Genomic DNA, 57,671 nt, shown 5'->3' with positions numbered 1-57,671 from the left:
CAAACTCTGAGTTTGTATAATCTACTAAACCTAAATTTGCAAGGTTAATCATAGCAGCTAATATCGTTCGACGAATACGCTGTTCAATTGATTTACTTTCTTTTATGATTTCATCAGGAGTGGTTTTTGTCAGACCAGCAACTCGCTCATACAACTCTTTTAATGGTGGAAGAGGTGTATTTTTTTGTTTATCTGCCATCAATAATTCTATGATTTTTGTAATATCTTCACTCCCTACCTCTCCAATAATCCCCATATCATTTAAGATGCTTAAAACATGATCACGTGTTGACTTTTTGGAATGATGGATGCTAGGTGTCTCGAAATTTGAAAGAGATTGTCGTATTGCGGAAATGGAGCTTTTTAATCGATATTGTTCCTCAGTTTTTCTTAATACCATTTCTACTTCTACCTTATTAATTGGCTTATGGATAAAAAATTCAATTCCTTTTTCGTAAGCTTGAGCGACCATCTCTTTATTAATGACTTGAGAAATCATAATAAATTTTCCATCGTAAAGATTTTCCCGAAGTTGTTCTATCGTTGCTAATCCGTCTAATATAGGCATCAATAAATCAATGATAACGAAATCTGGCTGCATTACTAATATTTGAGTAATCGCTTCTTGTCCATTGGAGGCTTCCCCAATTACTGTTCCAAGTTGGCTGTCTTCAATAATTTGGGTGAGCATTGCACGGCTTGCACGATCGTCATCAACTATAAAATACCTCATTACGATTCTCCTTTTTGCAGTATATTTAATGGAAGTTTGATTGAAAAAGTTGTCGTTTCATTGCTTATTACATCAATCGATCCATTTAGTTTGTGAACGATAGCTTGTACATGAGATAAGCCGATTCCAGTCGAAGGTACGCCTTCACTGTTGAATTTTGTAGTATATCCTGGGTCGAATATGACAGGGATTAAATTTTTTGGAATGCCAATACCTGTATCTTCTACTGTAATAGTTATGAAGTCCTTAGATGTGTTTATCGCAATATGGATTGTTCCTTCCTCTTCAATTGCTTCTACAGCATTTGCAACTAAATTATTCATTAGTGCAAGTAAAGGAAGATGTTCTTTTGTATAAAAATCTTGATTATAGGAAACTTTGAATTGAATTTTTTTATTTAGCATTTCACTGTATTTTTCATTCGCTTCCTTTACAAATTGAAGTAAATCAGAGATGAAATAAGCATCTAATTGTTCCATTTTTAATATTTTTGATAAGCCTGCATAAATTCTTTGTTCATCTTTTTTGACTTCGTGAATTTCTTGAGCAATTGAAAGCGCTTTAATACTTAGCAATGGATCTATCTTTTTTAATTGTTCATATAAACTATAACTATTAGCGGTAATATGTTCGATTTCGTTCATGGATTTTTTTAAATATAATGCTTCTACGTAAAGTGTTGAGATGAAGTTTAATAATTGTTGCATTTGTCTTTTTTGTTCTTTTACAGTGATAGAACTATAAATACCGATGACGAAGAAGCTACGGATGATGGCAACTAAAAGTAGTAATGCAACTTCTTTGATTGTTACAGAAATGTCTGTAATAAATAATGTGGTTGTTAGCTGTTCAACAAAATTACTTACAAATTCAACGATGGTTACCAAACTTGCTAATAAGAAAGGTTTCGATTTGTTTTTTTCAAGTTTGATAATGCTTAGACCTATAGCAAATAAGATATAAAAAAGACCAGCTGGAATATGAGAAATTAATGAAACCGAAAATGAACTTATTAATAATAGTTCATCTAATAATGCACGAAAAAGAACTACAACGATTCCTGTTATGCATCCAGTATGAATCAGCGGTAATGGTCGAATCAAGACTACTAATAAAAATATTACGGTTCCTAAACCGATTCGGAAAGGTGCACCTTCAAAAGGAATGACTTTCACTTCACTTGCAATAGCTGTCAAAATTGCAACAATGAATATCAACAAATAATCATACCGATAGTTCATTGATTTTGCTTGTTCCATAATAACTCCTTAAAAAAATAGTTCTTCTATTTATTCTAATCTAAAATAGAAGGAAAATAAAAAAGAAGTATTTCGATAAAATAAAAAACCACTACTGAAACTCAGTAGTGGTTGAAATTTCAAATGTATGTATGGCGGAGGAAGAGGGATTCGAACCCCCGCGCGGTTTGACCCGCCTGTCGGTTTTCAAGACCGATCCCTTCAGCCAGACTTGGGTATTCCTCCATTTGGACAAGCAATAATATAACATGGAATTTTCAATAAGTCAATAAAAACAATGATATAAAAATCACAAAATTAGGATGTTTATGGAATAGTGTGCTACAAGTAGAAGAATACCCAGAACAAAACATTGCAATTATCATTGTATATGAGGTATACTAATTTATGCCGTGCTAGGTGGGGAGGTAGCGGTGCCCTGTAACTCGCAATCCGCTCTAGCGAGACTGAAGTCCTTTTTGAGGCTGTATGCATGTAGGGTTTGCCTCTTGCACGTAGCGTTGAAGGTTGGGTCCCGCGCAATGGGTAGCCATGAACCATGTCAGGTCCGGAAGGAAGCAGCATTAAGTGGTTTCACCCATGTGCCGTGGGGTAGCCTGACCCGAGCTGGCGACAAGAGTAGCACCTATGTGCTGCAGTCGAGGAAAGGTGCACGGCTTTATGATTGAAATATTTGCCGTGTCGGCTATTTTTATAGTTAAATATTATATCGAACAATTTTGGAAAGGCTGTAGATATCTTAAACAATGAGATATCTATAGCCTTTTTTAATTCAAATGAATTGAACCTGTATTCCACCAGATGCGAACAGTTTCTTAATAAAAACTTAAGAATTTGTTATTTTTTTCAATTACTCGGAACTATATGTTAAAAAAAACGTACTAATCAACAAAAGATGTGAAAAGGAGATGTCGCTGGGTGCAAAGAAATATATTCATTTTAATGATGGTAGTCTTTATTACTTTCTTTGTTCAAATTGATACAACACGTGCTGCACCACAATTGGAAGTGAAAGCAGAAATAGGTGTAGACAACAAAATTAAATTGTATACACCTTTACCAGTAAAATTAACAATCACAAATAATGGTAGTCCCTTTTCAGGGGATTTAGTCATCGATGCTGCAGTTACTTATTCAGCCGGTTCTGCTCAAGTTTATGCACTAGATCTGGCAGAAGGTGAAACAAAAACCATTTCTCTTTATTTGGACGGAATATCAGACGATTATTATTATCGCTCACAAAATGAAAGCCTTTTTTCCTTTTATGAAGGCGGTATTGAAAAAGGGGAATTAATTGATTTTTCAGGCGATAAAAATATTCGTTTTCGTTCTTATCACGACGGAGATTATTCATTTATTTTTACTTATACGGAAAATAGTGATCGTTTAGCGGCATTATTACGTTTGAGTCAATATGTTCCAAATAATATTGAAATTTTTCATTTAAATCAAATTCCTGATTATGATTTTCCTACAGATTTCAAAGGATTTGCCATGGCAGATATATTCGTTGTGGATGAAATGAATATTGCGGATTTATCAGAAGAGAAGCAACAGGCAATTTATGAGTGGGTAGAAAACGGTGGAATTCTGCTAGTTGGATCATCTGAACAAGTGGAGCGTTCCATGGGGATATTTGGTGAATATCTTCCTTTAAATTTGTCCTCTGAGAAAGTAATCGTCACGAAAGAAGTATTAGAAACATTATCTAAAGGCGGCATTTTTACGGAAGATATTGAAGTATTCCGAGCAACTGAAAAAGAAGGTAGCAAAAGAATCCTCGCTGATGGAAATACAATACTTGCTTCATCCATTGACTTAGGGAAAGGAAAAATTATTCAAACGACTTTTTCGTTAGGAGATCAGCCGCTCTCAACGATGGATGGTTATGGAAAGTTAATAAACGAAATGTTGCAGCTTCAATCGAAAAGCAATCAATGGAATAGAGGGAATTTTTTAGATCAGTTGCCATATGAGGTTGGAAATTCTAATGAGTTATTCCCTTCATTCCAAGTAAACACACCACTCGTCATTATGACGATCATACTTTACATGTTCATTGTAGGACCTATTTTATATCTCGTATTAAAAAAGCTCGACAAAAGGGAACATGCATGGTGGCTTATCCCTGTTCTATCAATTGTATTAACATTGTCAATGTTCATTGTTGGCGCAAAAGATCGCATTATGCAAGCTCAAATCAATCAGTCAGCCTTTTATAAAGTGAATGGAAAAAACTTATCAGGCTATTATGTAGAGTCTATTTTAACGAATCGAGGCGGAGATTTTGTATTTACTGTAGATGAAAATACGTCTGCCTTTGCGAAAAGAAACTATGGAATGAATACTTTCGGTATCTTACATGAAAAATCCTATGTTAAACATCATGGGAATGGAACGACCATTCACTTACGAAATTTGAATTATTGGTCTGTGCAATCAATTATTGGTGAAACTAACATACCAAATGCAGGGAACTTTGATATCGATTTAACTGTGAAAGATTCAAAAATTGAGGGAACGGTAAAAAATAATTTCCCATTTGCTGTGAAGGATGTTGCTATTTGGTCTGGTGCACGAGAGATTCTATTAGGAGATATTAAACCGAATGAGACAGTAAAGGTTTCTGAATCCTTAAACAGCTCAATTCTTTTAAAACCAATTGTTTATGGTAATTATTTAGGAACGCCAAAAACGGCAGAAGAATTGATTCCAAAAAGGATCATGCAACTGAAATATCAGGCTTTAAATTTAATGGATGAAAATCAGCCGGTAGTTATTGGGTGGGCAGAAGAAGCGATCGTCGGTATTCAATTAGATGGTAGGGCAGAAGTAAACCCTATCGCTGTTATTCTTCAAACATTTGAACCAAATATGGATCTTGAAGGGGAATTTACAGTGAATGATAGCATGATGGAAACAAATATATACCCTGTCAATGCTGGATATATGGAAATGTATAATGAACAAAATAATGAATGGCAATTAGACCCTGGTGAGTATGAATATATAGCTGTCATTCCAGAAGAATTATTTGATGAAAAATTGCAATTGACAAAAATAAAAATATCGAATCACGAAAATAAAAACCTAACAATTTCCCTTTGGAATTATAAGACAAATCGTTTTGAAGAAATTCAAGAGAAAGAAATGTTATTACAGGAAAATCTCGAACAATATATTTCAGAGTATCATGAAATAAAGATGTTATTACAGGTTAAAAACAATATTGAAATGTCGCCAATTAAATTACCGACTGTAGAGATTCAGGGGGTGGCTAATAAATGATTGAAATTCAAAATCTCACAAAAAAATTTGGTTCTTTTACAGCCCTTGACCAGTTGACTATGACTGTTGGGGAAGGTGTAGTTTTTGGTTTTGTTGGTGCAAACGGGGCTGGTAAGTCTACAACTTTTTCTATTCTTGCCACCCTCCTCTCCCCATCATCAGGCGATGCTTTTATTAATGGGAAAAGCGTTGTAAAAGAGCCAAAAGAAGTGCGGAAATTAATTGGCTATATGCCAGACTTTTTTGGAGTTTATGACCAATTAAAAACAGATGAATATTTAGATTTTTATGGTGCGTGTTATGGACTTTCAGAAAAACAAAGGAAAGTGCTGATTCCACAATTGTTAGAGCTCGTCAATTTAACGGATAAACGTTATGAATATGTAGATTTGTTATCCCGGGGAATGAAGCAGCGCCTATGTTTAGCTCGTTCGCTCATCCATGATCCGAAAGTGTTAATTTTAGATGAACCAGCATCTGGTTTAGATCCGCGAGCAAGGGTAGAAATGCGGGAAATCATTAAGCAGTTAAAACAGATGGGGAAAACGATTTTAATTTCATCCCATATACTTCCTGAACTTGCGGAAATGTGTGATGAAATTGGTGTTATTGATCGAGGGAAATTAATTGCCCATGGAAATGTTGATTCCATACAGTCCAAATTACAGGGAGATCAGAATATTACGATAAAAGTTTTACATGAAATTGAAAAAACGGTGAAGTTTTTAGAGGAAGATCCATTTGTTTCATCAATTGAAGTGCTAGAAGGAAATGAAGCAATAACGTTTATTTATAAAGGGACGAAGGAAGAACAAATGAAATTATTGCAAAGAGCAATTGTTGCGGGACTTCCGATTTATTCTTTCATGGAAGATGAAAAAGATTTGGAAGATGTTTATATGGCGATTACGAAGGGAGCGGATTCAAAATGAAAGGACTATTATCCAATCCTGTATTGATGAAAGAATTAAAATTGCGTTTCCGCGCCTTTAAAAGCTTTTCAGGCTTAATGTTTTATTTAGCGGTATTAATCATATTTGTTTCAGGCTTCTTACTAATATTTACGCAATTTTCTACCTCTGGATTTTTCGTACCTAGCAATAGTTTTACGATGTTTTCTGTACTTTCTGTATTGCAAATGGCCCTTGTTATGTTTATTACACCAGGGCTTACTGCTGGGGCAATTAGCACAGAGCGGGAGAAACAAACTTTAAATATTTTACTGACGACAACCCAATCCTCTTCGCAAATAATTATTGGAAAGCTATTATCCTCTGTAGCATTTCTTATTTTAATGTTAATAGCTGGGCTGCCGCTTTATAGCATTGTGTTTTTATTTGGAGGAGTGTCACCAGGACAATTTTTTACAATGTTTTTCTTTTATTTAGTTACATTAATTGCGATCGGTAGTATTGGCATCATGTTCTCAACGATTACAAAAAGAACGATTATTTCGATGATTGCAACTTACGGAGCGATGATATTTTTAGGAGGTATTACTGCTTTCTTCTTCTTTGTAGGTTTTTCTTTAGAACAAATGATGATGTCGCAACAACAAAATACTCAAGGTTTAACGACATTCTTACCAATATCGTATTTTTGGGCAAGTATTAACCCAGGCGTACTTATTCTTACTTTGCTTATCCCTGATACGAAAACAGCTTTAATAGATACAGTTGGAATTAGTTTTCCAAATTGGATTGTTTATTTAATCTTTTATGTATTTATCACCATTGTTTGTTTAACCATTGCCATTCGAAAATTGCGAGCAAATATGAAAACAAATCGTTAGGAGTGAGAAAGATGGATCGTCAAAGCGGATTATTAAAATACGTGAAGAAAGCAAAAAGAAGCTTAAACATTGAAAAAATGCTGCCTATGTTACAATACGGAATTTTCTTTTCATTAATACTTAGCCTGGCGATCCTCTTCGTTTCTCGCTTCTTTGTTTTCGCCTATTATGACGAAGTTGCTTTGTTTGTGGCGTGTGCAACACTTATTGTGACGGTTGTTTATATATACTTTAAGCGCATTCGTTTGAAGGAAGCGATACGGGAATTAGATTCTTTTTATCCTTATAACGAATTAGTAACAGCTCTTTCATTTAACAATGAGGAGCATCCATTAGCAGATTCAATTATGAACAAAGCTATTAACGAATTGGAAGGAGCTTATGACCGTTTTAAAAAGCGACCAAAAAACTATTGGCGACCAAAAGTATTGCTTGGAATTTTGGGTGCTATCATTATTATGGCTACTTTAGTCATTTTTCCTTCCAAAACGCAACAGGAAGCGCAGGTTGTTGAAAAAGAACGAGAAGTCATTCAGGAAATGGAAAAGGAAATAGCGAAATTAGAGAAAAAAGCTCAATCTGAAGAAGTAAAAAGGGAAATGAAAGAGCTCCTTGAAAAATTGAAAGAGGTAGAGACTTCTGAACAAGCGCTTCGAGAGGTAGTAAAGAAACAAAAAGAACTAAAACTGCAACAACAAAAATTGCAGGATAAGAAGTTAGGAGAAAAGGGTGAAACTTCGGAATTATCGGAAGAAGAATTGCAAAAATTGAAAGATTTAGCGGAAATGCAAAGTTTACTTGCAAAAAATGCTTCGAACACTCAAAATGCCTTAAGTAAAATTGGAAAGCCTATTAGCTTTGATTTGCAAAACACGATAGCTAAAGCGATGGATTCTCAAACGAACGAATCTAACATTGGAAACAACTCTCAAAACATGAATAACCAAAATGGCAATTCCTCAATGGGGAATAATAACAGCAAAGCCAATCAGCAACAAAATAATAATCAGACTGGTCAAGGAAGTAATGGTTCTGGCAGTAGTCAAGGCCAAGGACATACTGGATCTGGTTCCGGGAGTAATCAAGGTCAGGGAAGCAATGGAACAACAGGTCTTGGCCAAGGTCAAGGAAATGGATCTATGGGAGGTAGCGGTGCAGGAAAAGGAAAGGGAGGTCGCAATCTTCTATCAGTGCCTAGTGGGCGGCTTGGAGAAAGCAATGAACCAACTGTAGACAGTGGTCCGATAGGTGAAGGAGATCCAGCAATAGAACAAAAAGGACCAGTTCCCGTGACAAAGGGAAGTGTTCGACCATATGAAGAAGTCATCGGAGAATATGAAGAAAAGTATTTACAAAGTACCGAACGTTTGCAACTACCGAAAGATCTACAAAATGTAGTGGAATCATACTTTTCATCGATTCAGTCTGAAGAGTAGGGGGAATTAGTGTGTTTAGTGAAGAGCAATATTCGGAAATGGCAGAACAGCTGCAGCGAGTAAGAAAGGAAATTGGTAAATTTATTGTTGGTCAGGATGAGGCGATCGAATACACTCTTTATTCTATATTGGCAGATGGTCATGCATTATTAGAAGGGTTGCCTGGGATGGGGAAAACGATGCTTATTCGCACGATTTCAAGTGTTTTAGATTTATCCTTCTCCCGCATCCAATTTACGCCAGATTTAATGCCTGCTGATATTACAGGGACAAATATCATTCAACGAACTGAAAGAGGCTCACAACAATTTGTTTTTCAACCAGGACCGATTTTTAACCAAATGGTGTTGGCTGATGAAATTAACCGAGCAACACCCAAAACGCAAAGTGCATTATTAGAAGCAATGGGTGAAAAGACGGTGACAATTTTAGGAGATACGAAGCCTATGGCAAAACCGTTTTTTGTATTAGCGACACAAAATCCAATTGAAATGGAAGGAACATATCCTCTACCAGAGGCACAAATGGACCGCTTTTTATGCAAGATATTAGTACCATATCCTCGTAAAGACGAGTTAATGGAAATAATGAAACGGACGACAGGTTCACAAGATATTCAATTACAAAAAGTGATGAATACAGAACGTTTAATTATTGCCCAACAAATGGTAAAGGAAGTATTAGTAGCTGATGAAATGTTAGAATATGCAGCTGATTTAGTCATGGCAACCCATCCAAAAGGGGAGGATGCTTTACCTTTTGTAAAACAATACATCATGTATGGAAGTGGACCGAGGGGATTACAAAGTATCATTAAGCTAGCAAAAGCGAGAGCGGTATTTAACGGGAGATTTCATGTAGCTCTTGCAGATATAAAAGCTGTGGCTAAACCGGCTTTGCGTCATCGACTTCTTTTAAATTATGAAGGAGAGGCAACTGGAAAAACAACGGACGATTTAATAGAAGAAATACTACATCACATTCAACAAGGTGTCTCCGCATGAATCATTTCATTTTATCAGATGAATTGATTACCAAAATAGGACGCTTATCGGTTGCCACATCTTCCAAATTAAGAGGGCATCATAAAGGTTCGCATCGCTCTCAACGCTTTGGTTCTTCCTTAGATTTCTCAGATTATAGAGAATATGCGTTAGGAGATGATGTGCGTCAAGTAGACTGGAATGTATTCGCAAGGACGGAAAAATATTTTATTAAGCGTTTTTTAGATGAGCAGGAAATGAGAGTGCATATATTGCTGGATTCCTCTCGTTCAATGGGTGACGAGAAAAAGTGGCTATTTGCAAGACAGCTTGTTGCTGCTTTAGGAATCATGGTATTAAACAGAGATGATCGACTCTCCTTTTCTACTTTAGAGGCAGACACTTTTTTTAGAAGAAAAGGAGCAACTTATCGAAAAGTCTATTTGCAAATAGTGTCGCAAATGAAGGAAGCTACTTTTAAAGAGAGTTTTGCAAAGAATGGATTAAAGGCTTTACCAAAAGATAGTACGGTATTATTTGTTATAACGGATAGTCTAGAACCGATAACGGAATGGGAACATTTTTTCCGTAAACTTCCTCGTTTTGCAGGGGACGTTCGTTGTATTCAAATTGTGACGGAAGAAGAATTAAATCCAACCTATACAGGGGATGTTCGGTTAATTGATGCAGAAAGTAATGAAGAATTAAACGTTTCTATGTCGAATAAAGTGCTAGAACAGTATAAAAAAGAACGCGCTCAACACGAAGCAGCTTTCCATAAGATATGCAGTCGCTTCGGCATTCAAACAATTCAATTAGTCGTTGAAAATGGAATTCAGCACGCGATTTTTCATCAATTATTAATGAATCGGTGGGTACAGTGAGGTGATACGCTTTGGGGGTTAGTCAATTAATCTTTTTATGGACCATTGCTTTTCCAATCATTGTCCTTTTATATTACTTCTTTCGAAAGAAATATAAAGAACAAGAAGTATCTTCCACACTTTTTTGGGAACAAGTGATGCAAGAAACCCGCGTATCGCCTTACTTAAAACATTTACAAAGGAATGCGCTATTTTATTTACAGATGTTAGCACTACTGTTGTTTGTTCTTGCATTAATGAATCCCTATTTAAAAACAAAGGAAATTGGCGGAGAACAAGTAATATGGATTGTGGATACGTCTGCGACAATGCTTGCAGGAAAAGAACAATCGACCTTTGAAAAACATCTAGAGGAAATGCGTTCACTCGTGAAAGAGATTGGGGGAAGACCATTAACAATCATTACAACAGGTAGTGATCCAAAAGCAATTATTCGTCAAGAAACGAATGTGCAGCAAATCGAAAAAGCAATCGACGGATTAGCCGTAACTTACGAAGAGCAGCATTTAACGAAAGCAATTGAGATGGCAAATGCTTTTATCGGTGATTTGCCAACAACAATATATTTATTTACAGATGCTGTATCCCGTTCGGATTTGCCTATAGAGAGTGAACATGTGAAATGGATTGTTAAGGGAGCAGATAGAGACTTAAAAAATGTGGCAATCACTCGATTGGCAGCAACAAGCATAAATGGTGAAACGATTGCATTGTTACAATTAAAAAATGAAACAGAAGAAAATCAAACGGTACAGCTTTCTATTACAAATAAAGATGGCGATGAGTTATTGGAAAAAACCATTACGTTACAACCAAAAGCAGAATTGGCCAACACATTTGAAGCTTTGCCGAATATTGATGTGCTTGTTGCAACGATTCAAGTAGAGGATGATTACGAAGCAGATAATTCGATGATGACCATCGTTGGAAGTAATCCTTATGAAATTGCGGTAGGACAAGATATGCATAAGTTAGTGCAAATCGGGTTTCAATCGGTAGGTCTTGATGTGAAATCTGTTCCTGAACATCAATTGGAATCCTTAAGGGGTGCGATTGTAGTAACGAATCAAACCGAACTTCTTAAGCGTAATGAACCGATTGTATTAATTGGCCGAGATGATGAGATTGAAAGTGAAGTAAGCGGAAAAATAGAAGTAATACAAGATGAATTGTTTGCGTTCAGTTCGCTAGAAGATGTATATGTAAGTGCGGTTTACCCACCATTTGATGACTTTGATACGATTGCAATGGTTGGAGACAAACCATTTATTCAACGGTCTCCTAAAGGAGATATTGTCGTTTTAGCGGATATTCAGTCAACAGACTGGCCGCTTTATCCTTCATTTCCTTTGTTTTTATGGAGTGTTCAAAATGAACTAATGGAAGGTAAAACTTCATTAGGAATATTTACGCCAAATGAACAACGAGCTGTTTCGTTATTGCCAGGTGACTGGTCCATTTACACTGCAGATGGCGTGTATATTTCTTCTTTTGAACAATCAAGGGATTTTCAAGCGCCATCAAAACCAGGGTTATATGTTGTTCAATCAGAACATGAGGAGAGACCTTTTATTGTTCAATTACCACAGAAAGAGCGGACAATTGAAGAAGGGACGAGTTTTGAATTAGGAAATGTCGTAAGTGGACAAGAGGAAATAACGAATCAATCATTGCGAAATGGATTGTGCTACTTATTTTATTTTTGATTGTGGTTGAGTGGGAGGTGCAAAGAAGACGTGGATTTGCGAATTGATCATCCAATTTTCCTGCTTTTGCTCATACCACTCTTAGGGTATTTGATTTGGACGTGGTTACATCATCGTTCATTATTAAAAAGGAAACATGGAATTGTCTTTATCATACGTATTATCACTATTATTATGCTTGTCTTTGCCATTGCATCTCCTTATTTGTTATTGCCGGTGAAGGAAGAGCAAGTATTATTCCTTATCGACCGCTCTGCTTCAATGGCAGGCACTGAGGATGAAGCGTTAAAGTTTATCGAAGAAAGTTTACGAGAAAAGAAAGAAACCCATTCGGTAGGGATTTATTCTTTTGCATCGAACTTTCAAACTGAAGCAATCTTATCTAAGACATTAGAGCATGTTCCAAACTTAAGTGAAATACGTGAAGTGGGTGAGACAAATATTGAACAAGCACTACAACTAGCAACAGGCATCGTTGATAAGGACAAAGCAACACGCATTGTTCTTATGACGGATGGTTTACAAACGAAAGGTGAAGTTTTAGAGAGCATAACAAAAATAGCTGGTTCAAAAATTTCAGTAGATGTTGTTCCATTAGGTAGAAAAATAAGCAACGATGTTTCAATTCAGAGCTTTACAACACCGCAAGTGGCTTATCAGGGAGAAGAACAAACATTAGTGACTGAAATTGAATCAACAACAGATACAATGGGCGAATTGCTGTTATATGAAAATGATCAACTTATTTTCCGGGAAACAATTCAGCTAGAAGAAGGGAAAAATGTTTTTACTTATCGACATAAAGGCAATAAAGAAGGTTTAGTCAAATATGAAGCATACATTCAAACCGATGAAGATGCAATCTTAGAAAATAATAAGTTGACAAGTATAACAATGGTTCAAAGTACCCCACGATTACTCATTGTTAGTGATAGAGAAGAAGGCTCTCCAATTGCTGATATGTTAAATCCTTCTTCAATCCAATTTGAAGAAGTGTTATCTGAAGAATTGCCGAGCTCGCTATCATATATGTTGAAGTATGATGCCATTATTTTTGACAATGTTCCTGGCCATCTTGTAGGAGAAGCGAAAATGGGTGTCATCGAGCAGGCGGTAAAAAACTTTGGCATTGGCTTTATGATGGTTGGTGGTGAAAACAGCTTTGGCCTTGGCGGATATTTTAAAACACCAATTGAAAAGTTGCTACCAGTAGAAATGGAAGTAAAGGGTAAACAACAACTTCCATCTTTAGGACTTGTCATTGTACTTGACCGTTCTGGCAGTATGATTGGGCTAAAAATGGAATTAGCAAAGGAAGCAGCAGTGCGTTCCGTGGAATTACTTCGAGAGGGAGACACTTTTGGATTAATTGCTTTCGACTCGCATCCTTGGGAAATCATTGAAACTAAACCATTAGGAAATAAAGATGAAGTGACTAATACCATCTTATCGATTCCGGCTGAAGGAGGTACGGAAATTTATCCTTCTCTTTCTTTAGCCTATAATAATCTGTTTGATTTACCATTACAAAGAAAACATATTATTTTATTAACAGATGGACAGTCAGCTACATCAGGTAACTACGAAGAACTAATTGAAAGTGGGAAGAAAAAACATATTACGTTATCAACTGTTGCCATTGGGCATGATGCGGATCGTCAACTTTTAGAAAGCTTAAGTGAATTAGCTGGAGGAAGATTTTATGACGTGGAGGATGAAACGACGATTCCTTCGATTTTATCTCGTGAGACAGCGATGATTTCTCGGACATATATTGTAGATGATCCGTTTTATCCGGTCATTTATCACTCAGAAGGTTGGAATCAGTTGTTTGAAGAGGGCGTTCCTCAAATGAATGCTTATATAGGTACGACAGCGAAAACTACAGCTAATGTGATAGCAGAAAGTGAAAAAGAAGATCCGGTGCTTGCAGAATGGCAATATGGATTAGGAAGGACGATTGCATTTACTTCCGATTCAACAGGTGCTTGGACAGGTGATTGGGGACGTTGGGATCGATGGGTTGACTTTTGGAATACAGCAATTTCTCGCTTGCTGCCGACTTATAACGAAATTGCTTATGATATTCGAATGGATGGAGAAGGCTCATTCTTAATTACCGACCCAACGAATCAAGCTGCATTTTTAGATGTAGCAGTTGTAGATGAATATGGAAATGAATTGGAGGTTCATTTAGAACCGATTTCTGCAAGTAAAGTGCGAGCGGTTGCGGATGCAAAACCGGGGCTTGTATTTTTTAGAATTTCAAAGGATGACAATGTATATCAAGCGGGATTAACGGTGCCGTATAGTTCGGAATATAGATTGCAACCACTAAATGAGAAATTATTAGAAGAAGTAGCAGATAAAACTGGTGGTAAAATCGTAGAGGATCCTCAAGAAGTATTTCGAAAATTCAACGAACAAGGAGCAACACGTCAAAGCATTGCTACCATTATATTGCTCGTCAGTTTATTGCTTTTCTTTGTCGACATAACGATAAGGAGATTTGGTTGGGCCTTTTTCAAGCAAATGGGCAAATCGAAAAATATTGTGACAGCACAAAAGGTAACAGAGGAAGAAACGAGTGTAGCTGAAATATTAAAAGAGTTAAGGAAAAAATAATAATAAAAGGATAGGATGGTGTCGTAGTAGGTGGCGCCATCTTTTTTCAATCATTTATTATGCTCTACAGAAAAGAAGAAGTAATGTAAGGAGTTGTGCTATAATGTAGCTACAAGAATGACGAAGGTAGAAGGAGAGGAAATCGTTGACGTACCAAGCATTTTATCGTGTTTACAGACCACAAAGTTTCCGCGAAATGTCTGGTCAAACCCACGTAAAAAGAACACTTCAAAATGCTCTCCTAGCAAATAAAACAACGCATGCGTATTTGTTTTCTGGTCCACGAGGTACAGGTAAGACAAGTACTGCTAAAATTTTTGCTAAAGCATTAAATTGCGAAAAAGCACCAACAAATGAACCTTGTAATGAATGTCCAACTTGCCGAAGTATAACAGAAGGCTCGCATCCGGATGTCATTGAATTCGATGCCGCTTCCAATTCCCGCGTTGAAGAAATTCGCGACATTATTGAGAAAGTAAGGTTTGCTCCCGTAAGTGCTCGCTATAAAGTGTATATAATCGACGAAGTGCATATGCTTTCTACGAGTGCTTTTAATGCTTTACTCAAAACGTTAGAAGAACCTCCATCTCATGCGGTATTTATTTTAGCAACAACCGAGCCTCATAAATTACCAGCTACAATTATTTCTCGCTGTCAACGGTTTGATTTTAAACGCCTCTCTTCCAACGATATTGTGGAACGAATGAAATTAGTGTTAGAGGATATCAATTTACCTTTTGAGGAACAGGCGTTAAAAGTCATTGCCCAAGCAGCTAGTGGTGGGATGAGGGATGCACTAAGTTTATTAGATCAAGTCGTATCCTTTAGCGGGGAAAAGTTGACTTTAGAAAATGCTTTGTTGGTAAGCGGATCCATAAGTCAAGATGTATTCTATGATATGGTTGTTGCTTTAAAAGAAAAAGACATTGCACATGTCCTATCTTTATTGGAAGAGTTAATTGCAGAAGGAAAAGATCCTCTTCGTTTATCGGAAGACTTAATTACCTTCTTCCGAGATTTATTATTGCTTCAAACAAGCGAGGATTTAGAGGAACTGTTAGAGCTAGTGACGCCAGAGGAAAAATTTATCGAGTTGTCCCGCGAGTTTTCAGCCGATGCGCTTTACGGATATATCGATATCCTATCTAAAACACAGCAAGATATGAGATTTTCTCATCACACGAAAGTTTATTTGGAAACGGCTTTATTGAAAATGACTCAATTTTCGAATGTAGGTGTGTTGAAAGCGGGAGAAATGCCACAAGCGGATTCTGTATTGAATAATAAAGTCATACAATTAGAGAAAATAATTTTTCAATTGAAAGAGCAAATTGAAAATGGAGTGGCGATGTCTGCAACGGATGCACCAGTTAAAGATGAGAATCGCCAAAGAACAAAAATAACGAATGCATACAAAGCGCCGACGGGTAGAATAAAAGAAGTATTAAAAGAAGCTACTAAAAAAGACATTATTCAAATTAAAAATGCTTGGCTACCTGCACTCAACCAACTGCAAAAATCACAATCAGCTCTATTTGCGGAAGCAGAACCAGTTGCAGCTTCTTCTAGTGCATTTGTGATAAAATTCAAGTATGATATACATTGTCAAATGGTTGCTGAAAACAAAGACCTCACTTCTACATTTTCTCAAATACTTTTCCAACAAATGGGTATCATGTACGAAATTTTATGTATACCAGAAAGTCAATGGACCGTTTTGCGTGAAAACTTTATTCGGGAGAACGGTTTAAATCTAAAAAAAGATCAAAATGCAGGTAAGGTTCAGGAAAGCGCTCCTGAGGCGCCATATATTGACGATGCAAAAGAGATCGAATCGGAAGACCCAATTGTGAAAGAAGCGGAAAAAATGTTTGGGAAAGATTTTATTGAAGTAGTAGAAGATTGATGATTTTCAGCATAATTATTAATGAATGTCAATGAAGGAGGACGTATTTATGCGTGGAATGGGTAATATGCAAAGTATGATGAAAAAAATGCAAAAAATGCAAAAGGAAATGCTTCAAGCACAAGAAGAATTAAATGCAAGACAATTTGAAGGAACAGCTGGCGGTGGCATGGTAAAAGTAATAGTTAGCGGTGAACGCAAAGTGCTTGAAGTCAACATAGATCCTTCTGTAGTGGACCCTGAAGATGTAGAAATGCTGCAAGATTTAATTACCGTTGCAACAAATGATGCATTGAACAAAGTGGATGAAGCAACTGCGGCAACAATGGGCAAATTTACACAAGGCTTAAACCTTCCGTTCTAGGAGGAAAAATTAAATGTATTATCCTGAACCAATATCAAAGCTCATTGATAGCTTTATGAAATTGCCAGGCATCGGTCCGAAAACTGCGGCTCGACTGGCATTTTTCGTTTTAACAATGAAGGAAGAAGCAGTCTTGTCCTTTGCAAAGGCATTAGTTGATGCGAAGAGAGACTTAACATACTGTTCTGTATGTGGACATATTACAGATGTGGATCCGTGCCAAATTTGTACTGATCAATCAAGGGATGTCTCAACAATTTGTGTCGTACAAGACCCTAAAGATGTGATAGCTATGGAGAAAATGAAGGACTACCATGGCTTGTATCATGTATTGCATGGCGCTATCTCACCGATGGATGGAGTTGGACCAGAAGACATAAATGTAGCTTCTTTAATCAACCGATTAAAAGATGAAAGAGTAAAAGAACTTATTTTAGCAACCAATCCAACGATTGAAGGAGAAGCAACGGCAATGTATATTTCACGTCTAGTAAAACCATCCGGAATTCGAACAACCCGTATAGCCCATGGATTACCAGTAGGTGGCGATCTGGAGTATGCTGATGAGGTAACGTTATCTAAAGCTTTGGAAGGACGGCGTGAAATATAAAGTGGGTTTATTTAGTAGAAAAGGAAAGTTAAAAAAAGAATTTGATGAGCAGTTAGCGCGATTAATGCAAGAAACGAAAGATGATTGGAATAATGCAAAACTTCTTGAAGAGTTAACCGAAGATTATAATTTAGATGTCATTGCTCAAAGTAAAATTGCTGAAAGCATTCACTTTTATCTTTTTAAAGAAGCACGAATCCGAAAAATCATGTTGCGTTAAATAAAAGTAGGACCATCGTATAAAACAATTTCCTGATTTATAAAAAAATAAATACTAAGAGTAGCCGTTATAGCATATGTTTCCAATGTACTTAAACTCAGGAGGAGATTGGATGGGTACATATTTAATTTTAGGTGCTATATGCGTGCTACTCATGATACTTCTTACTATTGGTAAAAGAATTGGCTATGGAATAATCATTGAAAAGCTCGCAATTTTTTGGTTCCGCCTAGCTTGTTCTTTCGCCTTTTTGTATATAGCACATATAACGGTTGATGGATTTGATATTATCGTTCCTGTTAACTTCTTTTCCGCTTTAACAATCACTATATTAGGATTTCCAGGAGTTCTATGCATAGCAGTTTTAACTCTTTTACAATAAATTAATTAAAATCTCTTGCATTGTTTTAATTATGTTGATATAATGAATTTCCCTTTGAGTTACAAAATAAACAAGGGAATTAAAAAAATATTGACAAACAAAAGATGATTTAGATATAATGTAAGAGTTCTCTATCGAGAGTTAAAAATGTGTAAAAAAAGCTTGAAATATTAATTAAACATGATATAATATTTTAGCGTCACTAAATTAACACTAGATGAACCTTGAAAACTGAACAACAAAACGTTAATGCAATAAATTATCTAGTTGTTAACCCTCGTTGACAAACTAGATTCGGACATTCAATTTTTGAGCAAATCAAATTTTCTTTTATGGAGAGTTTGATCCTGGCTCAGGACGAACGCTGGCGGCGTGCCTAATACATGCAAGTCGAGCGAACCAATTGAAAGCCTAGCTTTCATGAGGTTAGCGGCGGACGGGTGAGTAACACGTGGGTAACCTGCCCTATAGACTGGGATAACTCGCGGAAACGCGTGCTAATACCGGATAACACATCAAAGTGCATGCTTTGGTGTTGAAAGATGGTTCTGCTATCACTATAGGATGGGCCCGCGGCGCATTAGCTTGTTGGTGGGGTAACGGCCTACCAAGGCGACGATGCGTAGCCGACCTGAGAGGGTGATCGGCCACACTGGGACTGAGACACGGCCCAGACTCCTACGGGAGGCAGCAGTAGGGAATCTTCCACAATGGGCGAAAGCCTGATGGAGCAACGCCGCGTGAGCGAAGAAGGTCTTCGGATCGTAAAGCTCTGTTGTAAGGGAAGAACAAGTGCAGTAGTAACTGGCTGCACCTTGACGGTACCTTACTAGAAAGCCACGGCTAACTACGTGCCAGCAGCCGCGGTAATACGTAGGTGGCAAGCGTTGTCCGGAATTATTGGGCGTAAAGCGCGCGCAGGCGGTTTCTTAAGTCTGATGTGAAAGCCCCCGGCTTAACCGGGGAGGGTCATTGGAAACTGGGAGACTTGAGTGCAGGAGAGGGAAGCGGAATTCCATGTGTAGCGGTGAAATGCGTAGAGATATGGAGGAACACCAGTGGCGAAGGCGGCTTCCTGGCCTGTAACTGACGCTGAGGCGCGAAAGCGTGGGGAGCAAACAGGATTAGATACCCTGGTAGTCCACGCCGTAAACGATGAGTGCTAAGTGTTAGGGGGTTTCCACCCCTTAGTGCTGCAGCTAACGCATTAAGCACTCCGCCTGGGGAGTACGGTCGCAAGACTGAAACTCAAAGGAATTGACGGGGGCCCGCACAAGCGGTGGAGCATGTGGTTTAATTCGAAGCAACGCGAAGAACCTTACCAGGTCTTGACATCCCGCTGACCGCTATGGAGACATAGCCTTCCCTTCGGGGACAGCGGTGACAGGTGGTGCATGGTTGTCGTCAGCTCGTGTCGTGAGATGTTGGGTTAAGTCCCGCAACGAGCGCAACCCTTGTCCTTAGTTGCCATCATTCAGTTGGGCACTCTAAGGAGACTGCCGTACAAATACGGAGGAAGGTGGGGATGACGTCAAATCATCATGCCCCTTATGACCTGGGCTACACACGTGCTACAATGGACGGTACAAACGGTCGCGAAGTCGCGAGACGGAGCCAATCCGAAAAAACCGTTCTCAGTTCGGATTGCAGGCTGCAACTCGCCTGCATGAAGCCGGAATCGCTAGTAATCGCGGATCAGCATGCCGCGGTGAATACGTTCCCGGGCCTTGTACACACCGCCCGTCACACCACGAGAGTCTGTAACACCCGAAGTCGGTGAGGTAACCCTTTCGGGAGCCAGCCGCCGAAGGTGGGACAGATGATTGGGGTGAAGTCGTAACAAGGTAGCCGTATCGGAAGGTGCGGCTGGATCACCTCCTTTCTAAGGATATTTACGGAAGCGTTAGCGTTTTGTGTTCAGTTTTGAAGGTTTATGACCTTCAAAGTTATAGCGTTGTTCTTTGAAAACTGGATAAACGACATTGAAAGCAAGCAATTTACTGTAAAGCGCAAACAACTAGGCTAACACGACGTAAATGCGACGTGGATTAAACCCGTAAGGGTTGCGAGACGCAAGCAAGACAAGTAAATGAGCGAGTGAGAACCGGAGTGTACTATATGCGTACATGAGGATTCGAACGAGCGAAATTGACGAAGTATTGCGCAGCGTATCGAAAGCCGTAAAGGTTAAGTTGTTAAGGGCGCACGGTGGATGCCTTGGCACTAGGAGCCGATGAAGGACGGGACTAACACCGATATGCTTCGGGGAGCTGTAAGTAAGCTTTGATCCGGAGATTTCCGAATGGGGGAACCCACTGTTCGTAATGGAACAGTATCTTAACGTGAATCCATAGCGTTAAGAAGGCACACCCAGGGAACTGAAACATCTAAGTACCTGGAGGAGAAGAAAGAAAAATCGATTCCCTGAGTAGCGGCGAGCGAAACGGGAACAGCCCAAACCAAGAGGCTTGCCTCTTGGGGTTGTAGGACACTCTATACGGAGTTACAAAAGGATGGGTTAGATGAACCGTTCTGGAAAGGACGGCCAGAGAAGGTAAAAGCCCTGTAGTCGAAAATCCATCCTCTCCTGAGTGGATCCTGAGTACGGCGGAACACGTGAAATTCCGTCGGAATCCGGGAGGACCATCTCCCAAGGCTAAATACTCCCTAGTGACCGATAGTGAACCAGTACCGTGAGGGAAAGGTGAAAAGCACCCCGGGAGGGGAGTGAAAGAGAACCTGAAACCGTGTGCCTACAAGTAGTCAGAGCCCGTTAACGGGTGATGGCGTGCCTTTTGTAGAATGAACCGGCGAGTTACGATTACGTGCAAGGTTAAGCAGAAAATGCGGAGCCGCAGCGAAAGCGAGTCTGAATAGGGCGTTTTGAGTACGTGGTCGTAGACCCGAAACCAGGTGATCTACCCATGTCCAGGGTGAAGGTGAGGTAACACTCACTGGAGGCCCGAACCCACGCACGTTGAAAAGTGCGGGGATGAGGTGTGGGTAGCGGAGAAATTCCAATCGAACTTGGAGATAGCTGGTTCTCTCCGAAATAGCTTTAGGGCTAGCCTCGTGTGAAGAATACTGGAGGTAGAGCACTGTTTGGACTAGGGGCCCACCTCGGGTTACCGAATTCAGACAAACTCCGAATGCCAGCTATTTATACACGGGAGTCAGACTACGAGTGATAAGATCCGTGGTCAAAAGGGAAACAGCCCAGACCACCAGCTAAGGTCCCAAAGTAATCGTTAAGTGGAAAAGGATGTGGCGTTGCTTAGACAACCAGGATGTTGGCTTAGAAGCAGCCATCATTTAAAGAGTGCGTAATAGCTCACTGGTCGAGTGACGCTGCGCCGAAAATGTAACGGGGCTAAACGATTCACCGAAGCTGTGGATTCGTGCGTTGCACGAGTGGTAGGAGAGCGTTCTAAGTGCGTCGAAGTCAGACCGGAAGGACTGGTGGAGCGCTTAGAAGTGAGAATGCCGGTATGAGTAGCGAAAGATGGGTGAGAATCCCATCCACCGAATGACTAAGGTTTCCTGAGGAAGGCTCGTCCGCTCAGGGTTAGTCGGGACCTAAGTCGAGGCCGAAAGGCGTAGACGATGGACAACAGGTTGATATTCCTGTACCACCTCCCCGCCGTTTGAGTGATGGGGGGACGCAGGAGGATAGGGAATGCACGCCGTTGGTCGAGCGTGTCCAAGCAGCAAGGCGTGGAAGTAGGCAAATCCGCTTCCTAATACGCCGAGCTGTGATGGGGAGCGCGTTATGCGCGAAGTTCCTGATTTCACACTGCCAAGAAAAGCCTCTAGCGAGGCGGGAGGTGCCCGTACCGCAAACCGACACAGGTAGTCGAGGAGAGAATCCTAAGGTGAGCGAGAGAACTCTCGTTAAGGAACTCGGCAAAATGACCCCGTAACTTCGGGAGAAGGGGTGCTCATTGGGGTGCAAGCCCTGATGAGCCGCAGTGAATAGGCCCAGGCGACTGTTTAGCAAAAACACAGGTCTCTGCAAAACCGTAAGGTGAAGTATAGGGGCTGACGCCTGCCCGGTGCTGGAAGGTTAAGAGGAGGAGTTAGCGCAAGCGAAGCTCCGAATTGAAGCCCCAGTAAACGGCGGCCGTAACTATAACGGTCCTAAGGTAGCGAAATTCCTTGTCGGGTAAGTTCCGACCCGCACGAAAGGCGTAACGATCTGGGCACTGTCTCAACGAGAGACTCGGTGAAATTATAGTACCTGTGAAGATGCAGGTTACCCGCGACAGGACGGAAAGACCCCGTGGAGCTTTACTGTAACCTGATATTGAATTTCGGTGCAACTTGTACAGGATAGGTAGGAGCCGTAGAAGGGGGAGCGCCAGCTTCCCTGGAGGCGCCCTTGGGATACTACCCTGGTTGTACTGAAATTCTAACCCGCAAGCCTGATCGGCTTGGGAGACAGTGTCAGGTGGACAGTTTGACTGGGGCGGTCGCCTCCTAAAAGGTAACGGAGGCGCCCAAAGGTTCCCTCAGAATGGTTGGAAATCATTCGCAGAGTGTAAAGGCATAAGGGAGCTTGACTGCGAGACCTACAAGTCGAGCAGGGTCGAAAGACGGGCTTAGTGATCCGGTGGTTCCGCATGGAAGGGCCATCGCTCAACGGATAAAAGCTACCCCGGGGATAACAGGCTTATCTCCCCCAAGAGTCCACATCGACGGGGAGGTTTGGCACCTCGATGTCGGCTCATCGCATCCTGGGGCTGTAGTCGGTCCCAAGGGTTGGGCTGTTCGCCCATTAAAGCGGTACGCGAGCTGGGTTCAGAACGTCGTGAGACAGTTCGGTCCCTATCCGTCGTGGGCGTAGGAAATTTGAGAGGAGCTGTCCTTAGTACGAGAGGACCGGGATGGACACACCGCTGGTGTACCAGTTGTCTTGCCAAAGGCACCGCTGGGTAGCTATGTGTGGACGGGATAAGTGCTGAAAGCATCTAAGCATGAAGCCCCCCTCAAGATGAGATTTCCCATTGCATAAGCAAGTAAGATCCCTCAAAGACGATGAGGTAGATAGGTCCGAGGTGGAAGCACGGTGACGTGTGGAGCTGACGGATACTAATCGATCGAGGACTTAACCAATCATTTCAATGTCGTTATCCAGTTTTGAGAGAACAACCTCTCATATAGTGAAGTGACGATGGCGAAGAGGTCACACCCGTTCCCATACCGAACACGGAAGTTAAGCTCTTCAGCGCCGATGGTAGTAAGGGGCTTCCCCTTGTGAGAGTAGGACGTCGCTTCGCAAAAAGGCACCACAATAGTGGTGCTTTTTATATTGCAAAAATTGAAGCCCCTTACTACCAAGGACTGAAAGTCCGATCGGCGCGATAGAGAAGTGGCATTTAAAACGTAAGCAAAACAATTATTTGGAGGAGACGAGAAGCACGGGGACCAAGAAGTTCAAGGAAGCGAGGCGGCCCGGAGCGGAGCGTACTATGTACGTGAGCACCGGACCGCCGAAGCTGACGCAGAAATTCGCCGGTCAACGTGCTTCGGAGTTAGCGCCGATGGTAGTTAAGGGGTCCCCTTGTGAGAGATAGACGAGCGCTTCGCAAAAGGAGGCTGGGACAAAACCCCCTCTAAAATGGAAACAGCTCATGAAATTTTGGAATGAAATTTCATGAGCTGTTCTTCATTTTTTCAATAAAAAATAAGGACCTCTTCTGTTAAAATTAAGTTACCACCAAAACTAACAGAAAGAAGGGTCCTTATGTTTAAATATTATAACATGAATCAATTAGTTTTACCTCTAGATTTAGAAATAAAATTACAAGAAAATGATATTGCCTTCCATATTCACCATTTAGTTGAAAGTATTCCAGATGAAGCCTTCCAGCCGTTTCTTCGAAATACAGGTTGTCCTGCTTATCATCCACGCATGATGCTAAAAATTATTTTGTGTGCCTATTCGCAGTCTGTCTTTTCAGGTCGAAAAATTGAAGCGCTATTAAAGGACAGTATACGAATGATGTGGTTGGCACAAGGATATGAACCAAGTTATCGGACGATCAATCGTTTTCGTGTGCATCCGGAAGTAAAAGAATTAATTCGTCAATGTTTTGTCCAATTCCGTTGCCAACTGGTGGAAGAAAAGTTAATCGATCAAGAAGCCATTTTTATCGATGGTACGAAGATTGAAGCGAATGCCAATAAATTTACTTTCGTATGGAAGAAATCCATTGAAAAATACAACCAAAACTTAATTGAAAAGTCCAATCAGTTATACAACGAACTATTAGAAAAAGAAATCATCCCTGAAATGGAGCGGGAAAATGAGGGAGAACTGTCCGTAGAAGAACTCGCTCAAATGGTGCAACAAGTCGATGAAGTCATTAAGGAATATGACCAAAAGATAGAAACATCGCCCGATGCCACAGAACGAAAAGCATTAAGAAGCGAACGAAAATATCCAAAACAAGCGTACAAACAATTAATAGACTTCATTCTACGAAAACAAAAATACCAAAAAGACTTGGACATCTTGGGGGAACGGAACAGTTATTCCAAAACAGATCAAGATGCGACGTTCATGCGAATGAAAGACGACTATATGAAAAACGGTCAATTGAAAGCTGGATACAATGTACAAATCGCAACAGAAGGTCAATACGCACTAGCTTATAGCATCTTTCCAAATCCTACTGATACACGTACATTAATTCCGTTCTTGAATAAGATAGAAAAGGATTATTTTCCGTTACCAAAGTATATTGTCGCAGATGCTGGTTATGGTAGTGAACAAAACTATGAAGACATCCTTTCGAATCGAAAATGTGAGGCACTCATTCCATATACCATGTATGAGAAAGAACAAAAGAAGAAATATAAACAAAATCCATTTCATCCAGACAATTGGATGTACGACGAAGAAAGTGATACCTACATTTGTCCAAATCAGCAGCGAGTAACCTTCCGTTATCGTTCTGTACGTACAGATAAGACTGGTTTCAAACGAGAATTGAAAATCTATGAATGTGAAAACTGTTCAGGATGTCCATTTCGTTCATCATGCACAAAAGCAAAGGAAGGCAATCACCGAAAGGTCATGGTGAATGAAAAATGGGAACAACAAAAAGAATATGTAAGAGCGAAGCTTTCAGAAGAAAAAGCTGGTTCTATTTTCCGTCAACGTAAAATAGACGTAGAACCAGTTTTTGGATTCTTGAAGGCTAATTTGCGTTTCACTCGATTTTCCGTTCGAGGAAAATCGAAAGTGGAAAATGAAATGGGCATTGCCTTAATGGCCGTGAATTTACGAAAATACACGGCCAACAAAGATCAACTAACAAAAAATAATGGGTATAAATGGAAAAAGGAGAATTTGAGCCAACTCAAATTCTCCTTTTTCCTATCTAGAAGCTAGTTTTGTCCCAGCCCCTTTTTTTATTGCAAAAGTTGAAGCCCCTTACTAACAAGGACTGAAAGTCCGATCGGCGCGATACAGAAACCACATGTTAAACAAAAGTAAAATAAATACTTGAAGGAGACGAGAAGCACGGGGACCAAGAAGTTCAAGGAAGCGAGGCAGCCCGGAGCGGAGCGTACTAAGTACGTGAGCACCGGACTGCCGAAGCTGACACAGAAATTCGCCGGTCAACGTGCTTCGGAGTTAGCGCCGATGGTAGTTAAGGGGTCCCCTTGTGAGAGTAGGAAGTAATATGCCACTGTAAAATGCTAATTTCACAAGTGAAAACCCAACGGTTTAAAAAGATAGTCTTTAAAACAAAAAATAATTAAAATTTACAGCGTTTAATTGAAAATAACAACAAGGACAAAAAGTCCACTCGAGTTCAAATAAACCGCAGTACAACTAAAGAAACCTACAAAAGAAAAGCATATACCAACATTTAATTTCAATTAATAAAGAGAAGATACAGTGTATGAGCACCGGACCGCCGAAGCTGACGCAGAAATTCGCCGGTCAACGTGCTTCGGAGTTAGCGCCGATGGTAGTTAAGGGGTCCCCTTGTGAGAATGGATGTGGCTTTTCAATAATACCACTGTAAAGTGGTAATAAAATCTTTCTAACTATTTTATAGGTAATAACAAGATGAGTTTTCTCCCTATTAAGACTATAATAAAGGAAGAGTATTTAGCGGGGTGAGATGATGAGAATAGGACGGCCGTTAATTGAAACATTGAAGAATTTTGTGGAAAAACAACCAACATCCTTTCACGTTCCGGGCCATAAAAATGGATTGATATCAGGATTGCCGCAACCAATACAAGGCATGTTACCCTTCGATGTAACAGAACTAACAGGACTTGATGACTTCCATCATCCAAAAGAAGTTATATATGAAGCCGAAAGATTATTAGCCCAAACATACGGTGCAGATCGCAGTTTTTTTCTAGTGAATGGTTCAACAGTGGGCAATTTGGCGATGATTTATGCAACTTGTAAAAGAAACGAAAAAATCATAGTACAAAGAAATGCACATAAATCTATTTTTCATGCTCTTCAATTAATTGGTGCTAAACCGATTTATGTCTCGCCTGAATGGGACGATGAAACTAGAACAGCAACTCACGTTTCGTTAACTACTTTAAAAGAGGCACTACGAATACATCGAGATGTAAAGGCTGTAATTTTAACTTCTCCAACCTACTATGGAGCGGTATCAAATGAATTAAAACAACAAATCGAATTATGTCATCAGATGAAGATTCCGGTATTAGTCGACGAGGCCCATGGAGCTCATTTAACAGCAAGTAAACAATTTCCGGAATCTGCATTAGATTTAGGAGCAGATATTGTTGTTCAATCGGCCCATAAAACGTTACCAGCCATGACAATGGCCTCTTTTTTACATATCAAGTCTAATATTGTTGAAGCAGAGCAAGTCAACCGTTACTTACGAATGTTGCAATCAAGCAGTCCATCCTATATATTATTGGCTTCATTAGATGATGCAAGACATTATGTTCAAACATATTTAGAAAGCGATGCAAATTATTTTTTGGACAGAAAAAAGCATTGGATTGAAGCATTGCGTTCAATTCAATCGTTACAAGTCATTGAAATGGACGATCCTTTAAAAGTGTTATTAAGGGTGCGAGGTTATAGCGGTTTTCAATTGAAGGATGCGTTAGAAAAGCAAGGAGTATATTCAGAATTAGCAGATTTACATCAGGTATTATTCATATTGCCTTTATTAAAACAAGGACAAAGTTATCCTTTTGCAGAAACGAGAATGCGTATTAAGGAAGCAGTTGAGTCTTTACAAAGCGTCGAAGAAGTATCTATCGAATTTGCAACAGCATTTAAAGAAGTGAATAAAATATCCATTCCTGAATATTCATTTTGTGAATTAGAGGAAAAAGATACGGAGTGGATTCCCTATATGCGAGCAATAGGTAGAATTTCAGCAAGTATGGTGATACCATATCCACCAGGTATCCCTTTACTCATTCCTGGAGAAAAAATTACTGTATCGAAGCTCAGTCAATTGGAAGAACTATTAGCGGTCGGAGCATCTTTCCAAGGGAATCATCAACTTGAAGAAAAACTGATATGCGTCTATAAATAAACAGAGAGTAAACTGGATGGAGGAATAGACTTGTGGGTTATTTAATCAGTTTTGAAGGTGGAGAAGGCTCAGGTAAGAGTACAATCCTTAAACGATTGGCAGAATATTTAATTCAACAGGGATATTCCGTAGTTTGTACGAGAGAGCCTGGCGGAATTGATATAGCAGAACAAATTCGAAATGTAATTTTAGACAAAAAGAATGTAAATATGGATGCAAAGACAGAGGCGCTTTTATATGCTGCCGCAAGAAGGCAGCACTTAGTTGAGAAAATCATACCTGAGTTGGAAAAAGGAACGATTGTATTATGCGACCGCTACATTGATAGTAGCCTTACTTATCAGGGATATGCAAGAGGATTGGGGATAGAAGAAGTATATACAATCAATCAATTTGCTATCGGTGATTTTTTCCCTGATTTAACGTTATATTTAGATGTATCACCAACAATTGGACTTTCAAGAATACAAAAAGATGGTGAACGAGAAGTCAACCGATTAGATTTAGAATCATTGGAATTTCATTTAAAAGTAAGAGAAGGTTATTTGAAACTACTTAAACAGTTTCCAGAAAGAATAAAGGCCATTAATGCAGAAAATGAAATTGAAGTAGTACTAGAAGAGGTAATAAATATTGTATTACCATTCTTAAAAGACAAAAGTTAATGATTTCGAGTTCTCTAATGTTTTTCAAAACCAATTTCATACAACCAAAAGGAATGCATTCTAATGAAAAGAACGCATTCCTTTTATTTTGCGTAAAATAACTGCATAAGGATGATGGGGATATAGCCCTTTGTGTAGAATAAACTTTTTTGGGTAAGAGTAATAGAGAATTGGATTTACTTTGTTAATAAAGGTATTTTGTAATGATAAAAAGGAATCTTCAATAAAATAATATAAATTTCCATATTTTAAACATAAATATTCTTAACTGCTAAAAAGTTATTTATTTATTCTTGTCATAAGAACAAGGAAATGAAGGGAACATGTAATGTATGGTATAATAAAAACACGCAAGTTAGGAGTGAATGCGTATGAAATTAGTAATTGCGGTCATTCAAGACCAAGATAATAATCGACTGTCAAATGCCTTAATGAAGCAAAATTTTCGTGCGACTAAGTTAGCGAGTACAGGAGGATTCTTGCGCTCAGGTAACACTACTTTTCTAATTGGTGTAGACGATCAAGATGTTTCCAAGGTATTAGACATTATTCGAGATAATTGTCGGGCAAGGGAACAAATGGTCACTCCTGTTTCACCTCTTGGAGGAAATGCAGATACCTATATTCCGTATCCGGTTGAGGTGGAGGTTGGTGGTGCAACGGTATTTGTTTTACCAATCGACGAATATCACCACTTTTAACAGCTTATACTTTGCCAAATCCCATGAAAAAGTGAGCGAGGGCTGAATGAAGTGAAAATTAATCAAGATTTACGAGTTGGAATCAAAACAAATATACATGAAATGAAGCAACCAAATGAGGCAAATCAACGCTTTGGAGAATTGGTTGTGAAGCAAGGACAGAAACTGCAAAGTGAGCAATTAACTCGATTGCTAGGAGATATTTCCGCTGCAGGTGATCGAGTAGCAAGGTCAAGAAACTTGCGAGATTTAGCGAGATTTAAGATGCTTGTGAGGCGATTTTTACAAGAAGCTGTTGAATATGGCCTTGAACTAAAACAGTCTCACACTTGGAATCGATTTGGTGAAGGTAGAAGACTTAAAATTATTAAGAAAATTGATGAACGTTTAGTTGAACTAGCTCAAGATTTATTAGATGAAGAAAAAGAAACGATTGATTTGCTTGATAAAATTGGCGAAATAAAAGGTTTGTTAATTAATTTATATATGTAAAACCCGTGTCTTTTACCATGGTGATAGACACGGGATTTTTTCTAAAGAAAATGAAGGAAGACATCCTGATTAAAGAAAAGGTGAAAAGAAATGCTTGATACAGTGGATGAGCTAATGAAGCTGCAACCAATCGTCATAAAACAATTACAAATGATTTTTGAAAAGGGACGTATTGCACATGCTTATATTTTTGAAGGCGAAAGAGGAACAGGCAAAAAAGAAGTAATGAAGTTTTTTGTTAAATTAATGTTATGTCAAAGTCCGTCGAAAAATGTTCCATGTGAAACATGCAGAAATTGTAAACGCATAGAATCAGGCAATCATCCCAATGTTTTGCAAATAGAACCTGATGGTCAATTTATTAAAGTTGAACAAATTCGTGATTTAATATCAAATATGACAAAAACAGGTATGGAAGAAGGCAGAAAAATTTATGTAGTTCATCATGCAGATAAAATGAATAATGCTGCAAGTAATACATTATTAAAATTTTTAGAAGAACCAGATGGATTAGTGACAGCAATACTCTTAACGGAGCAATATCAATCGATATTGTCAACGATTCAATCACGTTGTCAGCATATTAAATTTTCAAGTATTCCTAAAGACTTTTTAGTCCAACAATTACAACAGCAAGGGTTAACGTTTTCCATGGCATCAACTGTCAGTCAAGTGACAAATAGTCTTGAAAAAGGTCTTGCTTTAGCACAAGATGAGCAGTTTGCACTAGCGAGAAAAACAGTGTTAAAATTAGTTGAGACTGTTAGAAAAAATGTCAATGAAGCCATGCTAATTGTATATGATGAATGGCTTCCAAATGTAAAAGATAAAAGTGATTTTGAACTCAGTCTTGATTTACTTCTGTTAGCTTATCGTGATATTGTAGCTATAAAGGCAAACCCTGAAAGTTCTTGTACCTATCCAGATATGGTAGATACATGGAAGGAAATTGCATTATCTTCTACTTTCGAACAATTGTCGAATCAAATGCAAGCAATATTACAAGCAAGACAAAATGTAGGTCGTAATATGAATCGCACGCTTTTAATGGAACAGCTTATGCTGAAATTGCAGGAGGGGTATTCCTTTGTATAATGTGGTAGGTGTCCGCTTTAAACGGGCGGGTAAAATATATTATTTCGACCCTGGAGAATATCAACTTGAAAAAGACCAATATGTCATTGTTGAGACAGCTCGAGGTGTCGAATATGGAAAAATTGTTGTTCCAATGAGACAAGTTGGTGAAAATGATGTTGTTTTGCCTTTAAAGCAAGTTTTACGTCCTGCTACAGAGCGAGATAAAATCCAAGTGGAAGAAAACAAAGCTGAAGCAAGACGAGCTTTTGATATAGCGAATGTAAAAATTGCTGAACATCAACTGGAGATGAAACTTGTTGATGTTGAATATACATTCGATCGAAATAAAGTGATTTTTTATTTTACAGCAGAGGGAAGAGTCGATTTCCGTGAATTAGTGAAAGATTTAGCGGCGATTTTCCGAACTCGTATCGAACTTCGCCAAATCGGTGTAAGGGATGAAGCTAAGCTTCTTGGAGGTATTGGTCCTTGTGGTCGAATGCTCTGCTGTTCAACATTTCTAGGAGATTTTGATCCGGTCTCAATTAAAATGGCGAAAGATCAAAATTTATCATTAAATCCGACAAAAATTTCAGGATTATGTGGTCGTCTTATGTGCTGTTTAAAATATGAAAATGACGATTACGAAACAGCGAAAGATGGAATGCCTGATATTGGCGAGACAACTATTACTCCTGATGGGATTGGAACAGTCGTTGGAATCAATGTGCTAGAAAGAGTCATTCAAGTATATTTAGAAGAGCTTGAACGCACCGTTGAATATACGCTGGAGGAAATACTCGAGTGTGAAAAGAATCTGATATAGATTAAAACTAATGGGGTGGCTTGGTTGAGGGACCGTAATTTTTTGGATTCTATAATGGAATTTGAACAGCAACTAGAGACGTTACAACAGCAGTTTAACGAGTTAAAAAAATTTGTTGCACATATGGTAGAAGAACATCAGTCACTTCAAACAGAAAACTTTCATTTAAGAAGACGACTAGAAGAACTTTCGAAAGCAACAGAAGGAACTTCTGAACAAGGTGAAAAGAAAAGCTATTTAGATATTGGGGAAGGATATGATAATTTAGCTCGACTATATCAAGAAGGGTTTCACGTATGCAATGTACATTTCGGAAGTTCCCGCAAGGGTGAAGACTGCTTGTTTTGTCTATCGTTTTTTAATAAAAATGTTTAATGTAAAGGCTGATACCCGAATTGGGTACAGTCTTTTATTTTCATGAGGAGTGTGTAAGTGTGGAAGATTGGTTAAAGGATGATGAACGGTTAGATTATTTATTAGCAGAGGATTTACGAATTATTCAAAGTCCTTCCGTTTTCTCTTTTTCTTTAGATGCCGTTTTATTAGCGAAGTTTGTTAACATTCCTATTTCAAAGGGACAAATTGTCGATTTATGCTCAGGAAATGGTGTTATTCCTTTATTTTTAAGCACTCGCACAAAAGCAAAGATTATTGGAGTGGAAATTCAAGAGCGGCTGTATGATATGGCAGTAAGAAGTATTCAATACAATAGATTAGAAAATCAACTTCAAATGGTTCATGGAGATGTAAAGGACATTCCTCCGCTACTCGGCATTGAAAAATATGATGCTGTGACATGTAATCCACCGTATTTTTTAGATATTGAATCAAGCGATAAAAACTTAAACGAGCACTATACGATTGCCCGCCATGAAGTATTGCTTACATTGGATGAGGCAATTCATGCGGCAAGCAGGTTGCTGAAACAAGGCGGAAAAGCAGCCTTTGTACATAGACCGGGGAGATTACTTGATATTATTACTTCTATGCGGAAACATCGTTTAGAACCGAAACGAATTCGCTTTATCTATCCGAAAATGGGGAAAGAAGCAAATATGTTGTTGATTGAGGGAATCAAAGATGGCAAGCCGGATTTAAAAATTTTGCCTCCTCTGTATGTATATGATGACAACAATCAGTATACAGCTGAAATGAGTGAAATCTTATATGGTGGAAAAGGATAAACATTATTTTTACGTCTTGGAATGTGCCGATTCATCTTTTTATGCGGGATATACGAATGATTTAGAACGAAGAGTGAATCAGCATAATGCGGGCAAAGGAGCAAAATATACGAGAGGAAAGCGGCCGGTAAAATGCATATATTATGAAATTTATGAAACAAAAGAGCAAGCAATGAGAGCTGAATACGCCTTTAAACAATTAAAACGTAGCGAAAAATTGAAATATATTGGGAGATGTAAAAAATGAAATCTCAAAAAAGTAGCATGTATGAACAAAGCAGTTGTTTATATTTAGTTGCAACGCCCATTGGAAATTTAGAAGACATTACAATCAGGGCATTGCGCATTTTAAAAGAAGTGGACATCATTGCGGCAGAAGACACAAGAAATACGAAAAAACTTTGTCATTATTACGACATTACGACACCGTTAGTTAGCTATCATGAACATAATCAAGAACAAGCAGGAGAAAAAATATTGCAGTGGTTAAAAGATGGGAAATCAGTAGCATTAGTAAGTGATGCGGGGATGCCTTGCATATCTGACCCCGGTGCTGATATTGCTCAAAAAGCGATTGAGGAAGATTTTGCAGTAGTTCCTATACCAGGTGCCAATGCAGCCATGTCAGCTTTAATTGCATCTGGCTTAACGCCTCAACCATTTTACTTTTTCGGTTTTTTAAATCGCAACAAAAAAGAACGAAAAAAACAGTTATCTAATCTCAAAAATCGAAAAGAAACATTAATCTTTTATGAAGCACCCCATCGTCTAAAAGATACATTAAAAGATTTAGCAGCGGAGTTAGGCAATCGGAAAATTGTTTTAGCACGAGAGTTAACAAAAAAATTTGAAGAGTTTTTACGAGGTACTGTAGAAGAAGCAATTCAATGGACAGAAGAGAATGAAGTGAGAGGGGAATTTTGTATCGTTATTGAAGGATCGCAAAATGAAGTGGAAGAAAACAATGAAGATGCTTATTGGACAAACATGACGATTCAAGAACACGTTGATTTACTAATGAGAGAAAAACAACTTTCTTCAAAAGAGGCAATTAAAGAAGTGGCTAAATTAAGAGGTCTTCCAAAAAGGGAGGTTTATCAGCAATATCATTTATGAAAAAGAAGGAGGGCGTCTGAAAAAAAGTCATTTTGAGACGCCCCCTTTGCGGCTGTCGCAAGAGCTTTCGCCGCAGATAAATTGCGACGAGGAGGCGCGTTTGGTGTGATCACCGCAGGAGCAAAGTTTTTAAGAGAATATTACTATAAGAAGTAAGGCTGTTCAGAAAGTGTTCGACTTTCTGGACAGCCCCAACCCTCTTCGAAAATCGAAGTTATGTTCCTCTGATAGATAAAAATGCACTAGTGTCGTATGAGGAGCGATTTGCCTTATCAGACACGTCCCCATATTCAACTTATTTGTTTAACTGTTGTTGAATTTCTTTCAGTAAAATTTCGGCACCTTCTGGACTTAAAATTAATTTTCCTCCAGCTAAGCGGAAATTTTGATCTGAAACTTCTCCAGTAATAGCGCAAGTCATGTTAGGCATGTATTTTTTGAGGATGATTTTATCATCGTCTACGTAGATTTCTAGTGCATCTTTTTCATTGATGCCAAGTGTGCGTCGAAGCTCAATTGGAATCACTACACGACCTAACTCATCAACCTTACGAACAATACCTGTAGATTTCATGACAATGTTTTCCTCCTATAAATGAGTCATAATTTTAGAATAAATCTCGTATTCGCCAAAATTCGACATTTATTCTTTGTCTGTCTAGAATAATACCAATAAAAGGAATAAACGTCAATAAATTAGCATTGAAGTTTTGAGATTTAATAAAAGAATTTATAAAAATTCATTTTTTTTATTAAAAAAGTATTATTCGTTAAAGAATATTATTAAAAACGTAGTATTTAGACAAAAAGTTCCATTGATTTTTTGATTGATTGAATTAGAAAAATTCGTCAAAACTTTAGTATAATATGTTAGCGTTGAAACAGAAATAGTTAATCGTTACAATAAATACTATATATAGTTGACAATGGAGGCAGTTTAGGTGAGTGAGAAGAAAACGTTTTATATAACAACACCAATATATTATCCAAGCGGAAAATTTCATATTGGTACAGCATATACAACTGTGGCATCTGATGCTATGGCACGATATAAAAGATTGCGCGGATATGATGTTCGTTTCTTAACAGGAATGGATGAGCATGGACAAAAAATTCAACAAAAAGCCCAAGAAGTTGGAAAACATCCGCAAGAATATGTGAATGAAATTGCTAAAGCAGCAAAAGAATTGTGGAAGAAAATGGATATCTCTTATGATGATTTTATCCAAACCACACAAGAACGTCATGTAAAAAGTGTTGAGAAAATCTTTAAAAAGTTTTTAGACAACGGAGATATTTATAAAGGAGAATATGAAGGTTTGTATTGTACTCCTTGCGAATCTTTCTTTACAGAAACTCAGCTAATTGAAGGCAATTGTCCAGATTGTGGACGCCCTGTTCAAAAGTTGAAAGAAGAATCCTATTTCTTTAATATGCAAAAATATGCTGATCGTTTACTTCAATATTATGAAGAAAACCTAGAGTTTATTGAACCGGAATCACGTAAAAATGAGATGATTAATAACTTCATTAAACCGGGATTAGAGGATCTTTCTGTTTCAAGAACTTCCTTTGATTGGGGAATTAAAGTACCAGGAGATCCAAAACATGTCATTTATGTATGGGTAGATGCGCTAACAAACTACATTACTGCTCTTGGATATGGTTCGGATAATGAAGAATTATTCAATAAGTATTGGCCTGCTGATGTTCATGTCGTAGGAAAAGATATTGTTCGTTTCCATACTATTTATTGGCCGATCTTCCTAATGGCATTGGGATTACCGCTTCCGAAAAAAGTATTTGCTCACGGTTTCATCATGATGAAAGATGGAAAAATGTCGAAATCGAAGGGGAATGTTGTTTATCCGGAAATGTTAATTGATCGTTACGGATTGGATGCAACGCGTTACTTCTTACTTCGCGAATTACCATTTGGGGCAGACGGTGTATTTTCTCCAGAATCATTTGTAGAGCGGACAAACTATGATTTAGCAAATGATTTAGGTAATTTATTGAATCGTACGGTTTCAATGATTAATAAATATTTTGATGGAATCATACCAACAAAAGGTTTAGAAGAAACAGAATTTGATGCATCATTAAAAACTCACGCAAAAGAAACAAAAGCTGCATATGTAGCCAACATGGATAAAATGCAGTTTAGTGTTGTATTAGCAGAATTGTGGTCATTTGTTTCAAGAACAAATAAATACATTGATGAAACAGAGCCTTGGGTGTTGGCAAAAAATGACGAAAACCATGGCAAATTAGGTCAAGTAATGTATAATTTGGCCGAAAGTTTACGTCATATTGCAGTAATGTTACAACCGTTTATGACACAAACGCCAAAACGCATAATGGAACAACTTGGTTTAGATGAAAAATTATTGGCTTGGGAAACGATTGAAGAGTTCGGAAATGTTATACCAGAAAATACAAAAGTGGTAGAAAAAGGAGTACCAATTTTCCCAAGATTGGACGCTGAAGTAGAAATAGAATATATTCGTGAGCAGATGCGAGCTTCTGTAAAAACTCCTCAAGAGGAAGAAACGAAAAAGCCAATAGAAGCTCCTGAAGTGCCGGAAATCACAATTGAAGATTTCCTAAAACTCGATTTAAGAGTAGGTACTGTTACAGCATGTGAGCCAGTTCCGAAAACCGATAAACTACTTAAACTTCAAGTGGATTTAGGCTATGAACAACGTCAAGTAGTTTCAGGAATTGCTGAGCATTATAAACCTGAAGAATTAATTGGTCAAAAAGTAATTGTTGTGGCCAATTTAAAACCAGTTAAGCTTCGTGGCGAGTTGTCTCAAGGTATGATTTTAGCTGGTTCTCATGATGGTGTGTTAAAAATTGCGACAGTAGATTCTGCTTTGGAAAATGGTGCGAAAGTAAAATAATGTGATTAGCCTGTTGATGAAATGATTCAACAGGCATTTTTGTTCAAAACTCATTTTAATTAATTATATTAACATAACGATTTTGGTGGTTAATTGGAATTAAATGAAAACCTTTTAGTATGAATAGACTATATTTATTACGAAAAAATAAGGTAAATATCATAAGATTGGGTTCTTGTAATCGAATTGTAATCTTTTTGTTAAGTCAGTAATGTTCGTTAGCAATAAAATAGACGGTAGGTGTAATCAAAATGTTTATTGACACACATGTTCATTTAAATGCAGATCAATTTCAAGAAGATTTACAAGAAGTAATTGATAGAGCACGAGCTGCAAAAGTTGAAAAAATGATTGTTGTTGGCTTTGATCGAATAACGATCGAGCGAGCAATAAAACTCATAGAGGAATATGAATTTATATATGCAGTAATTGGTTGGCATCCAGTAGACGCAATCGATTGCACAGAAAAAGATTTAGCATGGATTGAAGAGTTGACCCATCACCCTAAAGTCGTTGGCATTGGTGAAACGGGATTGGATTATTATTGGGATAAGTCACCGAAAGAAGTACAGCAAGAACTATTTCGACAACAAATTCGTTTGGCGCAAAAAGTTAATCTTCCAATCATTATTCACAATCGTGATGCAACGGGGGATGTTGTAAGAATTTTGAAGGAAGAAAACGCTCAAACGGTCGGTGGCATCATGCATTGTTTTAGTGGAAGCGTCGAAACGGCACTGGAATGCATCAAAATGAATTTTATGATTAGTTTAGGTGGGCCTGTTACATTTAAAAATGCCCGCTTGCCGAAAATGGTGGCGAAAGAAATTGCATTGGAGCATCTATTAATCGAAACAGATGCACCTTATTTAGCACCGCATCCATATCGAGGAAAAAGAAATGAACCTTCTTTTGTACCGTTAGTTGCAGAAGAAATTGCTCGGTTAAAAGAGATGTCGGTTGAAGAAGTTGCGAAGGCAACGACTGAAAATGCAATCAAGATTTTTAAGCTAAATGTATAAATTTTAAAAAAGCCTCCAATACTGCAGATTAATAGGGTTTAAAGTTACTAAAATACTAAACTAAAAAATTTTTTAGTTGACATAATTAGAAGTTGCCCGTATAATCCAACGAGTGTTAAGGAGGCGTTTTTAAATGTCAAGTAATCCCATAAGGAAAATTTTGTTTGGGATCAAGTATAAACAATCAGTGGTCACCATTTTGTTTATGGTATTGTTTGTGGCAGTTATTTCCTTTGTTTTGTATCAAGGAACAAAAAAGCCTGTGACAATACATGCAAATGGTGAAGAAATGAAAATATTAACTCATGCAAAAACTGTTGAAGAATTATTGAAAGATGAAAATATTGAAATATCGATGCATGATAAATTATCTTATTCACTTGATGCCAAAATTACATCGGGAATGGAGATTGAGTGGATTCAAGCAAAACAAGTAACAATTATTATCGATGAAAAAGAACAAGAGATTTGGACAACCGAAACGAAAGTCAAAAATATTTTGAGTGAAGCAAACATTCAAGTAGCCGAATACGATGAAGTTTCTATTCCTTTGGATGAAGATTTAGGTGATGAAAATCAAATTAAAATTAATAAAGCGTTTCAGGTAACACTTGTTGATGGAACTGAAATGAAGCAAGTGTGGTCCACTTCCACTACGGTCGCTAACTTTTTAAAGCAACAAAAGATAACACTAAATGAACTAGATCGTGTCGAAAAAAAATTAAGTGATAAGCTAAAACCAAACGACGAAGTCACGATTGTTCGCGTAGAAAAAGTTACCGATGTAGTGGAGGAAGAAATTAACTATCCAGTAGAAACAAGATCAGATTCTTCGTTGTTGAAAGGCAGAGAAAAAGTAATTTCACAAGGAAAAAAAGGAAAAGTATCAAGAACATATGAAATTACGAAAGAAAATGGAAAAGTAGTCAAAAAGGTTTTAAAGAATGAACAAATTATCGAAAAACCTAAAGCAAAAGTGGTAGCGGTGGGAACTAAAGTAGTAACAGCTAAAGTATCTCGTGGTACAAGCGAAAGTGGGAAAGAGTTTTATGTAACTGCTACTGCATACACTCCATACTGTGATGGTTGTTCCGGTACATCCGCTGCAGGAATTAATTTGCGTAGCAATCCGAACTTAAAAGTAATTGCAGTAGACCCAAATGTAATTCCTTTAGGTTCAAAAGTTTGGGTTGAGGGATATGGATATGCTATTGCGGGTGATACTGGCGGTGCGATTAAAGGAAATAAAATTGACGTACTTGTACAATCAAAGCAAGAAGCTATTCAATGGGGTCGTAAAAAAGTACGAATTAAAGTATTAGACTAAATTTTATTGAGCTTTCCTGTTTTTAAAAAACGGGAAAGCCTTATTTTTTTTAAAATTGCAGAAGAGCAGTAATCTTAAACGAACATTTCTTGTGAAAAAGGTTGATGTTTTGTACAATTGTCCAAGATAAAAGTAGAAGAGAGGAACAAAGTTGGAAATTAAAGAAATCATCGTTGTCGAAGGTAAAGATGATACTATTGCTATTCAAAGAGCAGTAAAAGCAGATACGATTGAAACTAATGGTTCTGCTATTTCTGAAGAAACAATACTCCGCATTCAACATGCTCACGAAAAACGTGGAGTTATTGTATTCACAGATCCTGATTATCCAGGTAGAAGAATTCGAGCAATTATCGAGGAGCGTATTCCAGGAGTAAAACATGCCTTTCTTTCAAAAGAAAAATGTATAGCTAAAAACGGAAAAGGTCTTGGAATTGAACATGCAAGTGATGATGATATACGTCAAGCATTAAAAAATGTATATACACCCATTACAGAAAAGCCTTTAAAAGAAGAGATAACCATTGGAGATTTAATGAGTGCCCGCCTCATTGGCCATCCGCTAGCAAAGAATCGCAGAATTCGGTTAGGCGAAATACTAAATATTGGATTGACAAATGGAAAACAATTGCATAAGCGATTAATCATGTTTCAAATCACTTTTGAGCAATTTTCACAAGCGATAGCGCAAATTGATCAGGAGGAACAAAATGTATAAAGACATAGCAACGCCAGTACGAACAAAAGAAATATTAAATCAATACGGATTCTCCTTTAAAAAAAGTTTGGGACAAAATTTTATTATTGATCCAAATATTCTTCGGAATATTGTGAGTTACGCAAACTTGAGTGAAGAGAGCGGGGCAATTGAAATTGGACCGGGCATTGGAGCATTAACAGAGCATTTAGCAAGGAATTGTAAGAAAGTCGTTGCATTTGAAATTGACGGCCGTCTATTACCTGTATTGGAAGATACATTAAGTCCTTATTCAAATGTAAAGGTAATTCATTCAGATATTTTAAAAGCGGATGTCGCAAAGGTTATAGAAGAAGAGATGCAGGGAATCAAAGATATTATGGTGGTTGCAAATCTTCCGTATTATGTAACAACCCCAATATTGATGAAATTGTTGCATGACCGCTTACCGATACGAGGGTTGGTAGTCATGATGCAAAAAGAAGTGGCAGACCGTATAACGGCAAAACCAGGAACAAAAAATTACGGCTCGTTATCAATTGCTGTGCAATATTATGCGACAGCAGAGGTTGTAATGACGGTGCCAAAGACTGTATTTATGCCGCAACCAAATGTAGATTCAGCAGTAATTCGACTAACGATGCGCAACATGCCGCCAATCCAAGTAATCGATGAAGACTTTTTATTTATTGTAGCTAGAGCCTCTTTTGCTCAACGAAGAAAAACGATTTTAAATAATTTACAGTCTGGACTTCCATCAGGAAAGGAAAAGAAACAGCAGATTGTGGATGCATTGAATCAATGTGGCATTGAGCCTACCAGAAGAGGCGAAACATTGACAATTGAAGAATTCGGGAAACTTTCAGACGCTTTATTACCACATTTTAGGTAATTAGTGGGAAACATTACAAAAAATATGACGAAAACTTAATTTTTATAAAAAAATAAGTTGACAAAAATATTTGTCTGCTGATAAAATATTATAATTTATTGACAGAATGGCATTTCTAGTCTATACTAGTATATAGTGAGGTGTATGAGGAAATGCCAAAAACATTAGCTGAGATTAAAAAAACATTGGATGAACACATCGGGAAACCTTTGCGATTAAAAGCAAATGGTGGCCGGAAAAAAACGATGGAGTGCAATGGGATTTTAAGCGAAACGTACAATGCTGTTTTTGTTGTTGAACTCGATCAAAAGGATAGTGCTTGTAAACGTGTTTCTTATAGTTACACTGATATTTTAACTGAAGCTGTGGAAATTACTTTTTTAGATGACAATAATCAAGCACTTGCAGTGAAATAATTTTCTGCCTTGTTGTAAATTGTAGACAAAGCCGATATTTGCATCGACTTTGTCTACAATTTTTTTATGAACCTGCGCATACTACGGATGTCAACCTACTTATTTGAAGGAGGCAAATCTCTATGGCACGAAGAAACGGGATCATGTCGAGTCGTCTTAAAGAGGAAATTGCAAAAGAGCTCGGTTTCTATGATGTAGTCCAACGAGAAGGTTGGGGCGGAATTAGAGCCAGAGATGCAGGTAATATGGTGAAGCGAGCAATTGAAATGGCTGAACAAAGTTTAGCACAGCAAGCGAACCAAAATAGCATCAATAAGTAGTGTTGACATGGCCAATGGCTCTTAAAAGGGCTGTTGGCATTTTTTCATTTTTCAAAAATTATTTAATACTTCTATGTTTAATATTTAACATCTATGGTGATACCATCATTATGGTACAATATACGGAAGAAATTTCCCTGTATTAGGAGCTGTTAGGAGGATCAGAATGCTTTATATTAAAGCACCTGCAAAAATAAATTTAACACTTGATGTACTTTATAAACGTCCCGATCAATATCACGAAGTAGAAATGGTCATGACAACAGTTGATTTAGCCGATCGTATTGGGCTTGAATTAAGGAACGATGGAAAAATTGTCATTCATTCATCAAGTGGCATCGTACCGGAAGATGATCGAAATCTTGCATATCAAGCAGCAATACTTTTAACAAATACATATAACGTTCATGAAGGAGCAACCATTACGATTCATAAAGAAATCCCTGTTGCAGCTGGACTGGCTGGAGGAAGTAGTGATGCAGCTGCTACGCTTCGAGGATTGAATCAACTGTGGAACTTAAATTTATCGATTGATACTTTGGCAGAGTTAGGAGCTAATATTGGCTCCGATGTTCCGTTTTGTGTATATGGAGGTACAGCTTTAGCTACGGGTAGGGGAGAAAAAATTCAACCATTGCCTGCTCCTCCCTCTTGTTGGGTAATACTTGCAAAACCTAGAATTGGAGTATCGACTGCAAAAATTTATGAAGGTCTGAATTTAGAAAATATAGAACATCCTAACACAAAACAAATGATGACTGCTTTGGAAAATAAAGATTATTCTTTAATGTGCAAGTCTTTAGGAAATGTTCTTGAATCTGTTACATGTTCTCTATATCCAGAAGTAGCTGTCATTAAAAATCAAATGATCCGATTCGGTGTAGATGCCGCACTAATGAGTGGAAGCGGTCCAACAGTTTTTGGGTTTGTTGATAGCGAATCAAGATTAAATAGAGTGTACAACGGCCTCAAAGGCTTTTGTGATGAAGTTTATGCAGTACGCATGTTAGGAGAAAGGAATTCTCTTGCCTAAATACGTACATTTATGATAATTTTTCTATAAAATATTCGTATTTTAATTTGTATTAGGAGAGGGTTGCATGAAATGGAAGCGTAGTGAACGCTTGGTTGATATGACACATTATTTATTAGAGCATCCACATCAACTCATTCCACTAACCTATTTTGCTGAGTTATATAATTCTGCTAAATCATCAATAAGTGAAGACTTAGCAATTGTGAAAGGAACTTTTGAAGAAAGAGGTATTGGAGAATTAGTCACTGTTCCTGGGGCGAGTGGGGGAGTTAAATATATTCCTACTGTATCGGATGATGAAGTTCGAGAAACCATACAAATATTAATATCTGAATTAAGCAAATCAGATCGCTTACTCCCTGGTGGTTATTTATTTATGACCGATTTATTGGGAAATCCAGAATTAATGAATCGTGTAGGAAAAGTGTTTGCAAGTATTTTTAAAGACCAACAAATCGATGCTATTATGACAGTTGCAACGAAAGGAATTTCTATAGCTCATTCGATTGCTAGACATTTAAATGTGCCGGTTGTTGTCGTGCGCAGGGATAGTAAAGTAACAGAAGGTTCAACAGTAAGCATCAACTACGTATCAGGTTCTTCCAGAAGAATCCAAACAATGGTATTATCAAAGCGTAGTATGAAAAGTGGTCAACGAGTTTTGATTACGGATGATTTTATGAAGGTTGGCGGAACGATGAATGGCATGAAAAACTTGCTAGAGGAATTTGATTGTACTCTAGGAGGCATTGCTGTTCTAGTCGAAGCTGAACATGCAGGTGAAACTTTAGTAGATGATTATTATTCTTTAGTAAAACTTCATTCGGTCAATGAAAAAGAGAGAACGATTCAATTAAGCGAAGGAAATTATTTTTCAAAGGAGAGATTATAATGAAATCAGTATCTACTACAAATGCTCCTCAAGCGATTGGACCTTACTCCCAAGGAATAATTGCAAATGGATTTTTCTTTAGTTCTGGTCAAATCCCATTAACTCCTGAAGGTGAATTAGTTGAAGGAGATATTGTTGCACAAACAAACCAAGTGTTTAAAAATTTAAAGGCTGTACTTGAAGCTGCAGGATTATCATTAAAAAATGTAGTAAAAACAACTGTATTCTTAAGCGATATGAACGATTTTGCTGCGATGAATGAAGTTTATGAAGCGAATTTTGGCGATCATAAACCGGCTCGCTCAGCAGTAGAAGTTGCTAGACTACCAAAAGATGTGAAAGTAGAAATCGAAGTAATTGCAGTATTTGAATAAATAATAAGCGATGAATTCAAGGGTGAATTCATCGCTTTATTTTGTGCGCCCGGCATGTACATGAACTATAGGGTGTAAGTCCCGAACCCCGAAGACAGAAGTAGAGGTTAGCTCAACGAAAGGGTGTCCGTGGTGACGCGGAATCTGAAGGAAGCTGGAGGCAAAACACCGGTCCGAGGAACACGAACCTCATATAAGGCTAGGTATGATTGAGTGAGTTTGCAAAACAAAACAAAGCTCTTTCTGTCGAAGGTCATATCGAGTAGATGAGGCGGATAGATGGTGTGAAAGTGCATGTACTTACCCGGGGAGGTCTGGCGGATATGTGAAGTACTCTTCATAACCTACTTAGTGATAAGTAGCTGAACCGTCAGAAGTCAGCAGAGGTCATAGTATTAGTTGGTTTAGAACTACTAAGAAGGACCGAACAATTAAGAGAGAATAGCCCTTGGCATTCAGTGAGTCATGATGAACACAGAAAACGTAGTACCTCACTTGAGGGAGGAAGCGGTGAATCCCGTGGGGGACCTCTTGGAGGGTGGAGTGACCACTGGCATAAAGAGAACAGCTATTCACGGAAGTTATATAAAGACTTGCGTCAATCATCTTAATTGAACCGCCGTATACGGAACCGTACGTACGGTGGTGTGAGAGGACGGGAGCTAATCACTCCCTCCTACTCGATTTCAATTATTTATTATGAAAAACGTCTATTTACAAAAATATAAAACACTTAAAAATTCACTAGCGTCGCATTAAAATAATTTAACACCTTCAAATAAACCGAATTTTCTGAAATATAATCTAAACACAAAAAAATCCTTTATAATGGTTGGGTGGTAGTAAACCATCCAAATCCAATACAAAGGACAAAACCATGGATAAGTTTACACGAAAAACATCATTTGAACAATGGTTTTCACCGATTAATCGTCCATTATTTGACGACCTAGTGAAAACACATCAATTAAATCACTATACCAAGAAGCTTTATATGGCTTCATTTATGAAACTGCTTTTGTATGCCCAACTCCATGAAACCGAGAGTTTACGGGCGTTGAGTGACGCTGTCTTTTTAGAAGAATTACAACGAGCAACGGGATTGGAATCGATTAGTTTTTCACAGTTAGGGAGACGAATCAACGCCATTCCAACGGTTTTCTTTCAATCGATTTTTCTTGATTTAGTGGCTCAAATTCATGAGAAAACACATTTTCAAAAGCGAAGAAAGCTGACAACGCCACTAAAAATCATTGATTCGAGTACATTACCGCTTAATTTGACCAATCATAAGTGGGCAGAGTTTCGAAAAACAAAATCAGGAGTAAAGCTTCACTTACGACTTGTTTTTATGGAAAAAGGACTCTCCTATCCAGATAAAGCCGTACTCACGAATGCCAACGAACATGATCGTGGTCAACTAGAAGTATTCGTGGATGACAAAGAATGCATGTACGTGTTTGATCGTGGTTACTTGGATTATGGGCGCTTTGATCAAATGACGGAAGATGGCTATTTCTTTGTGACCCGTTTGCGTAAAAACGCTGTTGTCCGAGTGTTAGAATCCTTTTCGTTACCAGAAGATTCACCCGTATTCTCTGATGAAATGGTTGTCATTGGAACACCACAAAATCGTTCTGAAAACGTGTTTCGCTTACTCAAATTGCATGATACAAAAGGAAATGAGCTTCATTTACTGACAAATCGGTTTGACATTGACGCAGATGAAATTGCAGAAATCTACCAATCACGTTGGGCAATCGAACTTTTTTTCAAATGGATGAAACAACATCTGAACATTAAAAAGTTTTTTGGTCACAGTGAACAAGCTGTACATAATCAAGTGTACGTAGCCATGATAGTGTACTGTCTAAATGTTTTAGCTCAGTTGAACACGAATAGCGAACGCAGTTACTTACAAATTAGTCGCTATTTAAAGGCTTCTTTGTGGAAATCCGCTCACATTTGGTTACGAAAAATCGAAGGAAACGGCGTCCCATAAAGGTTTGCCAGTCGTTGTTGCACAAGTCATAGGTTATAGTAAAAAAATGGATGTTTACTACCCTCGCTTAGGTGTTTTCGTTTTTTCTCTAAAGTCCAGAAAAAATAAAACTGAAAATTCAGATATCATTTATGCGACGGTAGTGTTAAAAATTATTTGAAAATTTTCCGAAAAGTTAGAAGGAATTTTTTCAGTTTTGTAGAATTGTAAAAACTTAAAGGCATCCTAGAGGAAAGAGAGGAGTGAAAGAATGGAAGTTACTGACGTAAGACTAAAACGTGTACAAACAGATGGGCGTATGCGTGCAATTGCTTCCATCACACTAGATGATGAGTTTGTTGTTCATGATATTCGAGTGATTGATGGGAATAACGGTCTTTTTGTGGCTATGCCAAGCAAAAGAACACCGGATGGTGAATTCCGTGATATAGCGCATCCAATTAATTCTAACACACGCAATAAAATTCAAGACGTTGTGTTAGCTGCTTATCATGCTGCCGGTGAAGAAAAAGTAGAAATTCAAAACGAAGAATCTCAATTAGAAAAAGCAAACGCATAAAAAAAGCGTCTCAAAAGTAAGTTATTTACTTTTGGGACGTTTTTTTGTGTGCTTGTAAAGGAATTAATGTGTACAAGATTAGCATGAATGAACACTTTCATAAACTTTCTAAAAAAAAATAATATGAAAACAGATGTAAAAAAAATATAATAGAGAGGGAGATAAGATGTCTTGACAACCTTTCAATGCCTTGAAAATCGAACAAAATTACTATATAGTCATAAGAGAACATGAGCTAAAATTGGGGGACTTAGGATGAATGACATTTTTGCGATCGTGCTGGCTGCAGGCCAAGGAACTCGCATGAAGTCCAAATTATACAAAGTATTACATCCCGTATGTGGTAAGCCAATGGTCGAACATGTTGTTGACAATATATTAACTTTAGATGTTAATCGTATTGTAACAATTGTAGGTCATGGTGCAGATAAAGTAAAAGAACAACTTGGCGAAAAATCTGAATACGTACTTCAGTCAGAGCAACTTGGAACAGCCCATGCCGTAATGCAGGCTGAATCAATATTAGGTGATTTAGAGGGCGTAACCTTAGTTGTTTGTGGAGATACACCTTTGATTCGCCCGGAAACAATGAAGGCGTTATTTGAACATCACGTTGCTCAAAATGCAAAAGCAACAATTCTTACTGCAATTGCAGATGATCCTACAGGATATGGTCGAGTAATTCGTGATGATCAAGGTCAAGTGGCTCAAATTGTAGAACACAAAGATGCGACACCAGAACAACGTTTGGAAAAAGAAATCAACACTGGAACTTACTGTTTTGATAACAAGGCGTTATTTGAAGCATTAAAATTAGTGAATAATAATAATGCACAAGGAGAATATTATTTGCCAGATGTCATTGAAATTTTAAAACAGAAAGGCGAAATTGTTACCGCTTACGTTTGTGAAGATTTCAATGAAACGCTTGGCGTAAATGATCGAATTGCCTTATCTCAAGCTGAAGAAATTATGCGTGAACGCATCAATAAAAAACATATGGCGAATGGAGTAACAATTATTAACCCTTCCATGACACATATTAGTATTGATGCTGAAATTGGTCGAGATACAATCATCTATCCTGGTGTTGTAATTGAAGGGAAAACAGTGATTGGAGAAGATTGTGTAATCGGACCGAATAGCCAAATTAATGATAGCACAATTGGTAATCGTACTGTTGTTAAACATTCAGTAGTGCAACAAAGTGTAATAGGGGAAGATACTTCTGTTGGACCATTTGCTCATTTAAGACCTGAAGCAGAGTTAGGCAATCATGTGAAGATTGGTAACTTTGTGGAAGTGAAGAAAAGCAAAATTGGAGATGAATCTAAAGTATCGCATCTAAGTTATATAGGTGACGCTGAAGTTGGGAAAAATGTTAATATAGGTTGCGGTTCCATTACCGTTAACTATGATGGAAAAAATAAACATAAAACAATTATCGAGGATAATGTCTTCGTAGGATGCAATGCTAATTTAGTAGCGCCTGTGACATTGAGAACAGGATCATTCATTGCTGCTGGATCTACAATTACAAAAGAAGTTCCGAAAGATTCATTAGCAATTGCACGTGCTCGACAAGAAAATAAAATAGATTACGCAAAAAAATTAAAATAAATTAGGAGGCCATCATGCCGTATTCATACGCTGATTCTAAATTAAAAATATTTTCGCTTAATTCAAATTATCCGCTAGCACAAGAAATTGCTGAGCTAATGGGTGTTGAGTTAGGGAAATGTTCTGTAAAACACTTTAGTGATGGAGAAGTTCAAATTAATATTGAAGAAAGTATTCGCGGTTGTGACGTGTTTATCGTTCAATCAACTTCTCATCCAGTAAATGAACATTTAATGGAACTTTTAATTATGATCGATGCAGTAAAACGAGCATCTGCACGCACAGTCAATGTAGTGATTCCTTATTATGGTTATGCTCGACAAGATCGTAAAGCAAAAGCTCGTGAACCAATCACTGCAAAACTAGTAGCGAATTTATTGGAAACTGCTGGTGCAACACGTGTAATTGTGTTGGATCTACACGCTCCTCAAATCCAAGGGTTCTTTGATATTTTAATTGACCATTTAATGGCCGTTCCGCTATTATCCGATTACTTTAAATCTAAAAACTTTGCTGAAGATGAAGTTGTAGTCGTTTCTCCAGACCACGGTGGAGTGACAAGAGCTCGAAAAATGGCTGAACGCTTAAAAGCGCCGATTGCCATTATTGATAAACGTAGACCAAAACCAAATGTGGCAGAAGTAATGAACATCGTTGGTAACGTTGAAGGAAAAATTTGTATTTTAATTGATGATATTATTGATACTGCTGGAACGATTACAATTGGTGCGAATGCATTGCTAGAAAACGGAGCAAAAGAAGTATATGCTTGCTGTTCACATCCTGTGTTATCAGGTCCAGCAATCGAACGAATTCAAAACTCTGTTATTAAAGAATTAGTTGTTACAAATACAATTAAATTACCAGAGGAAAAAATGATTTCAAAAATTACTCAATTATCTGTTGCACCATTAATGGCGGAAGCAATTTCCCGCATCTATGAAAACAAATCTGTAAGTACATTATTTGATTAATGCTTGAAATAAAATGTAGACAAAATCAGATAAGATTTTGTCTGCATTTTTTTTAAAATTTTAGCAATTTGGACAGAATGAAAAAGAACACATACTTTATTGCGATGTGAGATTTATGGAAACTTTCAGAAAATGGACTATAATAGAAATTAGGTAGTCCATAATTTTCTAATGGAGGGGTTGAAATCGTGAGCACAGTATTACAAGCGTCAGTACGTAAGACTGGTGTACGTTCAGAGCTTACCCAACTTAGAAAAGGAGGAAAATTACCTGCTGTCATTTATGGCTATAATATTGAAAATACGCCAATTGCAATCGATTATAAAGAGGTAGCAAAAGAAGTTCAAAAAAGAGGAAGTACAAGTATTTTCGATATTGAGGTAGAAGGGAAAAAACTAAAAGCACTCATTAATGAAGTGCAAAGATGCCCGTTAAAAGGACAAGTACTCCATGTTGATTTTTTGTCAGTAAACATGGATGAGGAAGTTGAAGTTGATGTACCAATCCATGCAGTTGGAGAAGCGATTGGTGTAAAAGAAGGCGGAGTACTAACCCAAATTCTAAGTACATTAAAAATAAAAGTGAAGCCCGCTGAACTTCCAGAGAAAATCGAAGTGGATGTATCGGAATTAGGGATTGGAGATACACTTTTTGTAAGTGATCTTAGAGAAAGGCTCAATTTCAATATTATTGAAGGTGATGACGTAACAGTATTTACAGTCACTTCTCCAGCAACTGCTCGCGATGCAGGACAAGGAGATAATGATAATCAAGATATGAAGGCTACAGAAGCTCCTGAATCTCAAGCATAAACCATTGGGTTGTCTAAGTATCTGACTTGGACAACCCTTTTCTTATTGTGTTCAGATAGGCTTTAGATTTGATGATAGCATGGGTATTAGCATAAACAATGTAAGAGGAATGATAGAAAGTTTACATACTTAGTGTCTTTATTTAACACTTTTTTTTATATTATGTGATAAAATAAGCGCAGCGAATTAGGATAAAAAGGAATGGTTTCATGAAACTAATAATAGGCTTAGGTAATCCAGGCAAAAATTATGATCGTACTCGACATAATATTGGATTTATGTGTATAGATGCGTTAGCAGAAAAATGGAATGTGACATTAAGTGAATCAAAGTTTAAAGGTATGTATACAGTTGTCCATCGACCTGAAGGAAAAGTAATGTTGTTGAAACCGCTAACGTACATGAACTTATCTGGTGAATGTGTTCGACCAATCATGGATTACTTTGATATAGATGTTGAAGATATAATTGTTATTTACGACGATTTAGACTTGGAGACAGGTAAACTTCGGCTTCGGCAAAAAGGAAGTGCTGGAGGGCATAACGGCATTAAATCGCTTATTCAGCATATTGGAACGCAGGAATTTAAACGCATTCGTGTCGGTATTAGCAGACCGCCGGCTGGCATGAAAGTCCCTGATTATGTCCTTTCAAAGTTTTCTAAGGAAGAAGAGCCTGTTATTGAACAAGCAATTGAAAAAGTGGTCCAAGCCTGTGAGGCATCATTGTCTAAAAAATTCATTGATGTAATGAATGAATTTAATTAAGCAAAAAGTGTTGAAATAAATTACAGTGCATAATTGATAATCGAACAGTCTATACTTGGAATATATACCGAAGCTCGTTAAGGAGGATCCAGTATGACTGTTCGTTACCGTTGTAGATATTGCGATACCGAATTGGGTACATTACCTTTTAGTGAAGAAGAAACAATACGCAAGCTTCATTTATTCGAAGTTGGCGAAATAGAAGAATTTATCGAAAAAGATGAACTTGGAGTAACGACAGTACACTGTATTTGTGAACATTGTGAGGAATCGTTACGACAATTTCCTGATTATTATGCTTTAAAAAAATGGATTCAATAAAAATAACGCTTTGGACGAAAATTGTCCAAGGCTTTTTCCAATATATTGTAAACTTGCAGTAAACGAAATAAACGTAATGTTTCGGTTGATTTATAGAATGGCTACATAACGAGTGCCTAAGTTGGAAGGAGGTTTATACAATGGGAGTTATAACTCAATTATTCTCTCAAGATAAACATATAAACATGCTAATTAACCAATTGAAAGAACAAACGTTTAAATCTCAATTAATTACAGGGTTAACTGGAAGTGCACGTGCAGTTTTTATTAATGCGCTTTTTAATGAATTAAAACGACCAATTTATATTTTATCTCCTAATTTATTGCAAGCGCAAAAGTTAGTAGACGATTTAACATCCCTTGTAGGAGAAGGATATGTTCATTATTATCCTGCAGATGAATTTATTGCAGCAGACATGACGATAGCATCTCCTGAATTAAGAGCAGGACGGATTTCTACATTGGATCACTTAATAAGAGAAGAAGTAGCGATTTACGTTATTCCTATTGCAGGTATGCGTAAATATATGACGCCAGTGAAACAATGGAAACATAACCTTTTAGAAGTACATGTCGGTCAAGAAATAGATATAGACCAATGGCTTTCGAAATTAGTAGAAATGGGATATACACGAAGCCAAATGGTAACAACACCAGGTGAGTTTGCATTGCGTGGAGGAATACTAGATATCTATCCACCCTATGCAGAGTCACCATTTCGTATTGAACTTTTTGATACCGAAGTAGATTCCATCCGTGAATTTTCTGCAGACGATCAACGTTCCGTTAAAAAGCTAGAGTCGTGTCGTATTTTGCCGGCCATTGAGTTGCTGTTGACGTTAGACCAGCGCATTCAATTGGCAGAGCGTTTAGAAAAAGCTCTTTCAAGAAGTATAAAAAAGGTCAAAAAACAGGAAGTTCAAGAAGCATTATATGAAAATATCAAGTACGATATTGAAATGTTGAAACAAGGGAATTTACCTAATCATGTGACGAAATATGGATCATTATTATATGAACAACCAGCATTTTTAGGAGATTATTTTTCAAAAGATGGCATTATCTTATTCGATGAGCTTGGTCGAATTCAAGAAGTGACAGGAGCATGGGAGCGGGAAGAAGAAGAGTGGTTCATATCATTAATAGAAGAAGGAAAAATGGTTCATGATGTTCAACCTTCTTACACCTTTAAAGAAATTTTCTCTATGTTGGATTTGCAAAAAATATATCTTACATTGTTTACTCGCAACTTTACCGGTATTCGGTTTGACCAAACAACGAATTTTTCCTGCAAACCAATGCAACAATTTCACGGACAAATACCGCTCTTACAAAGTGAAATTGAACGCTGGAATCGAGAAAAATTTACTGTGCTATTTGTCGCTGATGGAGAACGTCGATTAGAAAAAATCAAAAATATTTTAGAAGATTACAAGATTGATGTCACCATTGGACATCCAAAGGGAGAAGGAATCTTCTTAATTGATGGACAGCTTAGTTCAGGATTTGAATTGCCATTGCAACGTTTAGCAGTAGTGACAGATGATGAATTATTTAAACAGCAAGCTAAACGGAAAAAAACTCGTTCTCAAAAGATGACCAATGCTGAACGGATTAAAAGCTATACAGAGATAAAGCCGGGCGACTATGTTGTTCATGTTCATCACGGAATCGGAAAATATATTGGTATTCAAACTCTTGAAGTGAACGGAACGCATAAAGATTATCTTCATATTCGTTACCGCGGTGATGATAAATTATATGTACCTGTTGATCAAATTGATTTAATTCAAAAGTATGTTTCTTCAGAAGGGAAGGAACCAAAGCTTCATAAACTGGGCGGTACAGAATGGAAAAAAGCCAAAGCAAAAGTTTCATCTGCTGTTAAAGATATAGCAGAAGAATTAATTAAACTATACGCAAAACGGGAATCAGAAAAGGGGTTTGCTTTTTCGCCTGATACAGATGAACAACGTGAATTTGAAAGTGCTTTCCCTTATGAAGAGACTGAGGATCAGCTTCGTACAATTCTTGAAGTAAAGCGGGATATGGAACGGGAACGACCAATGGACCGGCTCGTTTGCGGTGATGTGGGATACGGTAAAACGGAAGTGGCAATTCGTGCAGCTTTTAAAGCGATAATGGACGGTAAGCAAGTGGCGTTTCTTGTGCCAACGACCATATTAGCACAACAACATTATGAAACCTTTAGCACAAGATTTCAGGATTATGCAATTAAAGTGGGCTTATTAAGCCGATTCCGCACTCGAAAGGAACAATTGGAAACAATTAAAGGACTAAAAGATGGAACGGTGGATATCGTCATCGGTACTCATCGACTTCTTTCTAAAGATGTAACGTTTAAAGATTTAGGATTATTGATAGTCGATGAGGAACAACGATTTGGCGTTACCCATAAGGAAAAAATTAAACAGTTAAAGACGAACGTGGATGTGTTGACATTAACAGCGACTCCGATTCCAAGAACCCTCCATATGTCAATGGTTGGTGTAAGAGATCTCTCTGTTATTGAAACACCTCCGCAAAATCGTTTCCCAGTTCAAACGTATGTGATGGAATATAATGGCGCGTTAGTGCGAGAAGCCATTGAAAGGGAGATGGCACGAGGAGGTCAGACTTTCTATTTATATAATCGTGTAGAGGATATGACGAAAAAAGTAGAAGAAATTCAAATGCTCGTGCCGGAAGCTCGAATTGGTTATGCGCATGGAAAAATGACTGAGGCCCAACTGGAGTCAGTGATTCTTAGCTTCTTAAATGGCGAATTTGATGTGCTTGTGACTACTACGATTATTGAAACGGGCGTTGATATGCCAAACGTAAATACGCTCATTGTCCAAGATGCTGATAAGATGGGGCTTTCTCAGCTTTATCAATTGCGTGGCCGTGTAGGAAGATCAAACCGAGTAGCATATGCATATTTCATGTATCAACGTGATAAAGTGCTAAACGAAGTTGCAGAACAACGACTTCAAGCCATTAAAGAATTTACGGAATTAGGATCCGGTTTTAAAATTGCAATGCGCGACCTTTCCATTCGTGGTGCAGGGAATTTACTAGGTGCACAGCAGCATGGTTTTATCGATACCGTAGGATTTGACTTATATACTCAATTATTAGAAGAAGCGATTGCTGAACAAAAAGGAGTGAAGCGTGAAGAGAAAGAAGAAGTCGAAGTGATTCTTCATGTTGACGCGTATATACCTGATCGGTATATTCCTGATGGGTATCAGAAAATTCAAATGTATAAACGGATTAAAGCGATGGAAAATCCGGAAGATTACCATGAAATTCTGGAAGAATTACACGACCGATTTGGGGATATGCCTCCTGAAACAGAGAAGCTGTTGCGCATAGCTCGAATTAAGGCGTGGGCTACACATTCAGGTATTGTGTCAATCAAAGAAAAACAAAAAGTCATTTCAATTGTGTTTTCAGAAGAAGGCACAAAAAATGTGGATGGCTCTGTTGTAGTAACGGAAACAATGAAATTTGATCGAGCAGTTGGATTTAGTATGGATGGACCGATATTGACTCTAACAATTGATGAAAAAAAATGTGGAAAATATGAACCGCTTGAAGTATTGGAACAAGTCGTTGAAATTGTTTATAAGGCAAGGAAGAATAATGTAGTGGAACAAGAGGCAAAATAAGACTGTAAGAAATGACCCAAATATTATATTTTGGGTCTTTTTATTCCTTCATTGTTGTTTAATGTTTTCAATTATTGTTATATTTTTAAAATTTTTTGGACATATTAATTTTACAAATTTTCGACGAAATAAAAACAAAATCCTCTCAATGTATTTTTTGCATACTTTGCCTAAAGAGTAAACATACTATCTGTGAAATAATACGATTCAGAAAGCGAGGCAGCATAGATGAAAGCAACAGGAATAGTACGTCGTATCGATGATTTAGGTCGTGTTGTAATACCAAAAGAAATTCGCAGAACAATGCGCATTCGTGAAGGAGACCCTTTGGAAATTTATACGGATAGAGAAGGTGAAGTTATTCTAAAAAAATATTCACCGATAAATGACTTAGGCGAGTTTGCAAAAGAATACGTAGAATCCTTGTATGAAACAATTGGAACTCCAGCATTAATAAGCGATCGAGATGAAATGATCGCTGTTGCAGGATTATCTAAGAAGGATTACACAAATCGTCGACTTTCAACTTTTGCAGAGGATTTTATGAAACAGCGCTCAGTTGTGATGGAAAAGAATGAAACAACAATTGAATTAGTACCAGGACAATTTGAGCAAGTGAAATCTTATTGTGTAGCTCCAATCGTTGCAAATGGTGATACAATTGGGGCGGTATATTTGCTATCTAAAGTTCATTTCCTAAGCGAAGTGGAACAAAAAGCAGCGGAAACAGCGGCACACTTCTTAGCAAAGCAAATGGAAAACTAAATCAGAAGGAAAACGTCTCTTTCTATAAGAGGCGTTTTTTCATTGTTTAGGAAAGTAACACAACATGCAACATAGGGAATTGTACCGTGAATAGCATATGTTTACTGCTTCAATATTTGGTTTTAAGAAATACATTGATTGGCCCAGTTAGGAGATTCGATTACCAAATAATATTTTGGTAGAAGTTATGTACAAGTGGGAAGAAAGTAGATTTTTTTATTTAAACGACTCTTTGGTATACTTTCTATTATGTAGATAAGGAAAGAGGATAAGGTATGTCAAATTCATTTGGAATGAAAGGATATATGAAAGGCGCTTTATTACTAACTATATCAGCGATTATCGTAAAAATATTGAGCGCCTTTTATCGAGTGCCCTTTCAAAATTTAGTGGGAGATGCGGGTTTTTATATTTATCAACAAGTATATCCTTTTATATCATTTTTCGTTGTATGGACTTCAGGGGGATTCGCTGTAGCGATTTCTAAAATGTTGGCCGATGCGGAATTATCTCCTAATGCTGAATGGAAAAAGTACATTATTTCCCAAACGGTATTTTTATATTTAGTAGCATTATCGTTATTCTTTTTTTCGTTCCTATTTTTAGGAGCCGATTTATTAGCAACATTAATGGGAGATGAGCAGTTATCTCCACTACTAAGAACAGGTTCCTTTGTTACATTGTTTATGCCGATACTTGCAATACTGAAGGGAACTTTTCAATCCCAAGGCGCGATGGCCCCAGTAGCCAATGCCCAAGTATTTGAGCAACTCATTCGAGTTACGACTATTTTAGCTGGAGCCATTTTTGTGATGTTTACTTCTGGCTCTCTTTACTTAGCGGGCAATATGGCAGTGTTAGGAACTGTCATAGGGGAAGTAGCAGGGGTTCTACTGTTGTTATATTATGCCAAGAAAACATTTCCTTCCTTTCCTTTCCAAAAAACGAAGAGTGCAGTAAAGAAATGGCCGATTGTGAAAGAAGCGACTTTATTAAGTTTAAGTATAAGTATGAGCAGTTTATTGCTCTTAAGTTTTCAATTAATCGATTCGTTTACTGTTTATTCGTTAATGATCGAAAATGGAATTGACTCGCAACTCGCAAAAGAAACGAAAGGGATTTATGATCGTGGCCAACCACTTGTGCAATTGGGCATCTTGATCGCCTCTTCTTTATCAATTGCTATTGTTCCGCTAGTAGCTGTTCAGTCCAAAAAAAATACAGGAAGAGGAGCAAAACCTTTTATTCAGTTAACATATCGAACAGCCCTACTTTTTGGAGTAGCTTCTTCATTAGGATTAATGATTGTGATGCCTTATGTGAACGAAATGTTATTTGAAACGAATTCGCTTCAAAACGTATTAACCGTTTATGTACTACAAATTATACCGTTATCGATTATTTTGACGTTCACAGCTATCTTACAAGGCATGGGGAAATTAAAAGTACCATTTTTCATTTTAGCAGGTGCTATTTGTTTTAAATTAATCGGCAATATGGCTCTTGTACCTTTCATGAACGTATTAGGTTCTGCAGTTACGAGCAGCGCAGTGCTATTTATCGCTGCAATTTTACTTATCCTTTATTTAAAAAAATTAACGTTCATTCAATTGGCTCCTCGTAACTATTACATAAAATTAATCGGCGCAAGCACTGTAATGACTTTTGCTGTTTTCTTATTAGATGGGTTTCTCCAAATGAAGAGAGGTATATTTGCTAACAGTCGAGTAGAAGCAGTATGTTTCGGAACAATCTTAATTGCTACAGGAGCTTTTGTATTTTTGACGTTTGTAGCAAAATCTCGTATGCTTTCCGAAAAAGAGTGGTTTTTAATCCCTTTTGGCCGGAGAATGGCTGTTTATCAGCTTTTGTTAAATAGAAGAAAGTAGGTGGAAAAATGCATATAACAATCATGGGGCTCGGTGCATCGGATTATGAACAATTACCAATTGGTATTTATAAAAAATTAAAAGAAGCAAAAAAAGTTTTTGTTCGTACAATGGAACACCCTGTATTGCGTGTGTTGCAAGACGAAGGAATCCAATTTGAAAGTTTTGATCACGTGTATGAAAAACATGATACGTTTCAACCGGTTTATCAAGAGATTGTTGAACATTTATTAGAAGCTGCGCAGTCAGAACCTATTGTATACGCAGTACCTGGCCATCCTTTAGTGGCTGAGCAAACAGTACAATTGTTAATTGAAGCTGAAAGAGAAGGAAAAGTTCAATTAGCAATTGAAGGAGGACAAAGTTTTTTAGATCCGATATTTGCTGCCCTAAAAATCGATCCTATTGAAGGGTTTCAGTTGCTAGATGGGACAAACTTCTCCATTCATGACGTTAACATGCGTTCCCATGTACTGATAGCTCAAGTGTATGACCAATTTAGCGCATCCGAAGTGAAATTAACACTAATGGAAAAATATCGGGATGATTATCCAATTACCGTTGTTACTGGTGCAGGATCTAGTAATGAACTGA

The 57,671-nt window shown here is 37.7% G+C and carries 49 protein-coding genes, 1 tRNA gene, 3 rRNA genes and 1 other RNA gene (2 of these 54 cut by a window edge); 50 read left to right on the top strand and 4 right to left on the bottom strand.

Translation table 11 applies throughout. The features are described 5' to 3' along the window. The 3 genes from NST98_RS12575 to NST98_RS12565 all read right to left on the bottom strand — a co-directional run. Window positions 1-733, bottom strand: partial view of a response regulator gene (locus NST98_RS12575; protein WP_168412775.1) — the 5' portion only. 146 nt of this gene lie to the left of the window's left edge; only the first 733 of its 879 coding nucleotides appear in the window; its start codon is at window positions 731-733; its stop codon lies off the left edge, out of view. After that, complete coding sequence (locus NST98_RS12570) at window positions 733-1,992, bottom strand: ATP-binding protein (RefSeq protein WP_340715255.1); 1,260 nt, start codon at window positions 1,990-1,992, stop codon at window positions 733-735. The genes NST98_RS12575 and NST98_RS12570 overlap by 1 nt, the downstream gene beginning before the upstream one ends. Window positions 1,993-2,124: 132 nt before the next feature. Beyond that, a tRNA-Ser gene (locus NST98_RS12565) sits at window positions 2,125-2,217 on the bottom strand. A gap of 165 nt (window positions 2,218-2,382) precedes the next feature. On the opposite strand from NST98_RS12565, the gene ffs reads away from it, so the two are divergent. The 28 genes from ffs to rsmI all read left to right on the top strand — a co-directional run bounded on the left by ffs (window position 2,383) and on the right by rsmI (window position 33,812). Then, an RNA gene (gene ffs / locus NST98_RS12560) (signal recognition particle sRNA large type) lies at window positions 2,383-2,648 on the top strand. Window positions 2,649-2,910: 262 nt separating this feature from the next. Continuing rightward, window positions 2,911-5,280, top strand: a complete 2,370-nt coding sequence (locus NST98_RS12555) for a hypothetical protein (protein WP_340715254.1) — start codon at window positions 2,911-2,913, stop codon at window positions 5,278-5,280. Continuing rightward, window positions 5,277-6,212 carry an ABC transporter ATP-binding protein gene (locus NST98_RS12550; protein ID WP_340715253.1) on the top strand — a complete coding sequence of 312 codons (936 nt, stop codon included), beginning with the start codon at window positions 5,277-5,279 and terminating at the stop codon, window positions 6,210-6,212. Before NST98_RS12555 ends, NST98_RS12550 begins: the two co-directional genes overlap by 4 nt. Continuing rightward, complete coding sequence (locus tag NST98_RS12545) at window positions 6,209-7,072, top strand: ABC transporter permease (RefSeq protein ID WP_096549947.1); 864 nt, start codon at window positions 6,209-6,211, stop codon at window positions 7,070-7,072. The genes NST98_RS12550 and NST98_RS12545 overlap by 4 nt, the downstream gene beginning before the upstream one ends. An 11-nt stretch (window positions 7,073-7,083) precedes the next feature. Beyond that, window positions 7,084-8,508 carry a hypothetical protein gene (locus tag NST98_RS12540; RefSeq protein ID WP_340715252.1) on the top strand — a complete coding sequence of 475 codons (1,425 nt, stop codon included), beginning with the start codon at window positions 7,084-7,086 and terminating at the stop codon, window positions 8,506-8,508. A gap of 38 nt (window positions 8,509-8,546) precedes the next feature. After that, window positions 8,547-9,512 carry an AAA family ATPase gene (locus NST98_RS12535; protein ID WP_050988865.1) on the top strand — a complete coding sequence of 322 codons (966 nt, stop codon included), beginning with the start codon at window positions 8,547-8,549 and terminating at the stop codon, window positions 9,510-9,512. Next, window positions 9,509-10,375 carry a DUF58 domain-containing protein gene (locus NST98_RS12530; RefSeq protein ID WP_016839568.1) on the top strand — a complete coding sequence of 289 codons (867 nt, stop codon included), beginning with the start codon at window positions 9,509-9,511 and terminating at the stop codon, window positions 10,373-10,375. Before NST98_RS12535 ends, NST98_RS12530 begins: the two co-directional genes overlap by 4 nt. Before the next feature lie 11 nt (window positions 10,376-10,386). Continuing rightward, the gene (locus tag NST98_RS12525; protein ID WP_340715251.1) at window positions 10,387-12,081 is read left to right on the top strand and encodes a vWA domain-containing protein; all 1,695 of its coding nucleotides are present in this window, start codon (window positions 10,387-10,389) and stop codon (window positions 12,079-12,081) included. Between the two features lie 30 nt (window positions 12,082-12,111). Beyond that, window positions 12,112-14,706 carry a VWA domain-containing protein gene (locus NST98_RS12520; protein WP_340715250.1) on the top strand — a complete coding sequence of 865 codons (2,595 nt, stop codon included), beginning with the start codon at window positions 12,112-12,114 and terminating at the stop codon, window positions 14,704-14,706. Between the two features lie 145 nt (window positions 14,707-14,851). Beyond that, complete coding sequence (dnaX, locus tag NST98_RS12515; RefSeq protein WP_016839565.1) at window positions 14,852-16,612, top strand: DNA polymerase III subunit gamma/tau; 1,761 nt, start codon at window positions 14,852-14,854, stop codon at window positions 16,610-16,612. 49 nt (window positions 16,613-16,661) lie between these two features. Next, window positions 16,662-16,976 (top strand): YbaB/EbfC family nucleoid-associated protein, encoded by a 315-nt coding sequence (locus tag NST98_RS12510; protein WP_016839564.1) that lies wholly within the window; start codon window positions 16,662-16,664, stop codon window positions 16,974-16,976. A gap of 13 nt (window positions 16,977-16,989) precedes the next feature. Then, the gene (gene recR, locus NST98_RS12505; protein ID WP_340715249.1) at window positions 16,990-17,586 is read left to right on the top strand and encodes a recombination mediator RecR; all 597 of its coding nucleotides are present in this window, start codon (window positions 16,990-16,992) and stop codon (window positions 17,584-17,586) included. Continuing rightward, window positions 17,576-17,806 carry a YaaL family protein gene (locus tag NST98_RS12500; RefSeq protein ID WP_016839560.1) on the top strand — a complete coding sequence of 77 codons (231 nt, stop codon included), beginning with the start codon at window positions 17,576-17,578 and terminating at the stop codon, window positions 17,804-17,806. Before recR ends, NST98_RS12500 begins: the two co-directional genes overlap by 11 nt. A gap of 112 nt (window positions 17,807-17,918) precedes the next feature. Beyond that, window positions 17,919-18,188: a pro-sigmaK processing inhibitor BofA family protein gene (locus tag NST98_RS12495; RefSeq protein WP_016839557.1), complete on the top strand. Its 270-nt coding sequence runs from the start codon at window positions 17,919-17,921 to the stop codon at window positions 18,186-18,188. A gap of 329 nt (window positions 18,189-18,517) precedes the next feature. Continuing rightward, a 16S ribosomal RNA gene (locus NST98_RS12490) occupies window positions 18,518-20,070 on the top strand. Window positions 20,071-20,373: 303 nt separating this feature from the next. After that, window positions 20,374-23,300: ribosomal RNA gene (locus tag NST98_RS12485) — 23S ribosomal RNA — on the top strand. A 48-nt stretch (window positions 23,301-23,348) separates the two neighbouring features. Beyond that, window positions 23,349-23,464 (top strand): 5S ribosomal RNA (gene rrf / locus NST98_RS12480). Together the 16S, 23S and 5S rRNA genes form the textbook arrangement of a ribosomal RNA operon. A 467-nt stretch (window positions 23,465-23,931) precedes the next feature. Next, entirely contained in the window at window positions 23,932-25,584 is a 1,653-nt protein-coding gene (locus tag NST98_RS12475; protein WP_340714120.1) for an IS1182 family transposase, read from the top strand. 745 nt (window positions 25,585-26,329) lie between these two features. Then, window positions 26,330-27,751: an aminotransferase class I/II-fold pyridoxal phosphate-dependent enzyme gene (locus NST98_RS12470; RefSeq protein ID WP_340715739.1), complete on the top strand. Its 1,422-nt coding sequence runs from the start codon at window positions 26,330-26,332 to the stop codon at window positions 27,749-27,751. A 32-nt stretch (window positions 27,752-27,783) separates the two neighbouring features. Continuing rightward, a complete protein-coding gene (gene tmk, locus NST98_RS12465; RefSeq protein WP_340715248.1) occupies window positions 27,784-28,416 on the top strand; it encodes a dTMP kinase in 633 nt (210 codons plus the stop codon). A gap of 371 nt (window positions 28,417-28,787) precedes the next feature. After that, entirely contained in the window at window positions 28,788-29,117 is a 330-nt protein-coding gene (locus NST98_RS12460) for a cyclic-di-AMP receptor (protein ID WP_340715247.1), read from the top strand. 51 nt (window positions 29,118-29,168) lie between these two features. After that, window positions 29,169-29,609: a YaaR family protein gene (locus NST98_RS12455; RefSeq protein ID WP_168412545.1), complete on the top strand. Its 441-nt coding sequence runs from the start codon at window positions 29,169-29,171 to the stop codon at window positions 29,607-29,609. A 90-nt stretch (window positions 29,610-29,699) separates the two neighbouring features. Continuing rightward, a complete protein-coding gene (holB, locus tag NST98_RS12450) occupies window positions 29,700-30,704 on the top strand; it encodes a DNA polymerase III subunit delta' (protein ID WP_340715246.1) in 1,005 nt (334 codons plus the stop codon). Further along, complete coding sequence (locus NST98_RS12445) at window positions 30,697-31,512, top strand: PSP1 domain-containing protein (protein ID WP_016838874.1); 816 nt, start codon at window positions 30,697-30,699, stop codon at window positions 31,510-31,512. The genes holB and NST98_RS12445 overlap by 8 nt, the downstream gene beginning before the upstream one ends. Window positions 31,513-31,536: 24 nt before the next feature. After that, entirely contained in the window at window positions 31,537-31,887 is a 351-nt protein-coding gene (yabA, locus tag NST98_RS12440) for a DNA replication initiation control protein YabA (protein WP_340715245.1), read from the top strand. 59 nt (window positions 31,888-31,946) lie between these two features. Further along, window positions 31,947-32,696 carry a tRNA1(Val) (adenine(37)-N6)-methyltransferase gene (locus NST98_RS12435; RefSeq protein WP_016838872.1) on the top strand — a complete coding sequence of 250 codons (750 nt, stop codon included), beginning with the start codon at window positions 31,947-31,949 and terminating at the stop codon, window positions 32,694-32,696. Next, on the top strand, window positions 32,680-32,943 hold the full coding sequence (locus NST98_RS12430) for a GIY-YIG nuclease family protein (protein ID WP_016838871.1): 264 nt from the start codon (window positions 32,680-32,682) through the stop codon (window positions 32,941-32,943). The genes NST98_RS12435 and NST98_RS12430 overlap by 17 nt, the downstream gene beginning before the upstream one ends. Further along, complete coding sequence (gene rsmI, locus NST98_RS12425; protein ID WP_340715244.1) at window positions 32,940-33,812, top strand: 16S rRNA (cytidine(1402)-2'-O)-methyltransferase; 873 nt, start codon at window positions 32,940-32,942, stop codon at window positions 33,810-33,812. Before NST98_RS12430 ends, rsmI begins: the two co-directional genes overlap by 4 nt. Window positions 33,813-34,107: 295 nt before the next feature. Here the strand turns inward: rsmI and NST98_RS12420 are convergent, their stop codons facing one another. Beyond that, a complete protein-coding gene (locus tag NST98_RS12420; RefSeq protein WP_016838867.1) occupies window positions 34,108-34,386 on the bottom strand; it encodes an AbrB/MazE/SpoVT family DNA-binding domain-containing protein in 279 nt (92 codons plus the stop codon). A 367-nt stretch (window positions 34,387-34,753) separates the two neighbouring features. On the opposite strand from NST98_RS12420, the gene metG reads away from it, so the two are divergent. From metG to mazG, 22 genes are all read left to right on the top strand, one after another. Continuing rightward, entirely contained in the window at window positions 34,754-36,718 is a 1,965-nt protein-coding gene (metG, locus tag NST98_RS12415) for a methionine--tRNA ligase (RefSeq protein ID WP_340715243.1), read from the top strand. 251 nt (window positions 36,719-36,969) lie between these two features. Beyond that, window positions 36,970-37,740: a TatD family hydrolase gene (locus tag NST98_RS12410; RefSeq protein WP_016838862.1), complete on the top strand. Its 771-nt coding sequence runs from the start codon at window positions 36,970-36,972 to the stop codon at window positions 37,738-37,740. A 133-nt stretch (window positions 37,741-37,873) separates the two neighbouring features. Continuing rightward, the gene (locus NST98_RS12405; protein ID WP_340715242.1) at window positions 37,874-39,067 is read left to right on the top strand and encodes a ubiquitin-like domain-containing protein; all 1,194 of its coding nucleotides are present in this window, start codon (window positions 37,874-37,876) and stop codon (window positions 39,065-39,067) included. 151 nt (window positions 39,068-39,218) lie between these two features. Continuing rightward, window positions 39,219-39,785, top strand: coding sequence for a ribonuclease M5 (gene rnmV, locus NST98_RS12400; protein ID WP_340432590.1), 567 nt, complete (start codon window positions 39,219-39,221; stop codon window positions 39,783-39,785). Continuing rightward, window positions 39,778-40,656, top strand: a complete 879-nt coding sequence (gene rsmA / locus NST98_RS12395) for a 16S rRNA (adenine(1518)-N(6)/adenine(1519)-N(6))-dimethyltransferase RsmA (RefSeq protein ID WP_016838856.1) — start codon at window positions 39,778-39,780, stop codon at window positions 40,654-40,656. Before rnmV ends, rsmA begins: the two co-directional genes overlap by 8 nt. 152 nt (window positions 40,657-40,808) lie before the next feature. Next, on the top strand, window positions 40,809-41,072 hold the full coding sequence (gene veg / locus NST98_RS12390) for a biofilm formation stimulator Veg (protein WP_016838855.1): 264 nt from the start codon (window positions 40,809-40,811) through the stop codon (window positions 41,070-41,072). A 122-nt stretch (window positions 41,073-41,194) separates the two neighbouring features. Continuing rightward, entirely contained in the window at window positions 41,195-41,392 is a 198-nt protein-coding gene (locus NST98_RS12385; RefSeq protein WP_016838854.1) for a small, acid-soluble spore protein, alpha/beta type, read from the top strand. A 166-nt stretch (window positions 41,393-41,558) separates the two neighbouring features. After that, window positions 41,559-42,425, top strand: coding sequence for a 4-(cytidine 5'-diphospho)-2-C-methyl-D-erythritol kinase (gene ispE / locus NST98_RS12380; RefSeq protein WP_340715241.1), 867 nt, complete (start codon window positions 41,559-41,561; stop codon window positions 42,423-42,425). Between the two features lie 67 nt (window positions 42,426-42,492). Continuing rightward, complete coding sequence (purR, locus tag NST98_RS12375) at window positions 42,493-43,320, top strand: pur operon repressor (protein ID WP_016838852.1); 828 nt, start codon at window positions 42,493-42,495, stop codon at window positions 43,318-43,320. After that, on the top strand, window positions 43,320-43,694 hold the full coding sequence (locus NST98_RS12370) for a RidA family protein (RefSeq protein ID WP_016838851.1): 375 nt from the start codon (window positions 43,320-43,322) through the stop codon (window positions 43,692-43,694). The genes purR and NST98_RS12370 overlap by 1 nt, the downstream gene beginning before the upstream one ends. 465 nt (window positions 43,695-44,159) lie before the next feature. Continuing rightward, on the top strand, window positions 44,160-44,309 hold the full coding sequence (locus NST98_RS12365) for a hypothetical protein (protein WP_340715240.1): 150 nt from the start codon (window positions 44,160-44,162) through the stop codon (window positions 44,307-44,309). A 262-nt stretch (window positions 44,310-44,571) separates the two neighbouring features. Beyond that, window positions 44,572-45,696 carry an IS4 family transposase gene (locus NST98_RS12360; protein WP_340715239.1) on the top strand — a complete coding sequence of 375 codons (1,125 nt, stop codon included), beginning with the start codon at window positions 44,572-44,574 and terminating at the stop codon, window positions 45,694-45,696. A gap of 250 nt (window positions 45,697-45,946) precedes the next feature. Next, window positions 45,947-46,255, top strand: a complete 309-nt coding sequence (gene spoVG / locus NST98_RS12355; RefSeq protein WP_016838850.1) for a septation regulator SpoVG — start codon at window positions 45,947-45,949, stop codon at window positions 46,253-46,255. 255 nt (window positions 46,256-46,510) lie between these two features. Further along, complete coding sequence (glmU, locus tag NST98_RS12350; protein WP_096549927.1) at window positions 46,511-47,875, top strand: bifunctional UDP-N-acetylglucosamine diphosphorylase/glucosamine-1-phosphate N-acetyltransferase GlmU; 1,365 nt, start codon at window positions 46,511-46,513, stop codon at window positions 47,873-47,875. Between the two features lie 14 nt (window positions 47,876-47,889). Next, window positions 47,890-48,849 carry a ribose-phosphate diphosphokinase gene (locus NST98_RS12345; protein ID WP_016838848.1) on the top strand — a complete coding sequence of 320 codons (960 nt, stop codon included), beginning with the start codon at window positions 47,890-47,892 and terminating at the stop codon, window positions 48,847-48,849. A gap of 188 nt (window positions 48,850-49,037) precedes the next feature. Then, window positions 49,038-49,661 (top strand): 50S ribosomal protein L25/general stress protein Ctc, encoded by a 624-nt coding sequence (locus NST98_RS12340; RefSeq protein WP_016838847.1) that lies wholly within the window; start codon window positions 49,038-49,040, stop codon window positions 49,659-49,661. 209 nt (window positions 49,662-49,870) lie between these two features. Then, window positions 49,871-50,428, top strand: a complete 558-nt coding sequence (pth, locus tag NST98_RS12335; protein ID WP_016838846.1) for an aminoacyl-tRNA hydrolase — start codon at window positions 49,871-49,873, stop codon at window positions 50,426-50,428. Window positions 50,429-50,521: 93 nt separating this feature from the next. Beyond that, window positions 50,522-50,749 (top strand): anti-sigma-F factor Fin, encoded by a 228-nt coding sequence (locus NST98_RS12330; RefSeq protein WP_340715238.1) that lies wholly within the window; start codon window positions 50,522-50,524, stop codon window positions 50,747-50,749. 140 nt (window positions 50,750-50,889) lie between these two features. After that, window positions 50,890-54,423, top strand: coding sequence for a transcription-repair coupling factor (mfd, locus tag NST98_RS12325; RefSeq protein WP_340715237.1), 3,534 nt, complete (start codon window positions 50,890-50,892; stop codon window positions 54,421-54,423). Window positions 54,424-54,651: 228 nt separating this feature from the next. Continuing rightward, a complete protein-coding gene (gene spoVT / locus NST98_RS12320; protein ID WP_016838843.1) occupies window positions 54,652-55,188 on the top strand; it encodes a stage V sporulation protein T in 537 nt (178 codons plus the stop codon). 275 nt (window positions 55,189-55,463) lie between these two features. After that, window positions 55,464-57,077 (top strand): putative polysaccharide biosynthesis protein, encoded by a 1,614-nt coding sequence (locus NST98_RS12315; RefSeq protein ID WP_340715236.1) that lies wholly within the window; start codon window positions 55,464-55,466, stop codon window positions 57,075-57,077. 8 nt (window positions 57,078-57,085) lie between these two features. Beyond that, window positions 57,086-57,671, top strand: partial view of a nucleoside triphosphate pyrophosphohydrolase gene (mazG, locus tag NST98_RS12310; protein WP_340715235.1) — the 5' end (the start) only. It continues 872 nt past the right edge of the window; only the first 586 of its 1,458 coding nucleotides appear in the window; the start codon lies at window positions 57,086-57,088; its stop codon lies beyond the right edge, outside the window.

It is taken from the genome of Ureibacillus sp. FSL W8-0352, assembly GCF_038004345.1.
Taxonomy (GTDB): domain Bacteria; phylum Bacillota; class Bacilli; order Bacillales_A; family Planococcaceae; genus Ureibacillus; species Ureibacillus thermosphaericus.
This window is presented reverse-complemented; position numbering and strand designations above follow the sequence as displayed.

Coding starts and splice junctions, on each gene's coding strand:
- NST98_RS12470 (WP_340715739.1), top strand. CDS start 26,330: ATGAGAATAGGACGGCCGTTAATTGAAACATTGAAGAATTTTGTGGAA.
- NST98_RS12405 (WP_340715242.1), top strand. CDS start 37,874: ATGTCAAGTAATCCCATAAGGAAAATTTTGTTTGGGATCAAGTATAAA.
- NST98_RS12345 (WP_016838848.1), top strand. CDS start 47,890: ATGCCGTATTCATACGCTGATTCTAAATTAAAAATATTTTCGCTTAAT.
- NST98_RS12420 (WP_016838867.1), bottom strand. CDS start 34,386: ATGAAATCTACAGGTATTGTTCGTAAGGTTGATGAGTTAGGTCGTGTA.
- NST98_RS12540 (WP_340715252.1), top strand. CDS start 7,084: ATGGATCGTCAAAGCGGATTATTAAAATACGTGAAGAAAGCAAAAAGA.
- NST98_RS12430 (WP_016838871.1), top strand. CDS start 32,680: ATGGTGGAAAAGGATAAACATTATTTTTACGTCTTGGAATGTGCCGAT.
- pth (WP_016838846.1), top strand. CDS start 49,871: ATGAAACTAATAATAGGCTTAGGTAATCCAGGCAAAAATTATGATCGT.
- spoVT (WP_016838843.1), top strand. CDS start 54,652: ATGAAAGCAACAGGAATAGTACGTCGTATCGATGATTTAGGTCGTGTT.
- purR (WP_016838852.1), top strand. CDS start 42,493: ATGAAATGGAAGCGTAGTGAACGCTTGGTTGATATGACACATTATTTA.
- NST98_RS12510 (WP_016839564.1), top strand. CDS start 16,662: ATGCGTGGAATGGGTAATATGCAAAGTATGATGAAAAAAATGCAAAAA.
- recR (WP_340715249.1), top strand. CDS start 16,990: ATGTATTATCCTGAACCAATATCAAAGCTCATTGATAGCTTTATGAAA.
- ispE (WP_340715241.1), top strand. CDS start 41,559: ATGCTTTATATTAAAGCACCTGCAAAAATAAATTTAACACTTGATGTA.
- NST98_RS12410 (WP_016838862.1), top strand. CDS start 36,970: ATGTTTATTGACACACATGTTCATTTAAATGCAGATCAATTTCAAGAA.
- NST98_RS12550 (WP_340715253.1), top strand. CDS start 5,277: ATGATTGAAATTCAAAATCTCACAAAAAAATTTGGTTCTTTTACAGCC.
- rsmA (WP_016838856.1), top strand. CDS start 39,778: ATGTATAAAGACATAGCAACGCCAGTACGAACAAAAGAAATATTAAAT.
- NST98_RS12475 (WP_340714120.1), top strand. CDS start 23,932: ATGTTTAAATATTATAACATGAATCAATTAGTTTTACCTCTAGATTTA.
- mfd (WP_340715237.1), top strand. CDS start 50,890: ATGGGAGTTATAACTCAATTATTCTCTCAAGATAAACATATAAACATG.
- glmU (WP_096549927.1), top strand. CDS start 46,511: ATGAATGACATTTTTGCGATCGTGCTGGCTGCAGGCCAAGGAACTCGC.
- rsmI (WP_340715244.1), top strand. CDS start 32,940: ATGAAATCTCAAAAAAGTAGCATGTATGAACAAAGCAGTTGTTTATAT.
- NST98_RS12495 (WP_016839557.1), top strand. CDS start 17,919: ATGGGTACATATTTAATTTTAGGTGCTATATGCGTGCTACTCATGATA.
- veg (WP_016838855.1), top strand. CDS start 40,809: ATGCCAAAAACATTAGCTGAGATTAAAAAAACATTGGATGAACACATC.
- NST98_RS12385 (WP_016838854.1), top strand. CDS start 41,195: ATGGCACGAAGAAACGGGATCATGTCGAGTCGTCTTAAAGAGGAAATT.
- NST98_RS12460 (WP_340715247.1), top strand. CDS start 28,788: ATGAAATTAGTAATTGCGGTCATTCAAGACCAAGATAATAATCGACTG.
- NST98_RS12365 (WP_340715240.1), top strand. CDS start 44,160: ATGATGAACACAGAAAACGTAGTACCTCACTTGAGGGAGGAAGCGGTG.
- NST98_RS12535 (WP_050988865.1), top strand. CDS start 8,547: ATGGCAGAACAGCTGCAGCGAGTAAGAAAGGAAATTGGTAAATTTATT.
- spoVG (WP_016838850.1), top strand. CDS start 45,947: ATGGAAGTTACTGACGTAAGACTAAAACGTGTACAAACAGATGGGCGT.
- NST98_RS12315 (WP_340715236.1), top strand. CDS start 55,464: ATGTCAAATTCATTTGGAATGAAAGGATATATGAAAGGCGCTTTATTA.
- NST98_RS12330 (WP_340715238.1), top strand. CDS start 50,522: ATGACTGTTCGTTACCGTTGTAGATATTGCGATACCGAATTGGGTACA.
- NST98_RS12360 (WP_340715239.1), top strand. CDS start 44,572: ATGGATAAGTTTACACGAAAAACATCATTTGAACAATGGTTTTCACCG.
- NST98_RS12530 (WP_016839568.1), top strand. CDS start 9,509: ATGAATCATTTCATTTTATCAGATGAATTGATTACCAAAATAGGACGC.
- NST98_RS12570 (WP_340715255.1), bottom strand. CDS start 1,992: ATGGAACAAGCAAAATCAATGAACTATCGGTATGATTATTTGTTGATA.
- NST98_RS12545 (WP_096549947.1), top strand. CDS start 6,209: ATGAAAGGACTATTATCCAATCCTGTATTGATGAAAGAATTAAAATTG.
- holB (WP_340715246.1), top strand. CDS start 29,700: ATGCTTGATACAGTGGATGAGCTAATGAAGCTGCAACCAATCGTCATA.
- NST98_RS12370 (WP_016838851.1), top strand. CDS start 43,320: ATGAAATCAGTATCTACTACAAATGCTCCTCAAGCGATTGGACCTTAC.